Origin of the sequence: Amycolatopsis sp. CA-128772 (assembly GCF_002904295.1) — a bacterium.
Classification (GTDB): domain Bacteria; phylum Actinomycetota; class Actinomycetes; order Mycobacteriales; family Pseudonocardiaceae; genus Amycolatopsis.
In genome coordinates, this window is record NZ_PPHG01000073.1 from 1 (window position 1) to 56,200 (window position 56,200).

The window sequence follows — 56,200 nt, forward strand, 5'->3', positions numbered from 1 at the left end:
ACCGCGACCACGACTACCGTGGCGGACATGAGCAACACCGAGGCCGCCCCCGCCGAGGTCGCCTGCGGCGACCGGCCCGCGGCCGCCGACCCCGACCGTCCGGCCGTCGAGGTCCTCACCCCGCGCGAGGTCCCCCTGGGCGGCCCCCGCGCGATGCGCGTCCGCCGGACCCTTCCCCAGCGGTCGCGCTCCCTGATCGGCGCCTGGTGCTTCGCCGACCACTACGGCCCGGACGAGGTCACCGGCCCCGGCGCGATGGACGTGGCGCCGCACCCGCACACCGGCCTCCAGACGGTGAGCTGGCTCTTCGCCGGCGAAATCGAGCACCGCGACAGCCTGGGCACGCACGCGCTGGTCCGCCCCGGCGAGCTGAACCTGATGACCGGCGGTCACGGCATCTGCCACTCGGAGGTCTCGACCGCGGCCACCCAGACCCTCCACGGCGTCCAGCTCTGGGTGGCCCTGCCCGAACGCCATCGGCACACCGCCCGGGCCTTCGACCACTACGTGCCGTCGGTGAACCGGATCGAAGGCGCCGAAATCCGGGTGTTCCTCGGGTCGCTGGCCGGGCGCACGTCCCCGATCCCGACGTTCACCCCGCTGCTGGGCGCGGAGGTCGTGCTGGGCCCGGACGCCCACATGTCCCTCGGCGTGGACCCCGGCTTCGAGCACGGCGTCCTGGTGGACACCGGCGACGTCGTCGTGGCCGGCACCCGCGTCCGCGCGGCGGAGCTGGGTTACGTCGGCACCGGGATGCGCTCCCTGACCTTGAGCAACCGCGGCACCACCCCGGCCCGGTTCCTCCTGCTGGGCGGTACCCCGTTCGACGAAGAAATCCTGATGTGGTGGAACTTCGTCGGCCGCACCCACGAAGAGATCGCTGCGTTCCGCGAAGCGTGGCAGGCCGGATCGGACCAGTTCGGCAGCGTCACGGGCTACGCGGGCACTCCCCAGCGCCTGCCCGCCCCGGCTTTGCCGGCCGTCCGCATCAAGCCGCGCCGCAACCCGGGCTCAGGCCAGGAAGCCGCCCACGGCTGAGCCGAACGCCGGCGCGTCGTCCAGCCACGGGTAGTGCGCGGCCCCGGGCAGCACGACGACCCGGCCGTCCGGGAACAGCCCGGCGAGGCGTTCCGCGACCGCCGGGCTGGCGATCCAGTCCAGCTCACCGGCCAGCACCAGCACCGGAGCGGTGACGGCGCCGAGCGCGGCGCGGGTCGCCTCGGGCTCGAAAGCGCCGGCGGAGTTGTAGATCCGCGCCGCCGCGCCGTTGCGCTGGACGCGTTCCCCGGCGTGGTGCCGCTGGGCCTCAGCGTCCCAGCGGCCGTAGTACAGCGGCGCGACGGCGGCCCAGTCGGCGCCGGTCGCGGTCTGCGCGGCGATCGCCCCGTAGGCGGCCGATGCGGCGGCGAACCAGGGAGCGCCGGCGCGCCGGGCCACGATCCGCAGGCGTTCCGCGGCGGGCAGCTCGAACCCGACGGCCCGCGGGCTCGGCGCGATCAGCGCGAGCCGGCGCAGCCGCTCCGGATACCGGGCCGCGTACCGCAGGGCCAGGCTCGCTCCGGCCGAGTGCCCGAGCAGGTCGAACCGGTCGAGGCCGAGGTGCTTGCGCAGCGCCTCGACGTCCTCGACCTGGCGGTCGCACCGGTAGGTGGCGGGGTCACGGGGTTCCTCGGAGGCGCCGGTGCCCCGCAGGTCCAGCACGGCGACGCGCCGCCGGGCGCTCAGCCCGCCGAGGTCCCCGAGGTAGACGCCGGCCCGCATCGGGCCGCCGGGCAGGCACACCACCGGCGGCTCGGCGCCGGAACCGCCGAAGCGCACGGCCAGCCCGGTTCCGTCCGGCGCGGAGAAGATCGGCACGTCCCGACCCTGGCATCCCGCGACCGGGGAAACAACCGGCCGCTCTCACCGGTCCCGGGCGAGATACGCCTCCAGGGTCGCCATCCGGTGCCCCCGGGCGAACCGCTCGACCTCGTCCGGGCCGGCCCCGCCCTCGATCAGCGCCAGCAGCCGTTCGTGTTCCTCGATCGACACCGGTGCGCGCCCCGGCACCGACGTGAACGTGCTGTCGCGGACCGCGGCCAGGCGGGTCCAGCAGCGCTGCACCAGGTCCACCAGGTTCGGGTTGGGGCAGGCGCTGAACAGCACCTCGTGGAATTCGGCGTTCAGCGCGGTGAACGCCAGCGGGTCGAACTCGGCGAGGCTGCGGCGCATCCGGTCGTTGAGCTCACGGGCCCGTCCCAGGGCCTCCGCCGTGAGCAGCGGCGCGGCGAGACCGGTCGCCGCGCCTTCGACGATCGCGACCGTCTGCATCGCGTGCTGGTAGGCGATCGGGTCGATGGCCACGACCCGGGCGCCGACGTTCCGCTCGAACTCGATCAGCTCCTCGGCCTCCAGCCGGCGCAGCGCTTCGCGGACCGGCACCGCGCTGACGTCCAGCTCGCGGCCGATCTGGTCCAGCACCAGGCGGTATCCCGGTCCGTACCGGCCGGCGAGGATCCGGGCTTTGATCGTCTCGTAGGCCAGCTGGGACTTGGTGACCGGTCTTCCCGAGGACGCGCTGATCATGTAGGAAACCATATATGGTTCCGCCGACGGACGACGCTCAGGAGGCCGCGCCGATGCCGATCCCCCCGCCTGCCCCGACCGCGGCCGACCTCATCGTCGACGGGCTGCGGGCCCACGGCGTGGACACCGTCTTCGGCCTGCCCGGCGTGCAGACCTACGACCTGTTCGACAGCCTCGCCCGCGCGGAGGGCGACATCCGGGTGATCGGCGCCCGGCACGAGCAGACCGTGGCCTACATGGCGTTCGGGTACGCCCAGGCGACCGGCCGCACCGGCGTGTACACCGTGGTGCCGGGCCCCGGCGTCCTGAACGCGTCGGCGGCGATGCTCTCGGCGCACGGGGCGAGCGCGCCGGTGCTGTGCCTGACGAGCGAGATCCCGCGCGCGTACCTCGGCCGCGGGCTCGGGCACCTGCACGAGATGCCGGACCAGCTGGCGACCCTGCGGACGATCACCAAGTGGTCGGCGCTCGTCGAGCACCCGGCGGAGGTGCCCGACGCCTTGGCGACGGCGTTCCGGGAGGCGGCCGGCGGGCGGCCGCGGCCGGTTTCCCTGGCGGTGCCGTGGGACGTGCTGGGGCAGCGCGCGCCGGACGAAGCCACCGGCCCGCTGCCGTTGCCGCGCCCGGCCGTCGACCCGGGCGCGGTCGGGAAAGCCGCCGAACTGCTGGACGGCGCGAAGCACCCGATGATCATGGTGGGCGGCGGCGCCCGGCACGCCGCCGCCGAGGTCCGGGCGCTGGCCGAGCGGCTGCAGGCGCCGGTGGTGCCGTTCCGCGGCGGGCGCGGCATCGTGGGCGACGACCACCCGCTCGGCTTCACCTGCGTCTCCGGCTTCGAGCGGTGGGCCGAGACCGACGTCGTCATCGGGATCGGCTCCCGCCTGGAGCTGTCCTGGTTCCGCTGGCCGGACAAGCCCGCGGGCCTGAAGACGATCCTGCTCGACATCGACCCGCGGCAGGCGACCCGGCTCGAGGCGGACGTCGCGATCGTCGCCGACGCGGCCGACGCCACGGCCGCGCTGACCGGCGCCCTCGGTCCACAACGGACGGACCGGACGGCGGAGTTCGCCGCGCTGAAGGCCACGGTGGCGGAGCGTTTCGCCGACGTCGGACCGGAACTGGAGTACCTCCGCGCGATCCGGGACGTGCTACCGCGCGACGGCTTCTTCGTCGAAGAGATCTGCCAGGTCGGCTTCGCGTCGTACTTCGGGTTCGAGGTCTACGCGCCGCGCACGTTCGTCACGTGCGGCCACCAGGGCACGCTCGGCTTCGGCTACCCGACGGCGCTGGGCGTGCAGGCGGCGTTCCCCGGCCGCCCGGTGGTTTCGGTGGCCGGCGACGGCGGCTTCATGTTCGCCGCGCAGGAACTCGCCACGGCTGTCCAATACGGACTGAACGTGGTGGCGGTCGTGTTCGACAACGGCTCCTACGGCAACGTCCACCTCGACCAGGAGCGCCTGTTCGAGGGCCGCGCGCTGGGCGGCCGGCTGCGGAATCCGGACTTCGCCCGCCTGGCCGAGACGTTCGGCGCGCTCGGCCTGACCGCCCGCACCCCGGACGACCTGCGGGGTGCACTGGAGAAGGCGTTCGCGGCGGGCCGGCCGTCGCTGGTGCACGTGCCGTGCGAACTGGGCGTGGGCGCGTCGCCGTGGAAGTACCTGATGCCGAAGTCGGACCGCAGCTAGCCGGCGGCCAGGCGTTCCAGCACGGCGAAGATCCGGTCGACGTCGGCGGTGGTGGTCCGCCAGTTGCTGAAGGCGGCGCGCAGCGCGGGCCGGCCGTCGTACACCGTCGGGGTCAGGAACGTGGTGCCGTCTTCGGCGATGGCGCGGACGAGGGCGTCGATCCGGTCCTGCGTGACGTCCCCGGCCGGGGTGAAACAGACGACGTTGAGCCGAACCGGCGCGAGCAGCTGCCAGCGGGCCGAGCCGTCGATCCGCGCGCCCAGGTCCCGGGCCAGCGCCACGCAGCGCTCGACGATCTCCCGGTGCCCGGCACGGCCGTAGGCGACGAGCGAGAACCAGGCGGGCAGCGCGCGCAGCCGCCGGGAGTTCTCCGGCGTGAGGTGCAGGAAGTCCGGGGTCTCGCCGATTTCGCCGAGGTAGGCGGCGTTGTTGCTGAAGACCCGCAGCTGCAGATCGCGGCGGCGGGTGAACTGGACGGCCGAATCGTAGGGCACGTTGAGCCACTTGTGCAGGTCGACGACCACCGAGTCGGCCAGCTCGAGGCCCGCGGCGAGGGCGGCGTGCTCCGGCGCGAGCGCGGCGAACCCGCCGAACGCGGCGTCGACGTGCAGCCAGAACTCGTGCCGCTCCTTGAGCGCGGCGATCGCCCGGAGGTCGTCGAAATCGACCGTGTTGACGGTCCCGGCGTTCGCGACGACGATCGCCGGGCCATCGAGCGCCTCAAGCGCTTCGGCGAGCTTCGCGACATCGACGGCTTCGCGGCCCGGCAGCACGGGCACCTTCCGGAGCGAGGAACGGCCCATCCCGAGGAACGACAACGCCTTCAGGATGCTGGAGTGCGGCGAACCGGAAAGCACGGTGACGGGCCCGAGCGCGGCGGCGCCGTCGGCGGAAACGGTTACCCCGGCTTGTTCGCCGACCCACTCGCGGGCGATGGCCAGCCCGGTCACCGTGGACATCGTCGCGCCGGTGACGAACGCACCGGAGAACTCGGGACCCAGCCCGAACAGTTCGGCCAGCCAGCCGACGGTCTCGCGTTCGAGGTCCTGGGCGGAGGAGTCCATCCCGCTGGCCGGATTCTGGTCGTAGGCGGCGGTGAGCCAGTCACCGGCCAGCGACGCGGGGGTGGCCCCGCCGGTCACGAACCCGAGGTACCGCGGCCCGGCACTGGCGGCGAACCCGGATTCCCACCGCCGCGAGAACTCGTCCAAGGCACCCCGGGCCCCGACACCCCCGTCGGGCAGCGGCGCAGGCACAACGGCACCAGGCGGAACGGCGGCCGCCCGCCCATCCAGCCCGGCAAGCGCGGCCCCGGCGAATTTGCCGGCGGCATCGAGAACATCGGGCAGGGAATGCAGGTCATCGGCCAGACGCGGGTCCATTCACCCGACGCTAGGCCCGCCGACGCCCCCTGTCGCGGTCCAATCCCCCAGAACTGGCCCCTCCCGCCCGCGATGCCCCGCCAATCACGCAAGAAGCCCGCCCAACCACGCGAGATACCCCTCCAGACACGCAAGAAGCCCGCCCCACCACGCGAACCGACCACCCAGGCACGCGAACCGACCCTCCGGACACGCGAACCGACCCCCCAGGCACACGAGCCGGCCGCCGGGGCGCGCAGATCGGCGGGGATCAGCCCGCCACCAGCACGCTCCCCGGCCATCCCCCAGCCCGGCGGCTCAGCGATCCGACGGCACCCGCCGGAGGCGACGCACCCGGCTCTCGGCCGGGTCGAACGTCACCCGGCGCAATGATCCCGCCACCAGCAGCGTCACCGCCATTGCCGACAACGCCGCCAGCACCAGGGCCGCCACGAACTGGGCCGCTCCCGATGTCGCCGTCGCCAGTACCGCGAAGCCCGCCAGTACCAGCGCCGGCGGGGTCAGCAGGCCCGTCAGCACCGGGATCCACGGCACCCGGTCACCGTCGGGGCGGCGGGCGGACAGCACCGCCGCCCCGGCGCAGGTGACCGCCGCGACCAGCACGCAGCCGCCGACGGTGTCGCTCAACCGGTGCCAGCCCAGGGCCACCGCCGCCGCCGCGACCCAGGCGACGCCGAAGCCGCCCGTCACCAGGGCCGTCGTCCGGAACCTGCGGGGCAGGACGATCGCCACGGCCACCAGCACGGCCATCGCCGCGCTCACGTGGCCGCTCGGGAAGCTGTTGTGGCTCGCCACGCCCAGGCCGTCGTCCGTGCTCGGGCGGTCCAGGACGTACAGCTTGAGCAGCTGCGCCACCACCAGCGGGGCCGCCAGCACCAGCAGGGCCGTCACGCCGAGCGCGAACCGCCGCCGGGCCAGGGAAATCACCACCAGCAGCACCGCCACCCCGCCGAGCACGACCACCAGGTCGGCTTCGCGGAGCGGGGCCGCCCAGGCCACCGTCGTCGACTGGGCGCTGTGGACGACGCCGTTCTCGACGCCGCGGCCCGCCTGAGTGCGGACGAACAACAGGTAGGCCGCGACGAACGCCAGGGCGAACCCGGCCGCGCCCGCCACCGGTACCGCCGTGCGGGACGCCGCCCGGGTCACCAGCGCCGGGCCGGGGGCCGGGCGGGTCGCGGAGGGTGCGTCGGAAAGGATCACTGCCATGTCCCCGAGTCTGCGACGCGCGTTTCGGGATCCCGTCAGGGCGATGTCATGGTTTTGCTACAAGATCCGCCCGGGTCGCCATGACGTGCGCTTTTCCGAATAATGGCGCCGTGGCCGAGGTACTGGTGGTAGAGGACGACGCGGCGGTGCGGGAGGGCCTGCAGCTGGCCCTGCGCCGGCAGGGACACGTGGTGCACACCGCGGAATCGGGCGAGCTCGGCGTCGAGGCGCTCGTGCAGCACCGGCCCGACCTCGTCGTGCTCGACCTGATGCTGCCCGGCATGGACGGCTTCGAGACCTGCCGCCGGATGCGGGCGTCGGGCCCGGTCCCGATCATCATGCTCACCGCGCGCAGCGACGACTTCGACGTCGTCGCCGGGCTCGAGGCGGGCGCCGACGACTACGTCGCCAAGCCGGTCGAGCCGCGGGTGCTGGACGCGCGGATCCGGGCGGTGCTGCGCCGCGCGGTCAGCGAGCGGCCCGGCGAGCCGGCCGCGGCCGCGGAACGGCACGGCGACCTCGTCATCGACCGGGCCGCGCTCGAGGTGACCAAGCACGGGACGCCGGTGTCGCTGACCCCGACCGAGCTGAAGCTGCTGCTGGAGCTCTCGCGCACGCCCGGGCAGGTCTTCAGCCGCCAGCAGATCCTCTCCGCCGTGTGGGACCACGACTACCTCGGCGACTCGCGGCTGGTGGACGCCTGCGTGCAGCGGCTGCGCGCGAAGATCGAGGACGTGCCGGCCAAGCCGGAGCACGTGCAGACGGTCCGGGGGTTCGGTTACCGGTTCGGCCGGTCGTGACCGCACCGCCGATCCGGACGTGGCTGGCCGGGCTGCGGCCCCGGCTGGTCGCCGCGTTCGCCGTGATCATGATCCTCGGCGCCACCGCCGCGGCGGGCGCGAGCTACGTCTCCGCGCGCCGGGCCATCCTGGAAGGCATCCAGGACCAGACCATGCTGAAGCTGCGCGACCAGATCGCCGCGTACCTGCCGACCGTGTCGCTGCCACCGTCCATGGGCACGCTCGACGCCTTCGCGACGGCGCTCAAACCCAGCAAGGCCCTCGTCGTCTACCACGACCTGCACTCGTCGGCGGGGCTCACGCCCGACAGCGTGCCGGCCGGGCTGCGCCGGGCGGTGGCCGGCACCACCAGCATCCAGTTCCAGCGCGTCGACGACGGCGGCACCCCGGTGTTCTTCGTCGGCGTCCCGGTGCAGACCGCCGGCGGCCGCCCGAGCGGCCTCGAGGTCTACGCGGAGGTGATCCTGACCGACCAGCAGGACGCCATCGGCGAACTGTCCCGCAACGCCTGGCTGTACTCCGCGCTCGCCCTGCCGTTCGCCGTCGCGGTGGCGCTGCTGGCCGCCCGGCAGGTGCTGCGGCCGGTGCGCGCGCTCAACACCGCGGCGAGCCAGCTCGGCCGCGGCCGGCTGGACGTGCGGCTGCGCGCGAAGGGGTCCGACGAGCTCGCGCAGCTGGTCACCACGTTCAACCACACCGCCGCGGAGCTGGAACGCACGGTCGGCACGCTGCGCGCGATGGAGGCCGACGCGCGGCGGTTCGTCGCCGACGTTTCGCACGAGCTGCGGACGCCGCTGGCGGCGATGAACGCGGTCACCGACGTCCTCGACGAGGACGCCGAGCAGCTGCCCCCGGACACCGCGGTCGCAGCGCGGCTGGTGTCGGCCGAGACGCGGCGGCTGACCCGGCTGGTGCAGGACCTGATCGAGATCTCCCGGTTCGACGCCGGCCGGGCGGAACTGCGCCGGGAGGAGCTGGACGTCGCCGCGGCGGTCACCGACAGCCTCGCCGCACGCGGCTGGGAACCCGGCGCCGACCTCGTCACGGACCTGCCGCCGGGGATCACCGCGCGGCTCGACCGGCGGCGGCTCGACATCGTCGTGGCGAACCTGGTCGGCAACGCGCTGCGCCACGGCGCGCCGCCGATCGAGGTGGTGCTGCGGGCGGAGTACGGCGATGTCGTGCTGACCGTCACCGACCACGGGCCGGGCATCCCCGCCGACGTGCTGCCGCGGGTCTTCGACCGCTTCACCAAGGCCGACACCGCCCGCGCCCGGTCCGAGGGCAGCGGCCTCGGGCTGTCCATCGCGCGGGAGAACGCGCGGCTGCACGGCGGCGACATCGTCGCGGCCGACACCGGCACCGGCGCCCGGTTCCAGCTGCGCCTGCCCCGGGAGGCGGCGTGAAGAAACTCCTCGTCCTGGCCGTCCTGCTGCTGGCGAGCGCGTGCGGGATCAAGCCGACGCCGGTGCTCGGGGCGGGCCCGGCGCCGACGCTGCGGAACCCGGTGAACGACGGGTCCGGTACCGACGTGAGCCTCTACTTCCTTCACGACGGCCGGGTGGCCCCGGTGACGCGGCCGGGTAGCTTCCCGGTGACGGTCGAGTCGACCCTGTCGATGCTGATGGCAGGGCCGTCCCTCGAGGAGAAGGCCGACGGGTACACGACCGAGCTCCCGCGCCGGCCCGGGGGCATCACCGTGTCCCCCGGGCCGCCGGCGACGATCACCTTCTCGTCCCCGATCCGGCCGTTCACCGGCGCCGGTATCAACCAGCTGGTCTGCACCGCGATCGCCGCCCTGGCGGCGCAGGGCGGGTACGCCGTCGACGGCACCATCGCGGTGTCCGCGCCGGACGTCCAGCTGCCGTACCAGACGTGCCAGGCGTGAGCACCGGGCCGGCCGTACGTCAGCCGGGGTAGGGCCGCGCCGCCCTCGCCTCGGCCAGCGCCCGCGCCCACCAGCCGAGCTGGTCGAGCATCGCCTTCGCCGCGACGCCCGCCGCGTCGTCGATCGGGACGCCGTCGTCACCGAAACAGGCGTGGGCACCGTGGAAGCTGACCGTCTCGCGGATGGTCGTCGCGTGGAGTTCGGCGAAGACCGCACGCAGGTGCTCGACCGCCCGCAAGCCGCCGGAAATCCCGCCGTACGAAACGAAAGCTACCGGCTTGGCCCGCCATTCGGGCCGGTGCCAGTCGATGACGTTCTTGAGCGACGCCGGATAGCTGTGGTTGTACTCCGGGGTGACCACGACGAAGGCGTCGGCGGCCCCGAGCCGCGGGGCCACCTTCGCGATCTCGGCGACGACCGCCGCGCCCGGCTCCGCGCCGAACGCGGGCATGGCCAGCGGCAGGTCGGCTTCGGCGAGATCGACGACGTCGACCGCGAACCCGCCGTACCGGTCCGCGACACCCGCCACCCAGTCCGCGACCACCGGCCCGAACCGTCCTTCCCGGACACTTCCCACGATCACCGCGACCCGCACCGGCGTTTCCGACACACTTCCTCCTCGGCCCAGCGGAACATTGCCGCCCCCGAGGATGAGACCTCAAGTTCACTTGAAGTCAAGTCGGCGGCTGTGGTTGGCTGGCGGCCATGGTGAACGCCGCGGCCCGGCCGCTGCCCGACCTCACGGTCGGCGAACTCTCCCGGCGCAGCGGGGTTCCCGCGTCGGCCCTGCGCTTCTACGAGGACGAGGGCCTCATCCACAGCCGCCGCACCGCGGGCAACCAGCGCCGCTACCGCCGCGACACGCTGCGGCGAGTGACCTTCATCCGGATGTCCCAGCGGGTCGGCATGCCGCTGTCGAAGATCCGGGAGGTGCTCGCCCTGCTGTCCGACGACCGGACGCCGACCCGCACCGACTGGGCGCGGATTTCCCAGTGCTGGCAGGAAGACCTGAACGCGCGGATCCGCCAGCTGGAACAGCTGCGCGACCAGCTCGTCAACTGCATCGGCTGCGGCTGCATGTCCATGGCCAGCTGCAAGCTCGCCAACCCGGACGACCGGCTAGGCGAAGCCGGTCCGGGGCCGCAGCGGCTGGCCGACCACCGCGGCGAGGGCTACGAGGACTGCTGAGCTACCGGCGCTCCAGCAGCCCGCGGACGTACATCGCCTGCCCGGCGTGCTGGATGTCGTCGTCGAGGACGCTGATCAGCCGCACGCCGAGGGTCACCGGCGGGTCCCACGCCTCGTCGACGATCCGGTCGAGGTCGTCGTCGGCGAGGCCGGAGACGTACCGGAGGGTCTGCTCGTGCACGGCGTCGTAATAGCCGGTCAGCAGGTGGGGCTTGTCGACCCGGACCGCCTCGACGTCGGCCGGGCGGTGGCCGTAGCCGGTGTCGCCGGCGGGGAACGGCAGGCCGAACCGCGAAAGCCAGTCCTGGCCGGTCCACACCTGCTCGGTCCCGGCCGCGTCGGCGACGTGGTCGTCCTGGACGCGGGTCAGGTGCCACACCAGCCAGGCGATCGAGTTCGCCTCGCCGTCCAAGCGGGTGCGGAGCTGGTCGGCGGTGAGCCCCTCGACCGCCGCGTGCACCGTGCCCTGGACCCGGCTGAACCCGTCGGCGAGCAGTTCGGCCACGTTCATTCGGCTGCCTCCCGTTGCTGAACCCGTTTCCCGGCGGGCTACCCGATCATGCCCGCCGGGAAACGGTGTCCGCTAGTGCGGCAGCAGCTGGTCGAAGAACGAGCGGTAGCGGCGCAGCGCGATGCGCAGCTCCTCGGTGGCCGGTTCACCCTGCTGCCACTGGTTTTCCAGCTCGTTCTTGTGCTCGGCGAAGGTGGTGGCCAGTGCGCTGATCACGGCGGCGACGAGCTCGTCGGCCTGCTGGACCGCCTGCTTCGGGTCGTCGACGAAGCCGGTCTGGACGTTCTGCCAGCGGTCGCGGAACCCGGTGACCTTCTCCTCGTCGATCAGCGGCGGCGTCTCCACGTCCCCGCCCGAGCCGGCGGGCGTCTCCACGTCGCCGCCCGAGCTCTCGGGCGTGGTGGTGTCGCCGGTCTCCTGCCGCCCGGCCGAGGCCGACGCCAGGTCGGCGGTGCTCAGGTTCTGGTCGGCGTCGTGGCCGTGGTCGGCGTCGTGGTCGTCCAGGGTGCCCGGTTCGCGGAAGTCCGCCCGGTCGTGGCCGGGTACGTCGGTGGCGGTGTCGCCGGAGAAGCCGGCTTCACGGCCGGTGTGGTCCTGGTCGTCCTCGGCGTCGTGACGCGTCAGGTGTTCGGTCATGGTCAACGTCCTCCGTTCCACTCGGTCCGCGGGTTCGCGGACGCCTGGCGCTCGGTCTGGTGGCTGTCGGTGTGGTCCGCGTCGTGGCGGTCCACCTCGTGCCGGTCGCTCTCGCGCCGCTCGGCGCGGTCGCGGTCGTCGTCGTGCCGGTTGTGGTCGTGCCCGTTCCGGCGGTCGTGGTGGTCGTGGTGCTGCTCGTCGTCGGCGCCGTCGGTCAGCAGGTCCTCGAACACCGTGCGGTAGCGCACCATCGCGTCGCGCAGGTCCTCAGTGGACGCCCCGTCGCGCTTCTGCTGCGTGGTGTGCGCGGCCCGGTAGTGCTCCAGGGTCTTGGCGTGGCGCACGGAAAGGTCGGCCACCTGCTGCTCGTACCCCTCGGTGGGGTACCCGCGCTCGGCCATCAGGGAGTTCAGCAGCTGCTCGGCTTCGGAGACCGCCGCGGACGGCTCGTCGACGAACTTTTCCTGCACCTGGGCCCATTCCCGGGCGTAGCGCTCGCGCGCCGACGCCGAAAGCGGGCGGATGTCGAGCTCCTTGTGCCGGCGCTCCCGCTCGGCGAGCTCGCGCTGCGCGGCCCGGGGGCTGTCCTTCTCCGCGACCGTGCGGTCGTACTCGGGCCCGAACCGCTGCTGCAACCGTTTTCGTTGCATCTCCTGCGTCACCAGCCAGATCACGGCGCCGAGCACCGCGACGGCCACGACGACGATCAACACGATCAGCCATGTGGGCATCGCTCAAACTCCTTCAAGGATGTCAAGCCCCCGATGCGTCCGGTGTTCCCCGGAACCGCCGATCCGAAAACGGTTTCCACCCGCCTGACCTCGGGATTCGGCCGACCGGCGGCGTCGATACGGCCGGATGCCGCGGATCACCACGGGACGTGACGGCACCGACACCGCCGCGGCTAGCAGCGTTACCACCACAGTGGTATCGTCGATAACAGAACAAGGAGAGCGGCGATACCGGCGCCGCCCGGACCGGAAGGATTCCCATGAGCACCACCGACACCCGCGTCGCGATCGTCACGGGAGGCTCCCGCGGCATCGGCCGCCAGGTCGCCGAGCGCCTGGCCGCCGACGGCATGGCGGTCGTCGTCAACTACGCCGGCAACGCGGAGGAGGCCACGGCCGCCGTCGACGCCATCACCGCGAACGGTGGCCGGGCGATCGCGGTCCGCGCCGACGTGGCCGACCCGGCCGCGGTCGCGGCGCTGTTCGACACCGCGGAACGCACCTACGGCGGCGTGGACGTCGTCGCCCACCTGGCCGGCGTGATGAACCCGCCGACGCCGATCGCCGACACCGACTTCGACGTCCTGGACCGCGTGCACCGCACCAACATCCGCGGCACGTTCGCGGTGGCCCAGCAGGCCGCGCGGCGGGTGCGCGACGGCGGCGCCGTGATCACCACGTCGACGTCGGTGCTCGGGCTGAACCTGCCCGGCTACGGCATCTACAACGCGACGAAGGGCGCGGTCGAGGCGATCACCATGATCCTGGCGCGCGAGCTGCGCGGCCACGACATCACCGTGAACACCGTCGCGCCCGGTCCGACCGCGACCGCGTTGTTCCTCGACGGCAAGGACGAGGAGACCATCGCCCGGATGGCCAAGCAGCCGCCGCTGGAGCGGCTCGGCGAGCCCGAGGACATCGCCGAGGTCGTCGCCTTCCTCGCCGGCCCGGCGCGCTGGGTGAACGGCCAGGTGCTGCGGGCCAACGGCGGCATCGTCTAGCGGGTGAACCGGCTGACGATCACGTGGTCCTTCGCCGGCCCGCGCACCGCCCACTCCTGCCGCCAGCGCGCCGCGCCGGTCACCCGGTACTCCCCGCGGTAGCGGTCGGCGCGGCAGGGGTGGTCCGCCGTCCAGTGGCCTCCGCGCAGGTCGAGGTCGTGGAAGAAGCCGCCGTGGTCGAAGTGGACCGCTGCGCGGCCGGGCCCCGCCGGGCGGTAGTGCAGGGTCCGCGTGACCGGCCCGGTGTGGCCGCCGAGCCGCAGCTCGCCCTCCTCGTGGTAGACGAGAACGCCGCCGGCCTCGGTGAACGTGGCGGTTCCGGTCACCTCGCCCGCGGGGTCGCCGTCCGCGGTGCGGATTTCCCGGTCGAGCTGCCATTCGCCGCCGAAATACGCGGCGAGGTCGGGAACGGGCCAGTACTGCACCCGGCCATTCTGCCACCCGCGGCGGGGCGGGCCGGAACTGTCGGACCCCCGCTCTATAGTCGGGCGGGTGGCAGAGACCGACCTCGCACCCGCGTCCGACGCGCTGGAGACCCTCCGGCGCGTGTTCGGCTACGACAGCTTCCGCGGCGACCAGGCGGCGATCGTCGAGCACGTGATCGCCGGCGGCGACGCGCTCGTGCTGATGCCCACCGGCGGCGGGAAGTCGTTGTGCTACCAGATTCCCGCGCTCGTGCGGCCCGGCGTGGGCGTGGTCGTCTCGCCGCTGATCGCGCTGATGCAGGACCAGGTCGACGCGTTGCGCAACGCCGGTGTCCGCGCCGGGTTCCTCAACTCCACCCAGGACTACGCGGCCCGCCAGGAGGTGGAGTCGGCGTTCCTCAACGGCGAGCTCGACCTGCTCTACCTGGCCCCGGAACGGCTTTCGGTCGAATCCACCGTGCGGCTGCTCGACCGCGGCAAGATCTCGCTGTTCGCCATCGACGAGGCGCACTGCGTCGCCCAGTGGGGCCACGACTTCCGGCCCGACTACCTGCAGCTCTCGGCGCTGCACGAGCGGTGGCCGGACGTCCCGCGGATCGCGCTGACCGCCACCGCGACCGAGGCGACGCACAAGGAGATCGCGGCCCGGCTGAACCTCGACGAGGCCCGGCACTTCGTCGCGAGCTTCGACCGGCCGAACATCCAGTACCGGATCGTCGGCAAGAACTCACCGCAGCGGCAGCTGCTCGAACTGCTGCGCACCGAGCACCAGGGTGACGCCGGGATCGTCTACTGCCTGTCCCGGAACTCGGTCGAGAAGACCGCGGAGTTCCTGGTGCAGAACGGGATTCCGGCGGTGCCCTACCACGCGGGGCTCGACGCGCGCACCCGCGCGAAGCACCAGTCGCGGTTCCTGCGGGAGGACGGCCTGATCGTGGTCGCGACGATCGCGTTCGGGATGGGCATCGACAAACCGGACGTCCGGTTCGTCGCGCACCTCGACCTGCCGAAGTCGGTCGAGGGCTACTACCAGGAAACCGGCCGCGCGGGCCGCGACGGCCTGCCGTCCACCGCCTGGCTGGCGTACGGGCTGCAGGACGTGGTGCAGCAGCGCAAGATGATCGACACGTCCGAGGGCGACGAGGCGCACCGGCGGCGGCTCGGCGCGCACCTGAACGCGATGCTCGCGCTGTGCGAGACCGTCGAGTGCCGCCGCGTGCAGATCCTCAACTACTTCGGGCAGCAGGCCGGCCCCTGCGGCAACTGCGACACGTGCCTGAGCCCGCCGGAGAAGTGGGACGGCACGATCCCGGCGCAGAAGCTGCTGTCGACCGTCGTGCGGCTGCGCAACGAGCGGCGGCAGAAGTTCGGCGCCGGCCAGGTCATCGACATCCTGCTCGGCAAGGCCACGCCCAAGGTCACGCAGTTCCAGCACGACACGCTCAAGACGTTCGGCATCGGCACCGAGCTGCGCGAGCCCGAGTGGCGGGCGGTGGTGCGGCAGCTGCTCGCCCAGGGCCTGCTCGCCGTCGAAGGCGACTACGGCTCGCTGGTGCTCACCGAGAGCAGCGCGGAGGTGCTCGGCGGCGACCGCCCGGTGCTGCTGCGCCGCGAGCCCGAGCGGGCCGCCGCCGCGAAAGTCCGCAGCACGCGGAAGTCGGCCGCCCCCGCGGAGATGCCCGCGGAGGCGGCACCGCTGTTCGAACGCCTGCGCGCCTGGCGGGCCGCCGTCGCCAAGGAGCAGGGCGTGCCCGCGTACGTCGTCTTCCACGACGCGACCCTGCGCCAGATCGCCACGCAGCGGCCGTCGTCGCTGGCGGATCTGGGCACGGTCAGCGGCGTCGGCGAGAACAAGCTCGCCAAGTACGGCGAAGGCGTGCTCGAGGCGCTGACGGCCGGGTGACCTAGCGGGCGGCCGGCCCGGCCGGTCCCGGTTGGCCCGGCTGCCCGGTCACCGAGTTCACCTTGCGGACCGCGCCGGCGATCTGCTGGTGGTACTTGCCCTTGGTCTTGTCGTCGACGAACTTCGCGGCCTTGCCGACGGCCTGGTTCACCTTTTCGGGGTTCTTCTTGGCGTACGCGCGAGCCGCACCGGCGGCGCCGGCCAGCATGGTCAGCTTCTTCATCAGAGGCACGGTGGCCCTCCCTCGTCGGTAGCGGTCATCCTGACAACGCGGACGAACCACCCGGAGGTTCCCCGTGTGACGAGGCCCAAAACCTGGGCCCGCCACGGCCGGCGCCGGAAAATTGCCGCGCGGATGCCCGCCGCGCCGCTCTAGGCTCGCGATCATGCGCGACCTGGCCGCCCTGCCGAAGGCCCACCTGCACGTCCACCTGGAGAGCACGATCCGCCCGGCCACGCTCCGCGAGCTCGGGGCGGCGAACGGTGTCGACGTCCCGGCCGGGCCCCCGGTGTTCGACGGCTTCCGCGCCTTCGCCGACTACAACGCCCTCATCCGTTCGTGTCTGCAGCGGCCGGAGGACTTCGAGCGCATCGCCCGCGAGTACGTCGAGGACGAAACCGCCCAGGGCACGCGCTACGCCGAGATCACGTTCACCGCCGCGTCGCACGGGGAACGCCTGGACGACCTCGAAATGCCGCTCGCATCCGTCCTGAAAGGACTGTCACAGGGCGCGGACCTCGAGTGGCGGCTGCTGCTCGACCATTCCCGGCGCCGCTCGGTCGAGCGGGCCGAACGGACCCTCGACCTCGCCCTCAGGTACGACGAGGTGTTCGCGATCGGCATGGCGGGCGAGGAAAACCACTCGCTGCGGCCGTTCGCGGCGGTCTTCGAGAAAGCCCGCGCCGGCGGCCTGCACCTGCTGCACCACACCGGCGAGGACGCCGGACCGGACAGCATCCGCGAGGCACTGGCGGTGGGCCGCACCGAACGGCTCGGGCACGGCATCCGCGTCCTCGAAGACCCCGCGCTGGTCGCCGAAGTGCGTGACCGCGGCCTGGCCCTGGAGGTGTGCCCGTCGTCGAACGTGACGCTGGGGCTGGTGCCGTCGCTGGCCGGGCACCCGCTTCCCCGGCTGCTCGACGCGGGCCTGACGGTCACGCTCAACACCGACGTCCCGTCGGTCACCGGCGCGAACCTGGCCGGGGAATACGCCCGCGTGCAGCAGGCCTTCGGCTACGACGACACGACGATGGCGGACTTCGCCCGCGCGAGTGTCACCGCGTCCTTCGCGCCCGAAGCGACCAAGAAGGCCGTGCTGCGGGACATCGACGCGTGGCTCACACCGGCAGCAGGCGGGTGACCAGCGTGCCGAGCTGGTGCACCGTGCGGCACTCGTGCATCTCCACGACGTCGGCGTACTCCAGCGCCGCCGAGTCGCCGGTCGACCACAGCGACCGCCGCTCCGGGTTCAGCCAGTAGACGTGCCGGGCGCGGGCCTTGATCGCGCGGACGGCGTCAAGGTTGGGGTCGCCACCGTTCGTGCGGGCGTCGCCGAGGATCAGCACCGACGTGCGCGGGCCGACCGCGTCGAGCCAGTTCGCGGTGAACTGGCGCAGGGAGCCGCCGTAGTCGCTGTGGCCGTCCCAGCGCACCAGGGCGGCTTCGGCCAGCATGCGGGCGCCGAGGTGCTCGGGGTCGGCCGCGCCGGTGGTGACCAGGTGGGTGACCTCGTCGGCGCTGTCGACGAAGGCGAACACGCGGATCTTGGCGAACTGGTCGCGCAGCGCCTGCACCAGCAGCATGGTGAAGTTCGCGAACCCGGCCACGGACCCGGACAGGTCGCACAGCAGCACGATCTCCGGCCGCCCCGGACGGCGGTGGCGGTAGGCCGGCCGCAGCGGCACGCCGCCGGTCGACAGGGACCGCCGCAGGGTGCGGCGCAGGTTGATCTGCCCGCGGGTGGTGCGTTTGCGGCGGGCGGCCAGGCGCGTCGCGAGCTTGCGGGACAGCGGCTGGATCGTCCGGCGCAGCTCGGCGAGCTGGGTGCGGCTGGCGATGAGGAAATCGACGCGGTCCGGGGAAGGCGCGATGGCGTGCTTGGCGACGCGCTCGCGGCCGCGGACCTCGGCCGCGCGGCGGCGTGCCTCGGTGCGGACCTGCCCGCGGAAGCCCTCGACGCGGCGGCGGATCTCGTCGCGGTCGAGCCGGTCGGTGAACTCGCCGCGCGCGCCGCCGCCGCGGACCGCGGCCAGCACCCGGGCGATCAGCGTCTGCGGCTGGAGCCGCTCCAGGGTCTGGTGGGCCGAAAAGCCGCCGCCCGGCCCGGACGCCGAGCCGTACTGCCCGAGCAGCTCCACCGCGAGCCCGGCCAGCTGCCCGAGGGCCTGCTGGTCGCCCTCGGCGAGCGCGGCGGCCAGCTCTTCCCGCAGCTCCTCCAGCGTCGACGGCCGGTCCTCGCGGGCTCGTTCGGGGGCGCCGATCCCGGCCGGGAAGTACAGGTCGAAGGCGGCGTCGAAGACCGCGCGCTGCCCGCCGCGGCGGACCAGGGCCGCGGCCAGGCCCTCCCGGACGAGCGAGCGGTCGTCGAGGCCGAGCACCTCCAGCGCGGCCGCGGCGTCGACGGTCTCGCTCGGGCCCGCCGGGATGCCCTGAGCCCGCAGCGCCTTGACGAACTCCGCGAGCCGCTCCGGCACGCCGCCGGTCACGACGCGTCCAGGACCTGTTCGAGCTTCAGGCCGGCGCCCGCCTTGGCGATGTCGTCCTGGTGCTTGAGCACGACGCCGAGGCTCTCCCGCACGACCCGGTCGTCCAGCGTCGATGCGCCGAGCGCGAGCAGGGTGCGCGCCCAGTCGACCGTCTCCGCGACCGACGGCAGCTTGCGCAGGTCCATCGCCCGCAGCGCGGCGATCACCCGGACGACGGAATCGGCGAGCGCGGCGTCGATGCCGGGCACCTTGAGCCGGACGATGTCGCGTTCGAGCTCTTCGTCCGGGAAGCCGATGTGCAGGAACAGGCACCGGCGGCGCAGCGCCTCGGACAGCTCGCGCGTCGCGTTGGACGTCAGCACGGCGAACGGCGCGCGGGTGGCGGTGATCGTGCCGAGCTCGGGCACGGTCACCTGGAAGTCGCCGAGCACCTCCAGCAGCAGGCCCTCGACCTCCATGTCGGCCTTGTCGGTCTCGTCGATCAGCAGCACGGTCGGCTCGTCGGAGGAGATCGCGGTGAGCAGCGGGCGGCGCAGCAGGAACTCCTCGCCGAAGATGTCGGTGCGCGCCTGCTCCCACGTCTCCTCGCGGCCGGCGGTGATCCGCAGCAGCTGCTTGGCGTGGTTCCACTCGTAGAGCGCGCGGGCCTCGTCGATGCCCTCGTAGCACTGCAGGCGCACCAGCCGCGACCCGCTGACCTGGGCGACGGCCTTGGCGAGCTCGGTCTTCCCGACGCCGGCGGGGCCTTCGACCAGCAGCGGCTTGCCGAGCCGGTCGGCGAGGAACACGGTGGTCGCCACCGCGGTGGAGGCGAGGTAGCCGGCCCCGGCCAGCTTGGCCGACACGTCGTCGACGGAGGTGAAGAATCCGGTGCCCACCACGTGCCTCCTAAGCGTTCGCTCACCCGGACTCTACCGGACCGCCGGGAACGCTCACCCGGGTTAGCATCGGCCGCGTGACCTACGCTGCGGCTTCCGGCCGATACGACTCGATCCCCTACCGGCGCTGCGGACGCTCCGGGCTGAAGCTGCCGGCGATCTCGCTCGGGCTGTGGCACAACTTCGGCCACGACCGCCCGCTGCAGACCCAGCGCGACATCACCCGCCGCGCGTTCGACCTCGGCATCACGCACTTCGACCTGGCGAACAACTACGGCCCGCCCTACGGCTCGGCGGAGGAGAACTTCGGCCGGCTGCTGGCCACCGACTTCCGGCCGTACCGCGACGAGCTGGTGATCTCGACCAAGGCCGGCTACGACATGTGGCCCGGGCCGTACGGCGAGTGGGGCTCGCGCAAGTACCTGCTGTCCTCACTGGACCAGTCCCTCGGCCGGCTCGGCCTGGACTACGTCGACATCTTCTACTCCCACCGCTTCGACCCCGAGACGCCGCTGGAGGAGACCGTCGGGGCCCTCGACGCCGCCGTCCGCGCCGGGAAGGCGCTGTACGTCGGGATCTCGTCGTACAACTCGGAACGGACCGCCGAAGCGGCGCGCCTCCTGCGCGAGCTGGGCACGCCGCTGCTGATCCACCAGCCGTCGTACTCGATGCTCAACCGCTGGATCGAGGAGGACGGCCTCCTCGACACGCTCGAACAGGCCGGCGCCGGCTGCATCGCGTTCTCGCCGCTGGCGCAGGGCCTGCTGACCGACCGGTACCTGAAGGGCGTGCCCTCGGACTCCCGGGCGGCGCAGGGCAAGTCCCTCGACCCGGGCACCCTCGACGAGAACCGGCTGGGCCGCGTGCGCGCGCTCAACGACATCGCGGCCCGCCGCGGCCAGTCGCTGGCGCAGCTCGCGCTGGCGTGGGCGCTGCGGGACCACCGGGTGACGTCGGTGCTGATCGGCGCCAGCAGCGTCGGGCAGCTCGAGGACAACGTCGGCGCGCTCGGCAACCTCGAGTTCTCGTCGGAGGAGCTGACCGAGATCGACGGCCACGCGACCGACGCCGACATCAACCTCTGGAAGCGTTCTTCGGACGGCTGAGACCCGGCCGCGGGGGCGCCCCCCGTTTTCCACGCTACCGGAGGACACCGACAGTTTCGGCCGCAGCGGCCGGGGCACCCGCCCCGGCCGCTTTCTCGGACCGCAGTTTGACCAAATTTCATTTTTGGTCATACGATGGCACCATGCCTCCTGCCGAAGACCGCGCCGAGCGGGCCGAGCGCATCCTCGACGCGGCCGCCGGGCTGCTCCTGCGAGCCGGATACCGGCGCACGACCATCGAGGACGTCGCCGAGCGGGCCGACGTCGGGAAAGGCACCGTCTACCTGCACTGGAAGAACCGCGAGGAGCTGTTCCTCGCCGTCCTGCTCCGCGAATCCGTGCGCGCGCTCGAGGACCTCGTGGCGGCGATCGCGGCCGATCCGCTCGCCGTGCGGCTTTCGCGGCTGACCGAGCTCCAGTACGCCAACGTGCTGGGCCGCCCGCTGCTGCGGGCCGGGTACGCCGACGACGCCGAGACGCTCGGCAAACTGCTGCCGAAGCTGCACGGCAAGCTCGACCCGCGCCACGCGGAAGCCTTCGTCGAATACCTGGAGCTGCTGGCGGCGAACGACCTGCTCCGCACCGACCGCCCGGTCCGCGACCTCACCGTCGCCTTCCAGGCCGTGCTGCACGGATTCCTCGGCCGCACTCCCCCGCCCGAGCCGGCCCTGATCGCCGACACCGTCGCGCACGCCTTCGAGCCGCTCGCCGTGTCGACGCGGCAGCTGCGCGCCGTGGCGCCGCGGGCGCTGGCGCTGTTCACCGAAGCCGTCGCGCTCGACCGCAAACAGCTCGAACGCGCGTACTGACCCCTGGAGGGAACCCCTGCGCACCGGAATCCTGATCGACGAACTCGGCGTCGGCTTCGACGCCATGACGGCTCAAGCGCGCGAAGCGGCGAAGCTGGGTTATGACACGCTGTGGCTGGCGCAGCGCGGCGGCTGGGACGCGCTCACCGCCCTGCCCGCCCTCGGCGCCGCCGCACCCGGCGTCGAGCTCGGCACGTGCGTCGTCCCGACGTACCCGCGGCACCCGATTACCATGGCGGCGCAGGCGCTGACCGTGCAGGCGGCCACCGGCGCGGCCGTCCACCTGGGAATCGAGCTGAGCCACAAGTACGTCATCGAAGGTGAATTCGGCTGTTCCTACGACCGCCCGCTGCGCCACCTCCGCGAGTACCTGGAGGCGTTGAACCCGTTGCTGCGCGGGGAAAAGGCGGACGTCCACGGCGAAACGCTGACGGCCGCGGGCGGCCTGACCACCCCCGGCGCCGCCCGGCCCGCGGTGCTGGTCGGCTCGGTGAGCCCGCAGTCGACGCGCCTGGCGGGCGAGCTGGCCGACGGCGTGATCACCACGTGGGCGGGCCCGCGGGCGATCGGCGAGTTCGTGGTGCCGACGCTGGGCGGCGCCTCCCGGATGGTCTCCGGCCAGCTGATCTGCGTGACGTCCGAAGTGGACGAACGCCGGACGTGGATCGAGCAGGCGTACGGCGGCGCGGCGAACGTCCCGGCCTACCGGGCGATCCTGGACCGCGAAGGCCACGAGCGCGTTTCGGACACTGCACTCATCGGCGACGAGGAAACCGTGCTCCGCCAGGTGAAATCGCTGGAAGACGCGGGCGCGACCGAACTGCTGGTGATGCCGATCGGCCCGGCGGAGGACCAGGCCCGCACCCGCGCCCTGCTGGCCGCCTGACGCCGTCGCCCCGGCAGCACCGGCCGGGCTAGCGCGGCGCCGGCAGGTGGGCCGCCTCCGGGAACAGGTTCAGCGCCCGCAGCGCCGCGCCCAGCTCGGCGATGTCCGCCGGGTTCGCCAGGGACCGGCCCAGCTCCTCCGTGATCCGCTTCAGGCGGTGCCGGATCGTGTTGGGGTGGCAGAACATCCGCTCCGACGTCAGTTTCGCCGAGCCCTGGCAGTCGAACCACGCGCGCAGCGTCAGCAGCAGCACGTTGCGCTCGTCGCCCGGGAGGTCGAGCAGCGGCTGGAGGACGTGGTGGGCCAGCTGCACCGACGCCTCCGGCGCGCTGGCCACCAGGCCCGCCAGCGGCGACTCGGTGAACTGGACCAGGCCGGGCGTTCCCGGCGTCATGCTCGACAACGCCACCCGCGCGAGGTGCAGCGCGCGGGCGGTGTTGCCGAGGCCGGTGAACACCGGGCTGATCCCGACCCGGCCCACCGGGCGCTCCCGGACCAGCTCCACGATGGCCGGCGCCGCGGCGGGATCCCGCAGCGACACCACGCCGACCTGCAGGTCCGGCGTGAGCCGCCAGGCCGACGCGTGGTGCAGCGCGCGCAGCCGGGCTTCGACCTGCGGCAGCGGTTCCTGGCCCAGCCGCGGGGTTTCCGCCGCGACGACGACGAACGTGCCGTCCAGGGACAGGTCGAGCACGCGGGCGATGTCCCACAGCGTGCCCTCGGTCGCGGCGCCGCCGGCGAACAGCGCCTCGACGAGCGCCGAACGCCGGTTCTGGTGCGCCACCATGACTTCCGCGGTCGTGTCGCGGTAGGACGTCGTGAGCGCTTCGGCGAGGTCGTCGATCAGCGCCCAGATCGCCGTCGTCGCGGCGACCAGCGCGGCGAGGTCGTCCCGCTGGGCGGTCAGCTCGACGAACCGGTGCCAGACCTCGGTCAGCCCGATCCGGTAGGCGCGCAGCAGCTCGGGCAGCGGCGCGCCCTGCAGGGCGCGGGCCCGGCCGGTCGCGCGGGCCTGCGACAGGTCCGGGACGTCCGAGCCGCGCAGCGTGCGCATCACGTGCTCGAGGTTGGCGCGCACCGAGTTCCGCAGCTCGGTGTGGGTGACGAACCGGGCGTCGGCGTAGACCGGCATCTCGGCGCGGATCTGCCGCACGGTGCTTTCGATCAGCTCGGGCAGGTTCCGCTCGGCCTCGGCGGCGAGGACGGCGACACGCGGCGCGCGGCCGTCGGACAGAAGCGCCTGGTAGTGCATGGTGCCCTCCGGTCCCCCGACCTCCTCGTCGAGGCCGGAGACCGACATCTAACCCGAACGGCTGCACCACGTTCGGGTGAACTTGCGACAAGAACCGCGGATGCGGAGATTCTTCTGTAGAACCTCCGCATCCGCGTCAGGCCATCTTCGCGGCCGCGCTCTTGATCGCCTCCCGGATCCGGAAGTAGGTGCCGCAGCGGCAGACGTTCTGGATGGCGTCGATGTCGGCGTCGGTCGGGTTCTTCGTCTTCTTCAGCAGCGCCACCGCGGCCATGATCTGGCCGGGCTGGCAGTAGCCGCACTGCGCGACGTCCTGCTCCAGCCAGGCTTCCTGGACCGGGTGCAGCTCGTCGCCGTCGGCGAGCCCCTCGATCGTGGTGACCTCGCGCCCGGCGCACGCCGAAACCGGCGTGACGCAGGGGTTGAACGCCTCGCCGTCGAGGTGGCTGGTGCAGGCCTTGCAGACGTTGATGCCGCAGCCGTACTTCGGCCCGCGGACCTTGAGCTTGTCGCGCAGCGCCCACAGCATCGGCAGGTCGGCGGGCGCGTCGACGGTGACGGTCTTCCCGTTCACCACGAAGGTGTAGGTGGGCACGGTGGTTCTCCTCAGCGCGGGAACGGGTCGAAGTCGACCGGGAAGGTGATCGGGAAGCTGCGGGGCTTGATCCCGGTCGCGCGGGCGTAGGCGTTGGCGATCGCGCCGACCGGTGCCGGCAGGCCGAGCTCGCCCGCGCCGCCGATGTCGTCGCCGGTCGCCGGCATGACGTGCACCTGGACGTCCATCGGCGAGTTCTTCTGCCGCGCGTAGTGGAACTGCGAGTAGCTGCCCTCCAGCGGCAGGCCCTGGTCGATGTGCAGGCCCGCGGTGAGCGTCGTCGAAATCGCGTCGGTCAGGCCGCCGAGCATCTGCGCCTGGATCCCCCGCGGGTTCACCGGCTTGCCGACGTCGACCGCGATCGTCGCCTTGGTGACGCGCGGGTGCTTCGGATCGCGCGCGTCCATCTCGACCAGGCAGGCGGTGTAGGACTTGTACTCGCCGTGCACGGCGATGCCCTGCGCGAACCCGGCGGGCAGCTTCCGGCCCCACTCGCCCAGCTCGGCGACCTTGTCCAGCACCGCGCGCTGGCGCTGCTCCTTGATGAACTCGCGGCGGAAGGCCAGCGGGTCCTTGCCGAGCTTCGCGGCGATCTCGTCGACCATGATCTCCTCGGCGCCGCGGGTGTTCGCCGAGTAGACCGACCGCCAAGCCGAGGTGTGGAACTTCAGGGGCACCTCGTTGAGCAGCTGCGTGGTGACGCCGAAGTTGTACGGCGACTTCACGGTCAGCAGGAACACCGTCTGCGCGAAGGTGAGGTTGCCGCCGACAGGCAGCTTCGCCGCGAAGGCCGTGAGAATCTCGCCGAGCCCGTGGCTCCAGTCGGTTTCGACGCTCGCGACGCGGTGTTCGAACGTCAGCACCTGCCCGAGCGCGAAGGTCGCGCGGATCCGGTGGTAGCTCGCCGCGCGGCCGCGGCCGTGGCGCATGTCGTCGATCCGGCTCCACATCAGCCGGACCGGCTTCTTCATCGCCTTCGAAATCTGCGCGGCTTCGAGGGCCGCGTCGAAGAACAGCCGGCGCCCGAAGGACCCGCCGCCCTGCTGGACGTGCACGGTGACCTTGTTCTCCGGCAGGCCCAGCTCCCGCGCGATGGTCTGCTTGGCGACGATCGGCGACTTGAGCCCGGCCCAGATGGTCGCGCTGTCCTCGCGGACGTCGGCGACCGCGGAGTTCGACTCCATCGGCGCGTGGCTGGCGAAGGCGAAGTCGAACTCGCCGTCGACGTACTGCGTCAGCAGCGGCGGCACCACGAACGGCAGCGCGGCGGCCCGCAGCTTCTTCTTGATCGTCTCGTTGGTTTCGCCGTCGACCGTGCCCGGGCCCCAGGTGACGTCGAGGGCGTTCTTGCCGTCGAGGGCCTGGCCGAAGGTCTCGGCCAGCACCGCGACCCCGGTCGGCACGACGGCGATGTCGATGATCCCGGGCATGGCCCGGACGGCGGCCTCGTTGGCGACCTTTCGCACGGTGCCGTTGATGGTCGGCGGGCGCCGCACCATCACCGGGTTGGCGCCGGGGACGTCGAGGTCGAGCGTGTAAACCTGCTTGCCGGTGACCATCGCGCGGGCGTCCTTGCGCGAGGCCGGCGTCCCGACGAGCGTGTGCGCCGACTCGGCCTTCGGCTGGATCACGCCGACACTCAGGCCGGAGCGGGACGCGGGCCCGGCGAGGTCGCCGTAGGAGGCGCTGCGGCCGTCCGGCGCCCACACGGAACCGTCGCGTGTGGACAGTCGCGACGCGTCGGCTCCCCACCGCGCGGCGGCCGCGGCGACCATCCGGGCGCGGGCGGTCGCGGCGGTGCCGCGAACCGGGTCGTAGAGCGAACGCATCGTGTTGGAGCCGCCGGTGAGCTGGTTGAACAGCAGCTCGGTGCGGGCGTCGGAGAGCACGACGTCGACCTTCTCCAGCGGCAGGTCCAGCTCCTCGGCGACGAGCATGGCGGTCGCCGTCGTGATGCCCTGGCCGACCTCGGCGCGCGGCAGCTGCAGCCGCGCCCGGCCGTCGGCCGTCATCTCGAGCACGAGCATCCCGGCGGTCGGCGCGCACGACAGCGTCAGCACGTCGCCGAGGTCGAGGATCTCCGCCGGCTGCGGCAGGGTCGGGACGACGGCCTCGGCACGGCTCGGCGCGACGGCGTCGGCGGTGAGTTTCGCGGCGACGGTGAGCGTGGGCGCGGCGACCAGGTAGGTCAGGAACCGGCGGCGGCCGACCTGCCCGGGCTCGGCGCCTTCGGTGGCTTCGGTGGCTTCGGTGGCTTCGGTGGCTTCGGTGGCTTCGGTGGCTTCGGTGGTGGGACGGGCCATCGGGGATCCCTTGCTGGGTGGTGGCGGGTGCGCGCCACGCTAAGGACCCGTTGGCCGGCCGTCAACGCGGCGTAGTCGAGTTCGCCCATCTCTGTGACGAGATGACAGCGGAAGCGGCCGGATGTGTGCGCCGCCACAGTGCCGGACGGCGTACCGGGCTGGTTCAGCCGGCCCCGCGGGCCCGCCGGGCCTGGATCAGGTCCTCCCGCGCGCGGGCCACCCGGGAGCGGACGGTGCCGACCGGGCAGCCGCAGACGTCGGCGGCCTCGGCGTAGGACAAGCCGAGGACCTGGGTCAGCACGAGCACCTCGCGCCGTTCGGGGTCCAGCCCGTCGAGCAGCAACCCGAGTTCGACGACGTCCTCGAAGCCGGCCGCGGGGCCGCGGGTGCGTTCGGCGGCGGCTTCCCAATCGGTGTCGGCGATCTTGGGCCGCGCCCCGGCGGCCCGGATCTGGTCGACGACCACCCGGCGCGCGATGGCGAGCAGCCACGTCCGCGACGACGAGCGTCCCGCGAAGCGGCGAAGGCTGCCGAAGGCGCGAAGGTACGTCTCCTGCGTCAGGTCGTCGGCGGCTGAGGCGTCGGTGAGGTGCGCGAGGAAGCGCCAGACGTCGGCCTGGGTGGCGCGGACCCACTCCTCCAGGGCGCGCCGATCGCCGCGGCCGGCGGACAGGGCGAGGGCCGTGACGCGGTCGTCATCCTCACGGTGGGTCATGATCCGACAACATACAGCGGCGCGAAGCGCCTCGATCGAGGGCGGTGGCGGGCAGTGACCGGGAACTTCGCGGATCCGCCGTCCGACTACTGGACCATGAGGTGCGAGGAATGCCGTGAAGCGCTGTCGGCCCGGTTGGACGGCGAGGCCGAGCCGGCATCGCCCGACGAGCACCTGGCGTCCTGCGCGGAGTGCCGGGAGTGGTTCGCGGGCGCGGAACGGCTGCGGCGCGCGATGCTGCTGCGCCCGGCGCCCCCGGTCCCGGACCTCACCGCGGCGATCCTCGAGCGCACGCCGGCACCGTCCGGTGAGGGCTGGGGCCTGCGGGTCGCCCTGGCCGTGGTGGCGATCGCCCAGCTCGGCCTGGCGTTCGCGGAGCTGCTCGGGACAACCCACGGCGGCGCCCACCTCGGCCACGAAAGCGGCGCGTGGAACCTGGCGGTGGGCGTCGGCCTGCTGACGGCGGCGCTGCGGCCCCGGCTGGCGGGTGGCCAGCTGCCGCTGCTGACCGGGTTCGTCGGCGTGCTCACGGTGTGGTCGGCGGGAGATCTGGCGGCGGGCCTGGTGACGCCGTCCCGCCTGGCGACGCACCTGCTGGTGGTGCTGGGGCTCGCGTTGCTGTACGCGGTCCACCGAGCGCACCGCGACCGAGGCACCCCGCTCCCGGCGGCCACGGCGGACGACGGCGTGCCGACCACGGGGTCCACAGTGGACGGCCCGGCACCGGCACGGCCGCGGGCGCGCGGCTTCCGGCGCCAGGCGCACGGCCGCCACGCAGCCTGAACACGGCAGCCGCCCGACCGGCGCCCGCCGTGCGGCACGCGACTCGCCGCATAGGCCGTTATACACCCCTCACTCGACCTGCTTGACCGCCCACTCCGCCCACTCGCGCTGCATCACCGAGAAGCGCTTGCCCCACTCCAGAACGAGCCGGCCGTACAGCGACTGGTTGTCCTCGCCCCAGTCGATCGTCTTCTCCAGCTCCTCCAGCCGCTCTTCGCGCACCCGCCCCGCCTCCCCCAGCGTCGCCAGGAAACCGCGAGCCTGTTCCGGGGCGACCGACCCGAGGAAGTACACCCGCAGCAGGCTCGCGCTGCGCGGCGGCCCCGCCGGCTCGACCTCGACCAGCCAGTGCCGCAGCTCCGCGAGCCCCGCCTCGGTGATCTCGTACTCCTTGCGCCCGCGCGGGCCCTCGGCGTGGACGCGGATCATGCCCGCGGTCTCCAGTTTGCCCAGCTCGCCGTAGAGCTGGCTCTGCGTCGCGGGCCAGACGCCGGCCATCGCCCGCTCGAACCGTTTCAGCAGGTCGTAGCCGCTTCCGGGCTCGTCGGCCAGCATCCCCAGCACCGCGTGTCGAAGGCTCATGGCCTCTATTCTGACATTCCACTATTGACATGTCCAATCGGCACGTTCTAGCTTCGACATGTCAATGTTGGAATGTTGGGAAGGACCCGTCGTGAACTACCTGAAGAGCCTGCTCCCGTGGATCGCGTTCGCCGTGGTCGCGACGCAGTTCGACTGGCGCTGGTCCGGGCTGACCGGCCTGGTGATCTCCGCCGCGCTGCTGCTGCTCGCCCGCCGCGCCGGCCGCCCGGCGGACACGCTGATCATCGAGTGGAGCGGGTTCGCGTTCTTCGCCCTGCTCACCGCCGTCGCGTTCAGCTTCCCCGCGTCGCCGCTGAAGACCTACACCGGCGCGCTCACCGACGCGTGGCTGGCGCTCACCGCCTGGGGTTCGCTCGCCATCGGCAAGCCGTTCACCCTCGGCATCGCCCGCACGTCGACCCCGCAGCAGTTCTGGGACAACCCGGTCTTCAAGCGGGTCAACGTGCTCATCACGCTGGTGTGGGCGGCGAGCTTCACCGTCGGCGGGATCGCGGGCATCGCGCTGCTGAACTTCGCGCCGCACGCCACCTTCGCGTTGATCGCGCTGAAGGTGCTCTGCTTCGCCGTCCCGGTCGCGTTCACCATCCGCTACCCGCGCATCGTCCGGGCCCGGGCCGCCGCGTGACCACCACCGATTTCCACCTCGCCGGCGCCTACGCGCCCGTCCACGACGAGCTGACCGCGTCCGACCTCCCGGTGACCGGCGCCCTGCCGCCCGAGCTGACCGGCTGGTACCTGCGCAACGGCCCGAACCCGCGCGCGGACAACCGGCACTGGTTCACCGGCGACGGCATGGTCCACGGCGTCCGCCTCGAACGCGGCCGCGCCGCCTGGTACCGCAACCGGTGGGTGCGGACCGCAAGCTTCACCGACCCGGATCTGAAGCTGTACAACGAAGACGGCACGCGGAACCTGCACAGCAGCGTCGCGACCACGCACGTCGTGAACCACGCCGGCCGGACGCTCGCACTGGTCGAGTCGTCGCTGCCGTACGAGATCACGACGGACCTGGAAACCGTGGGCGTGTACGACTTCGGCGGCGAGCTGGCCGACGCGATGACCGCGCACCCGAAGATCTGCCCGGCGACCGGGGAGCTGCACTTTTTCGGCTACGGCAGCATCACCGCGCCGCACGTGGGCTACTACCGCGCCGACGCGGCCGGGAAGCTGGTCGTCAAGCAGCCCATCGACGTGCCCGGGCTGACGATGATGCACGACTTCGCGCTCACTCGTGAGCACGTGGTGTTCTACGACCTGCCGGTCGTGTTCGACCGCGGGTCGGCCGGCCGGGGCGTGCCCTACCGCTGGGACGCCGGCTACGGCGCGCGGCTCGGCGTGCTGCGCCGCGACCGGCCCGAGGCCGGCGTCCGCTGGCTGGCGATCGAGCCCTGCTACGTCTTCCACACGCTCAACGCGTTCGACGCCCCGGACGGCCGGATCGTCGTGCACGTCATGCGCTACGACCACCAGTGGCGGGCGGGCCACGAAGACCCGCCGGCGTCGCTGTGGCGCTGGACGATCGACCTCGCCACCGGCACCGTGACCGAGGACCGGCTCGACGACCGGCCGGGCGAGTTCCCCCGCATCGACGACCGGCTCACCGGCTCTGACGCGCGCTTCGGGCACGTCACCGGCCACGGCGTCCTGCGCCGCCACGACCTGCACGCGGGCACGGCGACCGAGCACGTCTTCGCGCCCGGACGGGTCCCCGGCGAGGCCGTGTTCGTCCCGGCCGGGCACGGCGAAGGCTGGCTGCTCACCTATGTCCACGACGCGGCCGAGGACCGCAGCGACCTGGTCGTGCTCGACGCCGGGAACCTCGCCGCGGCGCCGGTGGCGGCCGTCCACCTCCCGGGGCGGGTGCCCGCGGGCTTCCACGGGAACTGGCTGCCGGACGCGTGAGGGCTCAGGCGAACTTCGTCTTCGGGCGCTCCTGCCGGACACCGTCGACGTAGACGTCGACCTTCTCGTCGAGGAACGCCACCAGGCCGGCGGCGCGGGTGCTCTCGGGCAGCGGCGTCGGGTAGCTCCAGGCGAGGTCCTCGTGCCCGGCGACGTCGAAGTGCTCGGCGGCGCCCTTGTACGGGCAGTGCGTCACGACGCCGGTCTTGCGCAGCAGGTCCATCCGGACGTCGACGCGCGGCATGTAGTAGCGGGTCGGCAGGCCGGTCTCGAACAGCAGGTGCGGCCGCACCGAGTCGGCGACCGTGACGCCACCGACCTCGATCCGGACGTGCCGGGAGCTCGGCAGGACGTCGACCCGGACGCCGGGGTCGCGCGGGTGCGTGAAGATCTGTTCGTCCTCTTCGAACCAGTCGAACGCGCCGAATTCGAACCGGACGTGGTCCCGGAGCTGTTCGACGGGCGAATCCGGGTACTCCAGCGCGCCGTCCACCGCCTCGGCCGCGGCACCCTTTATCGTCGACAGAACAGCTTCTCCGCGGCTCGGCGAGTGCGCCGTCCGGCCGGAGGGGGTGAGAACGCCGCTCACGACGTCCGCGCGCGGGATGTAGTACGTGGGGTAGTAAGGAACTTCCCACACCAGGAGGGGGTGCACCGTGTCCGCGACGACCTGCCCGCCGAGGAACACCCGTACCCGCTTCGCGCCTTGTGCCACGCGGACCCGGCCGCGTCCCGGAGTGCTCATGCTCCGGTCAACGGGCCCCGAAGTGCGGGTATTCCGGCGGATTCCGGGCCGGGACGGCTAGCGTGACAGGCAGCAGACGGACGACAGGAGGCGGGCACGGGTGGCCGGCGTAGAAGTTCCCACGGTCGGTACCCCCGCCGGGATGCGCAAGATCAACCAGCGGGCGGTGCTCGACCTGCTGCGCCGCGGCGGGCCGGCGACCCGGCCGCAGGTCGCGAAGGACACCGGGCTGTCGAAGCCGACGGTCAGCCAGGCGCTGCTGGCGCTGGAGGCGGCCGGGCTGGCGCGCCCGACCGGGCAGACGTCCACCGGTACCGGCCGGTCGGCGGTGCTGTACGAGGCCGACCCGACCGCGGGGTACGTGCTGGGCGTCGACATCGGCCGCGAGCACATCCGGGTCGCGGTGTCGGATCTCGGCCGCGAGCTGGTGGCGCGCCGCGACGAGCGCAACACGGCCCGCTCGGGCGCGGCGCTGGTGACGGCGGTCGGCAAGATCGCGGCCTCGGCGGTCGAGGAGGCCGGCCTTTCGGCGGCCGACATCGTTGTCCGCGTGGTCGGCTCCCCCGGCGTCGCCGACCCGGAGAAGCGCTGCTTCCGGCACGCGCCGAACCTGCCGGGCTGGGGCCGGGCGGGCCTGATCGACGACCTCGAGGCGGCGCTGGGCCCGGACCTGATGGTGGAGAACGACGCGAACCTCACCGCGGTCGGCGAGTGGGAGAGCGGCGCGGCCCGCGGCGCCTCGGTGTTCGGCTGCATCACCATCGGCACCGGTGTCGGCATGGGCATGATGGTCGACGGCCGCGTGTTCCGCGGCGCAACGGGCGCGGCGGGCGAAATCGGCTACCTCCCGTACGGCCGCACCCGCGCGGCGGACGAGCCGGCCACCCCACCGGCCCGCGGCCACCTGGAGGAGGCCACGGCGGCCCAGTCGGTGGTCCAGGGCGCCCGCGATCTGGGTCTGGGCACGGCGAAATCGGCCCGCGAGGTGTTCCGCCTGGCCCGCGAAGGCGACGAGCTGGCCCGCCGGGCGGTGGAGACGGAGGCGGACCGCCTGGCGTACACGGTGGCCTCGGTGGCGGCGGTGATCGACCCGGAGCTGATCGTCCTGGGCGGCGGCATGGGCACGGCGGCGGACCTCCTGCTGGAGCCGATCGACCGCGCGTTGCGGGCGTTCACACCGTTGGTCCCGAAGGTGGTCCAGGGCGAGCTGGGCGAAGACGCGGTTTTGACGGGCGCGATCAGCGTGGGCTTGAGGGCGGCGGAAGGCCTGGTGTTCGAGCGGCGGGTGGGGGCGGTTTAGTTCCCTAGGAGGGGCCGTTCGCTCTGCGCTCGAGGGCGTTGAGCCGGCTCATGAGGTTTTCGAGGTCGTCGCCGGGGAAGGTGCGCGCGAGGAATTCGAGCCCGGATCGCAGCTCGGAGAACACTGCGCTCAGGTGGAGCTCGGCGGGGTCCAGTTCGGCGAAGAGGTACTGCCAGCTGTGAAGGCCACGGACTCGGAGCAGGAGGTCCAGGTACTCGCCGTAGCCGAGGTCGAGCCGCATGATCCCGTGCGTCAGCGTGAAGTACCAGATCTCCGCCGTGGTGGCGTTGCCGGTCAGCCTCAGCGCGGCACATGAACCGGTTCCACCTGTGGGCTGCGTGTCGAAGGGCCGCAACTCCTCCAGCAGCCGCTTGTCCGGTATGCAGGCCGACAGTTCGGCGAGACGGGCGGACGGTCCGGCCAACAGCGCGTCGGCGACGTGCACGAGGGAGAACTCGCCGGCAATCGCCTCGTCCGGCTCCTTCGCTCGCCATGCCAGTTCCACGTCGGAGCGGCGGTGGAAGTTGTGGGCGAGGTCAGCAGGCAATGGGTTGCGTTCGACTCTTCCGATCAGTTCGAATGCGTGCGCTGCGTCGCCGAGGTATTCGGACAGGGTGCCTTGCTCGAATCGATGGACCCGGATGGCGTCACATGACTGGACCTCTGCCACGGTCTCGCGGAGGCGGCGTTCGTAGTCTGTCTCCACGTGCGCATCCTCTCAGTCGAACCTGATCCGGCCGGCCTGATGAAGGCTCTGCAACTGGGTTGCCAGCTGGGGGAACGAACTCACGGCATGGGCAATGCCGATGAACGGTGTGCTGGCCACGAATTTCTTGATCGCCTTCGCTTCGGCGTTGCTGACGCCGAGAAGGCGCGCTATCAGCTTGGCGCCCACCTTGTTGATGCGAAGGATGTCAAGGGCCGGCGGCAGCGGTCGGTCCTGCCGGTCGGAGAACGTGTTCGTGGCCGAGCGCTCGACCCAGTTGCCCCCTGTGCTGTCATAGCCACCCCAGGTCACCCGGATCGCACTCGGGAAGCCGACGATTGCCATCCGATAGTAATCGATTTCGACAGAGTACCAGATCATGCGTTCGAAACCGGGGTCGCCCTTCTTCTTCGTGAGAGACTTGCGTGCCGGATTCTCGGTGGCCTTGAGGAACAGCGGATTGTTGGTGAAACCCCGGGCCGGGATCAGGTTGGAATCTCTGGCATCTCCACCGAGGAAGGCCGGCAGCAGATGCATTTTCACCCAGCTGGTCCGGTACGTCTTGTTGAACCCGGACGACTGGACATAGCTCCAACCTCGCAGAGTGCTGCCTTTGTTCGTCCCCGCAGCGCTGCCCTGCTTGATCTTCTTGTTGATGTAACGAGCCTTGAACGGCATCGCGAGAACATCGTCGACGAAAGGCGGCAACAACGGCGGAGGCAGCGGCGGATCGGTCAAAGTCTTCCGTACCGCCAGGGTCGCGGCCAGTTCGTCGAGTCTCCTCAAGACGAACTTGTAGGTCATCTGGCGCGCAGCCGGGGTCCCCTGCAACGATGCTTTCCGGGCGTCGATCTGGACAACGAGGTCCTGGGCGCGGGTCCAGGCGCGGAGCTGCGCGTCCCGGGTCCGTTCTTCCGTCACGCCGGCGATCTCGCGTTTCCAGTCCTGCAGGTACTTCCCGATCGGCTCCGTCGTGCTGTGGATCATCAGCGGCGCGCCGAGCTCGTCATGCACGAAGAAGATCTCGTGGCTCTCCGCCCTCGCGTCGGCGAACTTCTTGCGCGGGGCCTTGAGGTGATCGTCTCGTGAGCGCTTCTTGTCCTTGTCCCGGCGGGTCTTCGGCCTGGCCGGCTTCTTCGGCGTGCGCGGTCGTTTCGGCTTTCCGGGCCGGCCACGGTCCGTCGGGCGCTTCGGCTTCCTCGGTTTCGGCTTCAGCTTCGCCCACAGCTTCTTGATCAAACCGGTGATCTTGTCGATCACCCAGTCGATGGCCCGGTTCACCGGGCGGGAGAGCTTCTGGAAGATCTCCCGCACCTTCCCCGCTATCCCGCCGATCCCGAGGATGGCGGCGAGCGCGCCGATCAGGACCGGGATCGCGCGGGCCAGCGCGCGTTCCACCAACGCCGGGACGCCGCCCGTGCCGCCTCGGGCGATGGCGAGTACCGCGTCCAAAACCGCGTTGACGAATTCGATGATCCGGCGGGCGTTGGTCACGATGAACCGGATGATGTCGATGATCATCTTGCACGCGCGGATGAACGCCGACGCCGGGTTGAACAGGGACACGATCCACGTGATGCCGGCGATGATGATCGTGGGGAGCAGGTACGAGACCAGGTTATCGATCAGGTCCTTCTTCAGGTCGCCGACGCGGGTTTTGAGTTCGTCCCACAGGCCGGCCACGCCCCGGCGTTTGACCTGCGCCACCAGCGGGACCGCGGTTTCGGCGGCGACCAGGGCCTGGGTCGGGACCTTGCGAGCCAGGCGGCTGCGGATGTTCGCCCACGACAGGCCCAGCAGGGTGGCGATCAGCGTCAGGATGCCGAGGACGTCGAAGCTGGCCGGCAGCTGGATGCCCGCCGTCGCGGCCGTGCCCAGCAGCCAGGCCAGGACGCCCGCCTCCAGGTGACGGCCCGCGTTCTTCATGAACAACTTGAGGCCGCCGCCGACGCCGGTGACCAGGTTGCCCAGGAACCCGATCGGGTCCAGCAGGATCATCGGGATCGCCGAGGCGGCCTTGGCGAGCGCGCCGAGGAGCATGCGGCCCAGTTCGAGGATCGCCTTGATCGCGCCGCCGATCGCGTCGGCCGCCTTGGCGACCAGGCCCTTGTTCTTCTCCTTTTCCGCGGCTATCTCGTCGTCCACGGCCTTGACCGCGTCGGTGTACTTCGTGGCGAGGGTGTCGACGAGTTCCGAGCCCTTGTCGTCGACCGTTTCGGTCAGCTCGTCGAACTTGCCCGCGAAGTCCGCGGCGGCCTGGCGGCCGATCGCTTTCAGGTCGGCCGGGAGTCTCTCCACCGCCGCCCGCAGGTCCTTGCGGCCCGTCGCGATGCGGTCCTTCGCGCGCTTGAGCTCGCGTTCGACGGTGCCGGCGATGCCGGTGATGATCCGGTCCATCGCCGTCAGGTAGCGGTCGCGGGCCTGCTCGTAGATCCGGTTCGCTTCCTCGGGCAGGCCGGCGAACTGGTCCCTGGTCCACCTCCACCAGCCGTCCCACCCGCTGTAGCGCTCGTCCTTGTAGCGGGCCATGCCTTCTTCGTGCTCGCGGGTGAAGGTGTCCCGGGCGGTCTTTTCCTGCGTGGTGAACTCGTCGTCGACCTTCTTGTCCAGCTCGGTCAGGATCTTCTCGACATCGCCCTTGGTCTCGTCGAACAGCTTCTGCAGGAGGTCGGTGGCCTCTTTGCGCCGGTCTTCGTCGGTCTTCTTCGCGCCCTGTTTGCCGGTGCCGACCTGCTTGCCGGTGGCGACGCGGGTGGCGTGGATGCCGGTCATCGCCGCCGCGCCCCGGGTCGCCGCGCCCGCTTTGACCTCGTCGAGTTCGCCTTTCTCCTCAGCGCGCAGCTTCTTGGGCGCGGCCGCCGAGTGGGCGTCCATCGCCTTCTTGTCCTTGACGGCCTTGCCGAAGGACGGTTCGTGCGAGTGCTCCAGCGACAGCTGTTGCTCGGTGACGTGGGCATCGGCCAGCTGCCGGCCGACTCGGTCGGGACCGGCGGACATGTCCGTCACCGACGGCGGCAGCGGGTCGGGCGTGGCCTGGGCCGGGTTCGGCGCCCCGGGTTTGCCCGGCACCGGGTCGGCCGCCATCGGCACGACCTGCTTGGCGTCCGGCGCCGGCGCCGGCGGCGCGGCCGTGGTGTCGGCGATTTCCTGCGCCGAGGCGTCCTTGCCCTCGCCGACCTTGCCCTGGACCTCCGTCTTGATTTCCTCGGCCTTGCCCGACTCGCCGAACTTGTCCGCCTCGTCCAGGTTCTTCGGCGCCTTGTCCTTCACCGCCTGCTTGACCGCTTCGATGAACGCCTGCTTGTCGAACTGCTTGGGCTGCGCGGCGTCCATGTCGTCGGCGTGCGCCGCCTTGCCCCGCGCCTCCTGGTCGCCCGCCGGCGCCACCGCGGCCGCCTGCGCCGAACCCGCCTCCGCCGTCGCCGGCGGATGGCTCCCCGCGACTCGCTTCTTCTTCGCGGTCACGTCCTTCTTCAGCGCCTGGAACTTCGGGTCGCCGTGCGGCGAACGACGCCCGCCCTCTTCCTTCTTCGCCTCGCCCTTGTCCGGACGCTCCTTCGGCTCCTCCGCGCCGCCCTCGGGCTTGGTCGCCGGCGGCGGCGCCGCAACCGAGGGCTTCGGAGGCGGCGCGGTGGCCGCACCCGCGACCGCCTGGTTCCCGACAAGGCTCTGGCCGGCCAGCATCATCGGCCCGGTCAACGCGGCCGGGCCCGGTTGCCGCCCACCCATCGCCGCCGCCACGGCCGCGTTGCCCAGCGGCGATCGTGCCTGGGCCACCGCCGCCGGCCCCGGCTGCACCGCGCTGCGCGGGTCCGGCCGCCGCGGCCGGACCGCCGGTGCGCGGACCGGCACCGACGGCTTCGGGGCACGGACCTTGACGGGTGGCGGCATCGCTCTCCCGGGAGCAAGTCGGACGTCGACGCAGGATGGCAGACGACCGTCACCCGGGCGTCGCCGAAGCGTTCCCGCCCGGCTACGGGATCAAGCGGCGCGCCAGGACTCGCCGCCGGCCGACAGGCGCCAAGGCGTCAGGCGCAGCACCGTGATCTTCGGGTCGCGGTGGTCCTCGCCGCCGAGGATCTTCGGGTCGTAGCCCAGGGGTTCCGGCGTCGACGCGAACAGCTCCCACAGGTCCTTGCGCGTCCGCTCGTCGTCCGCGAACTCCGCGCGGCACTCCGCCACCGCCACTTCGTGCTGCGGATCCCAGTACGAGCACGACACGTACGGCGACGCCGCCAGGTGCGCGAGCTTCAGCGGCGTCGGGCGGGTGAACAGCCGGCCGACCAGGCCGCCGGCCGTGCGCTGCCAGATCGGGTGGACGATCCGCGAGCGCGGGCGGCCCCGGCGGTCGACGGTCACCAACGTGCACCAGACGATCCGGTGCGCCACGCGGACGAACCCCTCGGCCAGCTCGGCGGGGACTCCGGTAGATTCCACAACCATGGTTGTGCATCCTAGCACCCTCGACCTGTCCCTCACGGCCCTCTTCGCGGGCTGGGCGATGACCGACGAGGTCCAGCGGCGGCTCGCCGGTCAGGGTTTCGGCGACCTGCGGTTCAACGACGGCGTCGTGATCCAGCACGTCCTGGCCGCACCGCTGTCCATCACGGCGCTGGCCGAGCGGATGGGCGTCACCCAGCAGGCGGCGTCGAAGGCCGTCGCGGACCTGGAGCGCCGGGGCCTGCTGCGGCGCGACGCGGACCCGGCCGACGCCCGCACGAAACTGCTGCACCTGACGGACCACGCGCTGGCCGCCGTCGAGGCGACGCGCGTGCTGCGGCAGCAACTTCAGGAGGAGATCGAGACGGAGTACGGCGTGGAACAGGTCGAAGACGCGCGAAGACTGCTGGCCGCGGTCATCGGCCGCTACGGTGGCGACGACGCGATCCGCGCGCGGCGGGTCCGGCCGCCGCGCTGATCACCTCCGGCGCTGCCTGGAAAACCTGTTCGTGCACAAGGACTTCGACGCCGTGAAGGCCGCGCTGCACCCCGCTCAGCGCGTGATGACGCAGGTCCCCGACGCCGTGGCCAGCAGCTTGCCCTCGGCGTCGCGAATCTCCCCCTCGGCGAACGCGATCCGCGAGCCCTCCTTCACCACCCGGCCCGTCGCGCGGATCTCGCCGCGGCCCGCGTGGATCGCCCGCAGGTAGCTCACCTTCAGCTCCACCGACGCGTAGCCCACCCCCGCCGGCAGCGTCGTGTGGACCGCGCAGCCGATCACCGAGTCCAGCATCGTCGCCGCCACGCCGCCGTGGACCATGCCGATCGGGTTGTACAGGGACTCGTCCGGCTCGGCGACCGCGACGACTTCGCCCGGTTCGACGCTTTCCCAGCGCATCCCGAAGTGGGCGGCGATCGGCGCCGGCGGGACGCGGCCCCCGGCGATCGCCCTCATGTACTCCAGGCCGGACATCGTCGTGCCGAGACGAGCCGTTTCCAGCGGGTCCTGCCAGGTGATGGTCTTCGATCGGACCTGTGCTTCGACGTCGGTCATCCGGGCTCCTCGATTATGACAACTGTCTTAATCGTCGCCCGCGGCCCGGCGAGCGTCAAGCAGGGCGTGACCCAGACCACCGGTGGTCCGCCCGCGCCGCGGGTGGAATCATCGCCGGGTGAGCACCGACCGCAAGCTGATCGACCCGGAACGCGTCGCGGCGGCGGTCGACGGGCTCGGCGACCGCGCCGTCATCGACGAGTGGGCCCGGCGCTTTTCCGTGGTCGCCGACCCCTCGCGGCTCGCGCTGCTGGTCTCCATCCACTACGCCCGCGAGATCAGCGTCACCGACCTCGCCGCGGCCACCGGCATGACCGACACCGCGGTGTCACAGGCCCTGCGGCTGCTGCGGGCGCACGGCCTGGTCACCCCGCAACGCACCGGCCGCGTGGTGCGCTACCGGCTGGCGGACGCGACCGTGCACGAGCTCATCCACCACGTCCGGCCACATCCCGCGAACGACCGCGAACACCGGTAGCGTGCGGGCATGACGGGATTGCCCGAGACCATCACCGCCTGCCTGTTCGACCTCGACGGAGTATTGACCGGCACGGCGATCCTCCACCGCGAGGCCTGGAAGCGGACGTTCGACGAATTCCTCCGCGCCCGTGACGGCGCCGGGTTCGCGGAGTTCACCGACCACGACTACGCGGCCTTTGTGGACGGCCGCCCGCGCGCCGACGGCGTGCGGGAGTTCCTGCGGTCACGGGGGATCGCGCTGCCCGAGGGCGAGCCGGACGACCCGGTGGACGCCCCGACCGTCAACGGCGTGGGCAACCGCAAGAACGAACTGGTCCTCAAGATCATCGACGAACGCGGCGTGAACCCGTATCCGGGTTCGGTGCGCTACCTCGAAGCGGCGAAGGCCGCCGGGCTGCGGATCGCCGTCGTGACGTCGTCGGCGAACGGCGCGAAGGTGCTCGACGGCGCCGACCTGAGCAAGTACGTCGAGGCGCGCATCGACGGCATCGTCATCCGCGAACAGCACCTGCGCGGCAAGCCGGCGCCGGACTCGTTCCTGGCCGGCGCCGCCGCGCTCGGCGTCGAGCCCGCGCACGCGGCCGTCTTCGAGGACGCCCAGTCCGGCGTCCAGGCCGGCAAGGCCGGCGGCTTCGGGTACGTGATCGGCGTGAACCGGGCCGACCAGGCCGCCGAACTGCGGGCCCACGGGGCCGACATCGTCGTCGACGACCTCGCCGACCTCCTGGAGGACCGATGACCGAACCGCACGGCTACGAATGCTCGCCGTGGGAACTGCGGTGGCGCGGCATGGACGTCGACGCCCTGCAGCGCACCGAATCGGCGTTCGCGGTGTCGAACGGCCACATCGGGCTGCGCGGCACCCTCGAGGAGGCCGAGCCGCGCGGGCTGCCCGGCACGTACCTCAACGGGTTCTACGAGCAGCACGAACTCCCCTACGCCGAGGCCGGCTACGGCTACCCCGAAGAGGGCCAGACCGTCGTCAACGTGACCGACGGCAAGATCATCCGGCTGCTCGTCGAGGACGAGCCGCTCGACATGCGCTACGGCGCGGCCACCGCGCACGACCGCGTCCTGGACTTCCGCAGGGGCACGCTCAGCCGGACCACCGAGTGGTCGTCGCCGACCGGACGACGGGTCCGCGTGCGCACCGAACGGCTCGTCTCGTTCACCCAGCGCGCGATCGCCGCCATCCGGTACGAGGTCGAGCCGCTCGACGAGGACCTGCAGCTGGTCGTGCAGTCCGACCTGCTGGCCAACGAGCCGATCGAGTCCGACACCAGCGACCCGCGGGTGGCCGCCGCGCTGGAATCGCCGCTGGTCGGCGAGTTCCACCGCGCGTCGGACTACAACGCCGTGCTGGTGCACCGGACCCGCCGGTCCGGGCTGCGGATGGCCGCGGCGATGGACCACAAGATCGAGGTGGACGACGGGATCCGCGCCCGCATCCACGCCGAGGAGGACCTGGCGCGGCTGACCGTCGCGGTCGACGTGCCGAAGGGCGGCCGGCTGCGGATCACCAAGTTCCTCGCCTACGGCTGGTCGGCGCAGCGCTCGGTGCCCGCGCTGCGGTCCCAGGTCGAGGCGGCCCTGGCCGGCGCCCGCCAGACGACCTGGAAGGGCCTGCTCGCCGAGCAGCGCGAGTTCCTCGACGACTACTGGCGGACGTCGGACATCGAGATCGAGGGCGATCCCGAGCTGCAGCAGGCCGTCCGGTTCGCCCTGTTCCACATCCTGCAGGCCGGGGCCCGCGGCGAGAGCCGCGCGATCGCCGGCAAGGGGCTGACCGGGCCCGGCTACGACGGGCACGCCTTCTGGGACACCGAATCCTTCGTGCTGCCGGTGCTCACCTACACCATCCCGGACGCGGCGCGCGACGCCCTGCGCTGGCGTCACTCCACCATGGACAAAGCGCGGGAACGCGCGCACCAGCTGGGGTTGCGCGGCGCGGCGTTCCCGTGGCGGTCAATCAACGGCGCCGAGTGCTCGGCGTACTGGCCGGCGGGCACGGCGGCGTTCCACGTCAGCGCGGACATCGCCGACGCCGTCCTGCGCTACCTCAACGCCACCGGCGACGAGGAGTTCGAACGCGCCTACGGCACCGAACTGCTGCTGGAAACCGCGCGGCTGTGGGCGTCGCTGGGCCACCACGACCGGCACGGCGCGTTCCGCATCGACGGCGTCACCGGGCCGGACGAGTATTCGGCGGTGGCGGACAACAACGTCTACACGAACTTGATGGCGCGGCGGAACCTGCAGGCGGCCGCGGCGTCGTGCGAGCGGCACCCGGACGTGGCGGCGCGGTTCGGCGTCGACACCGTCGAGCTGGACACCTGGCGCGCGGCCGCGGCGGCGATGTACCTGCCCTACGACGCGGAACTCGGCGTGCACCCGCAGTCGGAGGGGTTCCTCGACCACGACGAGTGGGACTACGAGGAGACCGACCCGGCGCACTACCCGCTGCTGCTGCACTACCCGTACTTCGACCTGTACCGCAAGCAGGTCGTGAAGCAGGCGGACCTGGTGCTGGCGCTGCACCTGTGCGGCGACTCGTTCAGCCCGGAGGAGAAGGCCCGTGACTTCGCCTACTACGAGGCGAGGACCGTGCGCGACTCCTCGCTGTCGGCGGGGACGCAGGCGGTGGTGGCGGCCGAGGTGGGGCACCTGGAGCTGGCCTACGACTACCTCGCCGAAGCGGCCCTGACCGACCTGCACGACGTGCACAACAACGTCCGCAACGGCCTGCACATGGCGTCCCTGGCCGGGGCGTGGCAGGGCGCGGTGGCCGGGTTCGGCGGCCTGCGCGACCACGGCGGGACGCTGGCGTTCGCGCCGCGGCTGCCGCCGCAGCTGGGGCGGATCACCTTCCGCCTGATGTTCCGCGGCACCCGGTTCCAGGTCGAGATCGACCCCGACCAGGCCACCTACCACGTGGTGGCCGGCGATCCGCTCGAGGTACTGCACCACGGCGAGCGCATCACCGTCACGGCCGAGCCGCGGCAGTACGCGATCCCGAAGACCGACGCCGGCACGCCGCCGAAGCAGCCGCCCGGCCGGGCCCCGATGCGGCGGGACTCGGAGGCGGTGCGTCAGTACGCGGAGCCGGCGAACCCGATCACCGAGGAAGGTCGCTGACGACGTCGTCGCGCGCGGGTGGGGCCGGGACTTCCTCGGTCCCACCCGGGTTGACGTCCGGGTCCGGCGCGGTCGGCACGTCGTGCGTCAGCTGACCGGGCGTCGGGAGCTTCGGGAGCTCATCGTCTTCGTCGTCACGGCTGTGGATGCGCTGCTGCTCGCTCATGCTTTCCGGAATACCCGGTTTTCCCGGCCACGGCCAGCGTTCGGTGTTCAGGCCGCGCGCTTGCCCGCCGCGCGCGCCTTGTCCTGGAGCGTGAGCAGCAGGCCGTCGCGGGTCGACCACGGGCAGATCGTCACCTGGCCACCGGCGACGGTCAGGAGGGCCTCCGCGACGATCGCGCCGGCCAGGGCCTGGTGGGCGCGGCTGCGGGAGATGCCGGGCAGCTCGGCCCGCTTCGACGGCGGCAGTGCGGCGAGCCGTGGGATCCACGCGCGGAGGTCGTCGAGCCGCAGCTCCTTGCACTTGCCCGGCCGGGCACCGGCGAGCCGCGCGAGCTGCTGCAGCACCTTCGAGCAGCCGACGACCCGCGGATCGTCGACGTCGGCCGCCCCGAGCGTGGTGGTCACGACGTCGAGGGCGTGCGCGCGCAGCGCCTTGACCTGCTTGTTCGACACGCGCTCGGACGGCAGCCAGTCCCGCGTCATCGACCGGGCCCCCAGCGGCAGCGAGCGCGCGAAGGTGGCCTTCTCGCCGCGGCCGGCGGCCAGTTCGACGGTCCCGCCGCCGATGTCGAGCACGAGCATCGGCCCCGGCTCCTCGGCGTACCACCGGCGGGCGGCGAGGTAGGTCAGCTCGGCCTCGCAGGGCCCGGAGAGGAACCGCAGCTCGACCCCGGTTTCGCCGGCGACGTGCCGGACGACGTCCGCCGCGTTGGCCGCGTCGCGGATCGAGGAGGTGGCCAGCGGGTAGACGTCGCTGACACCGTGGTGGTAGGCGGTGCTCATGCCCGCGGCGACGGCGGCCGTGACGGCTTCGATGCCGCGGTCGGAGAGCCGGCCACGGACGTCGAGCTCGCGGTCGAGGCGCAGCCGGGTCTGGTGGTTCACCAGCGGTTCCCGCGGTGAGCCGTCGACCGGCACCACCACGAGCCGGGCGCTGAACGAGCCGACGTCCAGCACACCCACCGCGGGCTCTTCGATTTTCCGCACAGCTTCGGTGCACCTCCACTTCCGCCTCGTGAATATCCCCAGTACGACGCGTCGAAACCAGCAATGATGTCGGATCTCACGGCCCGCCGCCGCGCATTTCCGGTAATGAGGCCCTCCGGACGTGCTGTTCTGACGCGAAGGTCACAGTGAGATAACCCGATTGAGTGAATCATTGTGCGTCCGGACACGATTCGGTAACACCCGCGTCCGGGCTGCGATTCAAGGGACATCGGAACCGGCGTGGAGCAGGGGATTGCGATGGAGCGGTGCTCCGAGCTCGTGCGGCCGGCCGCCGTCGTGCTCGCGGTGGTGGCCGGGCTGGGCTGCGTCCTGCTCGGGGTGACGACGGTGCTGTCCCCGGCCCCGTCCCTGACCACGGGCGCGGCGGCGGCGGACCACCGGACCGGCGCCCCACCGGCGGCGCTGCGGATCCCCGACCTGGACCTGGCGGTGAACCAGCTGGTCGCCCTGGGCCACACGGCGGGCCGCCGCGAGCAGCCGGGAACGGCCCTCGGGGTCGGCTGGTTCAGCGACGGACCACCCCCGGGCTCGCCGGGCGTCGCGGTGCTGTCGGGCCACGCGGGTTTCGGCTACGCACTGGGCGCATTCGCCCGCTTGGCCAAGCTCAAGCCGGGAGCAGCGATCGCCACCACCGACGCAAGCGGCCACGAGACGCGGTTCACGGTCCGCCGGGTGGCCCTGTTCCCGGCGAACGAGCCGGACAGCACGTTGGTGGCGTCGGACGGGCCGGGCCCCCAGCTGCGGCTGATCACCAGCGACGGGAGTTACGACAGCGCGGGCCTGGGCGGTGCGCGGGTGGCGGTGTACGCGGCGCTGGCTTGATTGGCGATCGGGGTGGCCGGGCGGCCGCGCCGCCTCGGGATGGCGCAAGGCCGCAGCTGCGACACCGCGCTTTCGAGCCCCTCGGCACAGCACCCGCACCCCCGGCGACCGCGCGCTCACCGGGCACAGCCGCGGGGCCGGGCGTCGCGTCCCCCGTGCCGCCACCACCCCGCCGCGGGCCCCGGGGCGCGGCACCCGCGCCCCGGGCTCGCCCTCAGTCGATCAGCTCGCGCAGCTGCGACACCGCCGCCACCCGAGCCTCGCGGCCCGGCTGCAGCGGGTTCACCACCAGCGTCGTCGCTCCCGCCGCCGCGAAGGCCGCCAGGCGCTCCTTCACGTAGCCCGCCGGGCCCACCAGGGAAATCGCGCGCAGGAGCTCCAGCGGGACCGCCGCGGCCGCCTCCTCCTTCTTGCCGTCCAGGTACAGGTCCTGGATCAGCTTGGCCTCCGCCTCGTAGCCGTAGCGGCGGGCCAGGTCGTTGTAGAAGTTCTTGCCACGCGCGCCCATTCCGCCGATGTACAGGGCCAGGACCGGGCGCACGTGGTCGAGGAGCGGCTCCACGTCGGCGCCGATGGCCAGGGGCACCGTCACGAACGTGTCCAGCTCGCCCAGGGCCGCGTCGCGCTTGGCCTTGCCCTCGGCCAGGGAAGCGCCCCAGACGTCGGCCGCCTTCTCCGGGTGGAAGAAGATCGGCTGCCAGCCCTCCGCGATCTCGGCCGTCAGGGCCACGTTCTTCGGGCCGAGCGAGGCCAGCAGGACCGGGATGCGCTCGCGCACCGGGTGGTTGATCAGCTTGAGCGGCTTGCCGAGCCCGGTGCCCTGCTCCGGCGGCAGCGGGATCGTGTAGTGCTTGCCCTCGTGCACCACGCGCTCGCGGCGCCACACCTGGCGGCACACCTCGACGATCTCGCGGGTGCGGGCCAGCGGCGCGTCGTACTTCACGCCGTGGAAGCCCTCGATGACCTGCGGGCCGGAGGCCCCGAGGCCGAGGATGAACCGCCCGTCCGAGACGAAGTCGAGGCCGGCCGCGGTCATCGCGGTCAGCGTCGGCGTGCGGGTGTAGATCTGGAAGATGCCCGACGCCAGCTGGACGCGCTCGGTCTTCGCGGCCAGGTAGCCGAGCTGGCTGACCGCGTCGAACGAGTACGCCTCCGGCACGAAGACGACGTCGAGGCCGGCCTTCTCCAGTTCGACGACGTCCGCGACGCTGTCGGCGAAGCCTCCGGCGTAGCTGATCCCGGTCCCGATCCTCATCGGCGTCCTCCCGTGCTGAACAAGCGCTTAGTCGCAGGTCATTATGCGGCAGATCCGGCCGCGTCCGGTGTGCGCAGCGCCACTTCCGCCCGGTTTCAGCCCGGCACCACCGTGCCCCGGACGTCGCCGAAGCCGATCCGCGTCCCGGCCGGGCCCGGCGCCGTCGCGCTGATCACCACCTCGTCGCCGTCCTCCAGGAACGTCCGCGTCACGCCGCCCGGCAGCTCCAGGGGTTCCTGGCCGCCCCAGGACAGCTCCAGGAACGAGCCCTGCTGGTCGCGTTCCGGGCCGGTCACCGTGCCCGACGCGAACAGGTCGCCCGTGCGCAGGCTCGCGCCGTTGACCGTCAGGTGCGCCAGCTGCTGCGGGGCCGTCCAGTACTGCGTCGCGAACGGCGGGCTCGACACGAGGTGGCCGTTGAGCCGGACCTCCAGGGCCAGGTCGAGGCCCCACTTCTCCCCGGTCCGCAGGTACTCGAACGGCTCCGGGTCCTGTGGCGGGCCGTCGACGCGCGCGTGCTCCAGCGCGGCCAGCGGCACGATCCACGGCGACACCGACGTCGCGAACGACTTGCCGAGGAACGGCCCGAGCGGCTGGTACTCCCAGGCCTGGATGTCCCGCGCCGACCAGTCGTTGACCAGGCAGACGCCGAAGACGTGGTCCGCGAAGTCCGCGGTGGGCACCGGGGTGCCCGCGGTGGACGGGACGCCGACGACGAACCCCACCTCCGCCTCGATGTCCAGCCGCTGCGACGGGCCGAACGACGGCGCGTCGGCGTTGCGGGGCTTGCGCTGCCCGTGCGGCCGGACGACCGGCGTGCCGGACGCCACGACGGTGCCGGCCCGGCCGTGGTAGCCGATCGGCAGGTGCTTCCAGTTCGGCGGCAGCTCGGTCGCGTCCGGGCGGAAGATCTTGCCGGCGTTGAGGGCGTGGTGCTCGCTGGAGTAGAAGTCGACGTAGTCGGCGACCTCGAAGGCGAGGTGGGTGGCCACCTCGGCCAGCGGCACCAGGTGCGGCCGGAGCTGATCGGCGTACCGGGGTTCGGTGAGCCATTCCCGGACGCTCGCGCGGACGTCCCGCCAGGTGGCCGGCCCGGCGGCGAGCAGCGGGTTGAGCACCCCCGCGGTGAGCAGCGGGGCGAACGCGGCGGCGGTCACGGCGGCCGCCGCGGTCAGGTCGAGCACGTGGTCGCCGACGGGCACGCCGATCCGCCGCTCGGGCGCCCCGCCGGCGGAGAAGACGCCGTAGGGCAGGTTGTCCAGGCCGAACGGCGTGTCGTCGGCAAGGTCGAGCCAGGTCACGTTCACTCCTCGTCCCGGGCGGCCCGCGCCGCCGAGTAGCCGGCCGGACCGGCCGCCGTCATCACTTGCCACCCTCCGCGGACCGCGCCGCGACCCAGTCCGCCACCACGTCCGCCAGGACCGGCAGCGGCAGGGTGCCGCTGCCCAGCACCGTGTCGTGGAACTCCCGGATGTCGAACCGCTCGCCCAGGGCCTGCTCGGCCTCCGCGCGCAGCCGCTCGATCTCCAGGCGGCCCACCATGTAGCTGAGCGCCTGGCCCGGGTGCCCCGCGTAGCGGTCGATCTCCGCGTCGATCTCGATCTGGGCCATCGGCGTGTTGTCGCGCAGGTAGTCCACCGCCCGCTGCCGGCTCCAGCCCAGCGCGTGCAGGCCCGTGTCGACCACCAGGCGCGCCGCGCGCATCGAGTCCTGCGTCAGCAGGCCGAGGCGGGACACGTCGTCGGAGTACAGGCCCATCTCGTCCGCGAGGCGCTCCGCGTACAGGCCCCAGCCCTCGGCGTACGCGTTGAACATCGCGATCCGGCGCAACAGGGGCACGCCCGTCAGCTGCTGGGCCAGCACCAGCTGGAAGTGGTGCCCCGGCACGGCTTCGTGGAACGCCACCGCCTCGCCCAGCGTCCGCTGCCGCTCGTCCGCGTCGTGCGTGTTCGCGTAGTACGTGCCCGGCCGCGAACCGTCCAGGGACGGATCGATGTAGTAGGCGATCGAGCCGCTCTCGGCCTCGGCGTCCGGCACTGGCGCGACCTGGCACTGCTGCTCCGGCACCCGCGAGAACCATTGCGGCGCCACGGCTTCCGCGCGCCTGATCGTCGCGCGGGCGGCGTCCAGGAGCTCGTCGCCGTCCCGCCAGCGCAGGGCCGGGTCCGTGCGGATCCGGTCGAAGATCTCCGCCGGCTCCGTCGTGCCGAACACCTTCGCGCCCAGCTCGCGGTACTCCTCCGCCAGCTGCTCGATGATCGCCAGCCCGGTGTCGTGCAGGTCCTGCGCCGTGCGCTCGGTGGTCGTCTCCGCCCGGATCAGGGCCGCGTACCGCTCCGGCCCGCCCGGCAGGTCGCCGATGCCCGGGGACGTCTCGGGCCGCGCCACCGGCACGACCTCGCCGGCCAGGAAGTCCCGGTACCGCGCGTACGCGGGGTGGACCACCTCGGCCAGCAACCGGTCGCGCTCGGCCTCGAGCCCGCGGACCGGCACCTTCAGCGGGTCGTTCTCCGGCGCGCCGAGGTACCGCTCGACGTAGCCGACGCCGATGCGCGCCAGGAACTCCGGCGGCGTCAGGCCCTCGGCGAGCGCGGCCCGCTGCCGCTCGATCAGCTGGTCCAGGTACGTGCCGACGGCGGCGAGCCGGCTCAGGTAGCCGCGGGCCTTGACCTCGTCGTCGAGGACCGTCTGCGGCAGCTCCATCAGCAGTTCGAGGGCCGGCGCGGCCAGCCCGTCGCTGACCGCGATGTCGGCCCGGCCGGAGTCCAGCACGTCGATCTGGGTGCGGGCCTGCCAGATCACGACGTCCCGGGTCACCCGCTCGGCCGGCGACAGCGCCGCCGCGTCGATCGCTTCCGCCCGCGCGATGATCCCGGCGAGGCCGGCGCGGTACCGGGCCCCGGCTTCGGCGGTCTGGTCGGCGAGCTTGTCGTGGCTGCCCGGCAGGCCGTACAGCGACGGGAGCAGCGGCTGCGCCTCGAACATCAGCTCCAGGCACTCGTCGGCGAGCCGGTCGGGCGTGTCCCGGCGCGTCGCCACCCAGTCGGCGACGACGCCGGCGAGCACCGGCAGCGGCAGGGTGCCGCTGCCCAGCACGACGTCGTGGAACTCGCGGATGTCGAACGCCTCTCCCAGCGCCTGCTCGGCCTCGGCCCGCAGCCGCTGGATTTCCAGCCGCCCGACCATGTAGCCGAGCGCCTGCCCCGGGTTGGCGACGTACCGGTCGATCTCCGCTTCGATCTCCAGCAGCGCCATCGGCGTGTGCTCGGCGAGGTAGTCGACCGCCTGCTGCCGGCTCCACCCGAGCGCGTGCAGCCCGGTGTCGACGACCAGCCGCCCGGCCCGCATCGAGTCCTGGGTCAGCATGCCCAGCCGCGAGACGTCGTCGGAGTAGAGGCCCATTTCGTCGGCCAGGCGCTCGGCGTAGAGGCCCCAGCCTTCGGCGTAGGCGTTGACGTGCGCGATCCGCCGCAGCAGCGGCAGGTCGCTGAGATCCTGCGCGAGGCACAGCTGGAAGTGGTGCCCCGGCACGGCTTCGTGGAACGCGACGGCCTCACTGGTGAAGCGCGGCCGCTTGTCGGCCTCGTGCGTGTTCGCGTAGTAGACGCCCGGGCGCGTCCCGTCGAGCGACGGCCGCAGGTAGTACGCGATCGTGCCGCTGGTCGCCTCGGCCGCCGGCACCGGCCGGACCTCGCACTTCTGTTCCGGTACGCGCGAGAACCACTGCCCGGCCACGGCTTCCGCGCGGGTGATCGCGGCCCGGGCCCCGGCCAGCAGCTCCTCGCCGTCCCGCCAGCGCAGCGCCGGGTCGGTCCGGATCCGGTCGAAGACCGCCGCGAGATCCGTGGTGCCGAACAGCTTCCCGCCGATCTCGCGGTACTCCTCCGCCAGCTTCGCGATGATCGCCAGCCCGGTGTCGTGCAGGTCCTGCGCCGTGCGCTCGGTCGTCGTCTCGACGCGGATCAGCGCGGCGTACCGCCCGGCCCCGCCCGGCAGGTGGGAGATGCCCGGCGCCGTCTCGGGCCGCGCGACCGGCGCGACCTCGTCGGCCAGGAACGCGCGGTACCGCGCGTACGCGGGCCGGACGACGTCGTCGAGCAGGCGGTCACGCTCGGCCTCGAAGCCTTCGAGTGCGTACGGCGGTGTCACCCGCAGCGGGTCGCTCTCCGGCGCGGCGAGGTAGCGGTCGACGTAGCCGATGCCCGTGCGCACCAGGAAGCCCGGCGGTACCAGCCCTTCGCCCACGGCCGCGCGCTGACGGCCGATCAAGGCGTCGAGGTGGTCGCCGACCCCGGCCAGCCGGCTCAGGTAGCCGCGGACCTTCGGCTCGTCGTCCAGCACCGTCTGCGGCAGGTAGAGCAGCAGCTGCAGCGCGGGCGCGCCGAGCCCGTCGCTGACCGCGAGGTCCGTACGGCGGGAGTCGATCTCGTCGATCTCCGCCTTCGCCTGGGAGATCACGACGTCCCGGGTGACGCGCCCGGCCGCCGGCAGCCCGGCCGGGTCGATCGCCTCGGCCCGCGCGGCGATCGCCGCGTACGCGGCCCGGAACCGGCTTTCGGCGCCGGGATCGGGCAGCCGGTCGTGCGCACCGGGCAGGCCGAACACCGACGGGTAGAGCGGCTGCCGCTCGAAGTTCACCGCCACCAGCTCGTCGGCGAGCCCGTCGGGCGTGTCCGGTTGATGCTCGGCCACCCAGTCCGTGACCACCTTGGCCAGCGCGGACAGCGGCAGCATGCCGTGCCCCAGCACGACTTCGTGGAACCCGCGGATGTCGAACGCCGCGCCCAGCGCCTGCTCGGCCTCGGCCCGCAGCCGCTGGATCTCCAGCCGCCCCACCATGTAGCCGAGCGCCTGCCCCGGCCAGCCGACGTACCGGTCGATCTCCGCTTCGATCTCCAGCAGCGCCATCGGCGTGTTGTCGACCAGGTAGTCGATCGCCTGCTGCCGGCTCCAGCCCAGCGCGTGCAGCCCGGTGTCGACGACCAGCCGGCCCGCCCGCATCGAGTCCTGCGTGAGCATGCCCAGCCGCGACACGTCGTCGGAGTACAGGCCCATCTCGTCCGCGAGCCGCTCGGCGTAGAGCCCCCAGCCCTCGGCGTACGCGTTGAACATGCCGATCCGCCGCAGCAGCGGCAGGTCCTGCAGTTCCTGCGCCAGGCTGAGCTGGAAGTGGTGCCCCGGCACGGCTTCGTGGAACGCGATCGCCTCGCTGGTGAACCGCGGCCGCTTGTCCGCCTCGTGGGTGTTCGCGTAGTACGTGCCCGGCCGCGTCCCGTCCAGCGACGGCTGGAGGTAGTACGCGATCGTGCCGCTCGCCGCGTCGGCCTCGGGCACCGGCGCGACCTCGCACTTCTCCGCCGGGATGCGCGAGAACCACTGCGGCGCCACGGCTTCCGCGCGGGAGATGGCTTCCCGGGCCGCGAACAGCAGCTCCTCGCCGTCCCGCCAGCGCAGCGCCGGATCGGTGCGCAGGCGTTCGAAGATCTCGGGGAGCTCGGTGGTGCCGAACACCTTCGCGCCCAGCTCGTGGTACTCCCCCGCCAGCTGCTCGATGATCGCCAGCCCGGTGTCGTGCAGGTCCTGGGCCGTGCGCTCGGTGGTCGTCTCCGCGCGGATCAGCGCGGCGTACCGCTCGGCCCCGCCCGGCACGTGGGAGATGCCGGGCGCGGTGTCCGGGCGCCCGGCCGGCTCGACCTCCGTGCGCAGGAAGTCCCGGTACCGCGCGTACGCCGGGCGCACCACCTCCGCGAGCAGCCTGTCCCGCTCGGCTTCGAAGCCCTCGACGGCCGCGGTCGTGCCCACCTTCAGCGGGTCGGAGTCCGGCGCGGCGAGGTAGCGGTCGATGTACCCGGCGCCCACACGGGCGAGGTACGCCGGCGGCACGAGACCTTCGGCGAGGCTTTCCCGCTGCCGCGTGGCCAGGTCGGCGAGGAACGGCTCGATGGCCGCCAGCCGGGCCAGGTAGCCGCGCGCCTTCGGTTCGTCGTCCAGCTTGTAGTACGGCAGGTACATCAGCAGCCCGAGCGCGGGCGCGGTGAGCCCGTCGCTGACCGCGAGGTCGGCGGTCCGCGACCCCAGCCGGTCGGCTTCGACCTCGGCGGCGGCGATCACGACCTCGCGCGTCACGGCTTCTTCCGCCGTCAGGCCGTCGGTGGCCAGCGCCCGGGCGCGGGCGGCGATGCCGGTGTACGCGGCCCGGAAGCGCTCCTGGGCTTCCCGGGTCTGGTCGCCGAGCCGGTCGTGCTGGCCCGGCAGGCCCAGCACCGACGGGTGCAGCGGCTCCTGCTCGAACGACAGCTCGACGAGCTCGTTCGCCAGGCCGCCGACGGTGTCGCCGTGCCCGGCCACCCATTCGTCGACGACGGTGGCGAGCACCGACAGCGGCAGCGGGCCACCGGCCAGCACGAGGTCGTGGAACGCCCGGACGTCGAACCGCGAGCCGAGCCGCTCGGCGGCGCGGGCGCGCGCCCGCTGGATCTCCCGCCGCCCCACCAGGTACCCCAGGGCCTGGCCCGGCCACGCGATGTAGCGGTCGACCTCGGACTCGACCTCCGCGCGCGCCTCCGGCGTGTGCTCCAGCAGGTAGTCGACGGCTTGCTGACGGCTCCAGCCGAGCGCGTGCAGCCCGGTGTCGACGACCAGCCGGCCCGCCCGCAGCGAGTCGCCGGCCAGCATGCCGAGCCGGGCGACGTCGTCGGAGTACAGCCCCATTTCGTCGGCGAGGCGCTCGCTGTAGAGGCCCCAGCCCTCGATGTAGGCGTTGAAGCCGCCGATGCGGCGCAGCAGCGGCAGTTCGGTGAGCCCCTGCGCGATGCTCAGCTGGAAGTGGTGCCCCGGCACGGCTTCGTGGAACGCGGTCGTTTCGGCCATGTGCCGCAACCGCTCGGTGGCCTCGTGGGTGTTCGCGAAGTAGATCCCCGGCCGGGAGCCGTCGGCGGCCGGGCGCAGGTAGTACGCCGCGGGCGCGCCGGGCGCGACCTCCGCCGGCACCGCCTCGACCGTGCACTCGTGGTCCGGGAGCCGGCCGAACCACTTCGGGGCCTCCGCGGCCGCCCGGGCGACGGCCGTGCGCGCGGTCTCCAGCAGCTCGTCCGCGCTGCGCCAGCGCAGCGCCGGGTCGGTGCGCAGGCGCGCGAAGATCTCGGCCAGGTCGTCGGTGCCGTACACCCGCAGGCCCAGCTCGCGGTATTCGACGGCGAGTGCGGCGATGGTGTCGACGCCGGTCCGGTGCAGCTCGGCCGGGGTGAGCTCGGTGGTCGTGTGCATCCGCGCCAGGCGGGCGTACATCTGCGGGCCGTCCGGCAGCCACGACAGGCCGGGCCGGTCCTCGGGCCGCCCGTGCGGCTTCACCTCGGTGACGAGGAAGGCGCGGTACTCGGCGAAGGCCGGGCGCACGACGTCGGCCAGCAGCTCCTCCCGGCGCCGTCCGAACGCCTCGTCCGGGGCCGGCTGGCGGCGCAGCGGGTCGGCGTCGGAGTCGGCGAGGTAGCGGTCGAGGTGCGCGACCGCGGCGTCGACCAGGTGGGCCACCGGCAGCAGGCCGGCGGCGATGCCCTCGGCGTGCCGCCGCGCGGCCTGGCGGAGGTACGCCGGGATCGCGGCGAGCCGGCCGAGCTGCGCCTCCGCGGCCTCGCCCGCCGTCACCGTGGTCATCGGCAACGCCATCAGCAGGCCGGCCGCGGTCCCGATGGACAGGTCGGTGACGGTGAACTCGGTCAGCCGGCTGTCGATCGCCGCGATGCGGTTCTCGGCCGTGGTGATCAGGACTTCGCGCGTGACGCGGTCTTCGGCCGTGAGGCCGCCGGCGTCCAGCGCGCGGGCCCGGCCGAGGAACTCCGCCAGGCGCGCGCGGAACGCCTGCTCGGCGTCGGCGGACAGCGACGGCAGACCGGGCTCCGCCGGGCGGATGCCCAGCAGCGCGGGCGTCAGCGGATCGGCGGCGAACAACGCTTCGACGAACTCGTCGGCGAGTTCGGTGACCGCGGTCATGGCAGGACCCCCAGCTTCGGCTGATGTACTCCCGGCCGACCCTAACGGAGATCACCGACAGAAAACCTCCGCGCCGTTCGCCGGGGGCGGACGGCGTGCGGCGGCGCGGATCGGGCAGGCGGTAGCGTTCGAGGGGTGGCCGTGACCGATCCCGTGGATACCCGCCTGCTCGCCGCGCTCGCCGACCTCGGCAAGGCGGCCGTGCACGAGCTCGCGGCGAAGGTCGGCATGGATCCCCGCGAGGTCGCCTACCGGCTCGTCGCACTCTCCGGCAGCGGGCTGCCCCTGCTCGTCGGCGTGGAAAGCGACCCGAACGGCCTGCGCGCGGCCATCGCCGGTGCCCCACCCTCGTGGGCGAACCGGCCGCAGTACCCGCCGCCTTCACAGCCGGTGCCGCAGCAGCCTCCCCCGCCGATGGCGCCGCCGGTCCAGGGCACGCCGTCGGGTCCGTACACCGTCCAGGGCGCCCCTTCCGGCCCCTACACCGTCCAGGGCGCGCCCTCGGGGCCGTACCACGTCCAGGGCACGCCGTCCGGGCCGCACCAGGTCCAGGGCACCCCGTCCGGGCCCCACCAGGTCCAGGGCACCCCGTCCGGGCCCCACCAGGTCCAGGGCACGCCGTCCGGGCGGTACCCGGGCCCGCCGCCGCAGCAGCGGCCGCCGCGGCCGTTCACGCCGCCGCCGGTCCCGCTCGACCCCGCCGTGAGCACGTGGGGCATCCCCCAGACGGCGTCCTGGGCCCGCGGCGACCAGCCGCCGGCCGCGGTGGCCGGCGGCAGGCGGGGCAGGCTCGGCGAGGTCATGGAGACCCAGGGCCTGGAGGGCGAGCAGCTGTCGGTGCAGCTGCTGGAGGTCCAGGACCCGGCGGATTACCTGTTCAGCGCGGCCGGCTACCGCCTGGAGGACGGCGAACGCGCGGTCGTCGTGCACACCGAGATCACCAACCGCGGGTCGATCCCGTTCGCGTCCCTGCCGGACAACTACCTCGAACTGCTCGCCGCGGACGGCCAGGCGATCGGCAAGGCGCCGGTGTCGCTGACGTCCCGGCCGCCGCACAAGATCGGCGTCAACCCGGGCGAAACGCTGGGCGGCCACACGGTGTACGTGCTGCCCGACGCCACCCGCGTGGTCTCGGTCCGCTGGAGCCCGCGGCCGGAGCCCGACGAGCGCACGCTGACCTGGTCGATCGAGGACTAGTAGCTTTCCCCGCGCAGGGTTTCCAGCGCCTTCGCCAGGTCGTCCGGGTACTCCGACTCGAACTCCACCCACCGGCCGTCCGCCGGGTGCGCGAAGGCCAGCGTCTTCGCGTGCAGCCACTGCCGGCTGAGCCCGAGGTGGCGGGCCAGCACCGGGTCGGCGCCGTAGGTCAGGTCGCCCACGCACGGGTGCCGCAGCGCCGAGAAGTGGACGCGGATCTGGTGCGTCCGCCCGGTTTCGAGCTTGATGTGCGCGAGCGACGCTGCCCGGAACGCCTCGACGACCTCGTAGTGCGTCACGCTCGGGCGGCCGCCCTGGACCACCGCGAACTTGTAGTCGTGGCGCGGGTGGCGGTCGATCGGGGCGTCGATCGTGCCGCGCATCGGGTCCGGGTGGCCCTGGACGATCGCGTGGTAGCCCTTGTCGACCGTGCGCTCCTTGAACGCGCGCTTCAGCACGGTGTACGCGTGCTCGCTCTTGGCCACCACCATCACGCCGGTGGTGCCCGCGTCGAGCCGGTGCACGACGCCCTGGCGCTCGGCCGCGCCCGAGGTCGCGATGCGCAGGCCGGCCGCGGCAAGGCCGCCGACGACCGTCGGTCCGGTCCAGCCCGGGCTCGGGTGCACGGCGACACCGACCGGCTTCGAGATCACGACGATGTCGTCGTCGTCGTGCAGGATCTGCATGCCTGCGACCGGCTGCGCGACGATCTCGACCGGGTTGGCCGGCTCCGGCAGGGTGATCTCCAGCAGGCCACCGCCGGAAAGCCGGTCGGACTTGCCCGCGGGACGGCCGTCGAGCAGCACGTCCCCGGCCTCGGCGAGCTCGGCGACGACCGTGCGGGACAGCCCGAGCAGCTTGGCGAGGCCGGCGTCGACCCGCATCCCGTCGAGCCCGTCGGGCACCGGGAGCATCCGCGAGCTCACGCCTGGTCCTCCGGCGTCTTCCCGGCCTGCTTCTTGTCCTTCGTCGACGTGCCGTCGTAGTCCTTGCCGAGCAGGGACAGCAGCACGATCAGGGCGCCGCCGACGCAGATCGCCGAGTCGGCGATGTTGAAGATCGCGAAGCCCTTGCCGTTGGGCGCGAACGCCGAGATGAAGTCGACGACGTGGCCCTGCAGCCCGCCGGGCGCGCGGAAAATGCGGTCGGTGAGGTTCCCGGCCGCGCCGGCGAGCACCAGGCCGAGGCCGATGGCCCAGCCGATCGAGCGCAGCCGCCGCGACAGCCAGATGATCGCGATGACGACGGCCAGCGCGATGAGCGCGAGCACCCACGTCATGCCGGTGGCCATGGAGAAGGCGGCACCCGGGTTGCGGAACACCTGCAGGTAGATCAGCCCGCCGAGGATCCGGACCGGCTCCTTGCCCTCCAGGTTGGCGACGACCAGGTTCTTCGTCACCAGGTCGATCGCCCAGAACACGACGGCGACCGCGAACACCCAG

General features: G+C 72.6%; 51 protein-coding genes (1 of these 51 cut by a window edge). 22 read left to right on the forward strand and 29 right to left on the reverse strand.

Annotated elements, in window-relative coordinates; genetic code table 11:
* Window positions 1–27 precede the first annotated feature (27 nt).
* A complete protein-coding gene (locus tag C2L59_RS27315; RefSeq protein WP_103352524.1) occupies window positions 28–1,038 on the forward strand; it encodes a pirin family protein in 1,011 nt (336 codons plus the stop codon).
* On the opposite strand, the gene C2L59_RS27320 is transcribed toward C2L59_RS27315, so the two are convergent.
* Together C2L59_RS27320 and C2L59_RS27325 are read right to left on the reverse strand one after the other, a co-directional pair.
* Complete coding sequence (locus C2L59_RS27320; RefSeq protein WP_103352387.1) at window positions 1,012–1,857, reverse strand: alpha/beta fold hydrolase; 846 nt, start codon at window positions 1,855–1,857, stop codon at window positions 1,012–1,014. The two genes, C2L59_RS27315 and C2L59_RS27320, sit on opposite strands and share 27 nt — an antisense overlap.
* A 45-nt stretch (window positions 1,858–1,902) precedes the next feature.
* A complete protein-coding gene (locus tag C2L59_RS27325; RefSeq protein WP_103352388.1) occupies window positions 1,903–2,577 on the reverse strand; it encodes a GntR family transcriptional regulator in 675 nt (224 codons plus the stop codon).
* Window positions 2,578–2,618: 41 nt separating this feature from the next.
* Here C2L59_RS27325 and C2L59_RS27330 point away from each other — a divergent pair, with 41 nt between their 5' ends.
* The gene (locus C2L59_RS27330; RefSeq protein WP_103352525.1) at window positions 2,619–4,250 is read left to right on the forward strand and encodes a thiamine pyrophosphate-dependent enzyme; all 1,632 of its coding nucleotides are present in this window, start codon (window positions 2,619–2,621) and stop codon (window positions 4,248–4,250) included.
* Here the strand turns inward: C2L59_RS27330 and C2L59_RS27335 are convergent.
* Together C2L59_RS27335 and C2L59_RS27340 are read right to left on the reverse strand one after the other, a co-directional pair.
* Complete coding sequence (locus C2L59_RS27335) at window positions 4,247–5,632, reverse strand: pyridoxal-dependent decarboxylase (protein ID WP_103352389.1); 1,386 nt, start codon at window positions 5,630–5,632, stop codon at window positions 4,247–4,249. The genes C2L59_RS27330 and C2L59_RS27335 overlap by 4 nt on opposite strands.
* A 297-nt stretch (window positions 5,633–5,929) precedes the next feature.
* Entirely contained in the window at window positions 5,930–6,841 is a 912-nt protein-coding gene (locus C2L59_RS27340; protein ID WP_233223721.1) for a phosphatase PAP2 family protein, read from the reverse strand.
* 110 nt (window positions 6,842–6,951) lie between these two features.
* On the opposite strand from C2L59_RS27340, the gene C2L59_RS27345 reads away from it, so the two are divergent.
* From C2L59_RS27345 to C2L59_RS27355, 3 genes are read left to right on the forward strand one after another with little or no spacing between them, the layout of a single operon-like run.
* Entirely contained in the window at window positions 6,952–7,641 is a 690-nt protein-coding gene (locus C2L59_RS27345) for a response regulator transcription factor (protein WP_103352391.1), read from the forward strand.
* On the forward strand, window positions 7,638–9,047 hold the full coding sequence (locus C2L59_RS27350; RefSeq protein ID WP_103352392.1) for a HAMP domain-containing sensor histidine kinase: 1,410 nt from the start codon (window positions 7,638–7,640) through the stop codon (window positions 9,045–9,047). Before C2L59_RS27345 ends, C2L59_RS27350 begins: the two co-directional genes overlap by 4 nt.
* A complete protein-coding gene (locus tag C2L59_RS27355; RefSeq protein ID WP_103352393.1) occupies window positions 9,044–9,529 on the forward strand; it encodes a hypothetical protein in 486 nt (161 codons plus the stop codon). Before C2L59_RS27350 ends, C2L59_RS27355 begins: the two co-directional genes overlap by 4 nt.
* A 19-nt stretch (window positions 9,530–9,548) precedes the next feature.
* On the opposite strand, the gene C2L59_RS27360 is transcribed toward C2L59_RS27355, so the two are convergent.
* Entirely contained in the window at window positions 9,549–10,139 is a 591-nt protein-coding gene (locus tag C2L59_RS27360; protein ID WP_103352394.1) for an NADPH-dependent FMN reductase, read from the reverse strand.
* Between the two features lie 95 nt (window positions 10,140–10,234).
* Here C2L59_RS27360 and soxR point away from each other — a divergent pair, with 95 nt between their 5' ends.
* Window positions 10,235–10,717, forward strand: a complete 483-nt coding sequence (gene soxR, locus C2L59_RS27365; RefSeq protein WP_199199272.1) for a redox-sensitive transcriptional activator SoxR — start codon at window positions 10,235–10,237, stop codon at window positions 10,715–10,717.
* Between the two features lies 1 nt (window position 10,718).
* On the opposite strand, the gene C2L59_RS27370 is transcribed toward soxR, so the two are convergent.
* The 3 genes from C2L59_RS27370 to C2L59_RS27380 form a co-directional block, all read right to left on the reverse strand.
* A complete protein-coding gene (locus C2L59_RS27370; protein WP_103352396.1) occupies window positions 10,719–11,228 on the reverse strand; it encodes a DUF664 domain-containing protein in 510 nt (169 codons plus the stop codon).
* A 72-nt stretch (window positions 11,229–11,300) separates the two neighbouring features.
* Window positions 11,301–11,864: a hypothetical protein gene (locus C2L59_RS27375; RefSeq protein ID WP_103352397.1), complete on the reverse strand. Its 564-nt coding sequence runs from the start codon at window positions 11,862–11,864 to the stop codon at window positions 11,301–11,303.
* 2 nt (window positions 11,865–11,866) lie between these two features.
* Entirely contained in the window at window positions 11,867–12,595 is a 729-nt protein-coding gene (locus C2L59_RS27380; RefSeq protein WP_103352398.1) for a hypothetical protein, read from the reverse strand.
* Between the two features lie 260 nt (window positions 12,596–12,855).
* Here C2L59_RS27380 and C2L59_RS27385 point away from each other — a divergent pair, with 260 nt between their 5' ends.
* Window positions 12,856–13,596, forward strand: a complete 741-nt coding sequence (locus C2L59_RS27385) for an SDR family oxidoreductase (RefSeq protein WP_103352399.1) — start codon at window positions 12,856–12,858, stop codon at window positions 13,594–13,596.
* On the opposite strand, the gene C2L59_RS27390 is transcribed toward C2L59_RS27385, so the two are convergent.
* Window positions 13,593–14,021 (reverse strand): DUF6314 family protein, encoded by a 429-nt coding sequence (locus tag C2L59_RS27390; RefSeq protein WP_103352400.1) that lies wholly within the window; start codon window positions 14,019–14,021, stop codon window positions 13,593–13,595. The genes C2L59_RS27385 and C2L59_RS27390 overlap by 4 nt on opposite strands.
* Window positions 14,022–14,088: 67 nt before the next feature.
* On the opposite strand from C2L59_RS27390, the gene recQ reads away from it, so the two are divergent.
* Window positions 14,089–15,924, forward strand: coding sequence for a DNA helicase RecQ (gene recQ, locus C2L59_RS27395; RefSeq protein ID WP_103352401.1), 1,836 nt, complete (start codon window positions 14,089–14,091; stop codon window positions 15,922–15,924).
* Window position 15,925: 1 nt separating this feature from the next.
* Here recQ and C2L59_RS27400 read toward each other — a convergent pair whose 3' ends face one another.
* On the reverse strand, window positions 15,926–16,156 hold the full coding sequence (locus C2L59_RS27400; RefSeq protein WP_103352402.1) for an antitoxin: 231 nt from the start codon (window positions 16,154–16,156) through the stop codon (window positions 15,926–15,928).
* 154 nt (window positions 16,157–16,310) lie between these two features.
* On the opposite strand from C2L59_RS27400, the gene add reads away from it, so the two are divergent.
* Complete coding sequence (gene add, locus C2L59_RS27405; RefSeq protein WP_103352403.1) at window positions 16,311–17,285, forward strand: adenosine deaminase; 975 nt, start codon at window positions 16,311–16,313, stop codon at window positions 17,283–17,285.
* Here the strand turns inward: add and C2L59_RS27410 are convergent.
* Both C2L59_RS27410 and C2L59_RS27415 read right to left on the reverse strand, forming a co-directional pair.
* Complete coding sequence (locus C2L59_RS27410; protein WP_103352404.1) at window positions 17,263–18,630, reverse strand: VWA domain-containing protein; 1,368 nt, start codon at window positions 18,628–18,630, stop codon at window positions 17,263–17,265. The genes add and C2L59_RS27410 overlap by 23 nt on opposite strands.
* Complete coding sequence (locus tag C2L59_RS27415; protein ID WP_103352405.1) at window positions 18,627–19,508, reverse strand: MoxR family ATPase; 882 nt, start codon at window positions 19,506–19,508, stop codon at window positions 18,627–18,629. The genes C2L59_RS27410 and C2L59_RS27415 overlap by 4 nt, the downstream gene beginning before the upstream one ends.
* A gap of 77 nt (window positions 19,509–19,585) precedes the next feature.
* Between C2L59_RS27415 and mgrA the strand changes: the two genes are divergently transcribed.
* The 3 genes from mgrA (at window position 19,586) to C2L59_RS27430 (ending at window position 22,309) form a co-directional block, all read left to right on the forward strand.
* Window positions 19,586–20,614 carry an L-glyceraldehyde 3-phosphate reductase gene (mgrA, locus tag C2L59_RS27420; RefSeq protein WP_103352406.1) on the forward strand — a complete coding sequence of 343 codons (1,029 nt, stop codon included), beginning with the start codon at window positions 19,586–19,588 and terminating at the stop codon, window positions 20,612–20,614.
* A gap of 143 nt (window positions 20,615–20,757) precedes the next feature.
* Window positions 20,758–21,423: a TetR/AcrR family transcriptional regulator gene (locus C2L59_RS27425; protein WP_103352407.1), complete on the forward strand. Its 666-nt coding sequence runs from the start codon at window positions 20,758–20,760 to the stop codon at window positions 21,421–21,423.
* Between the two features lie 16 nt (window positions 21,424–21,439).
* Window positions 21,440–22,309, forward strand: a complete 870-nt coding sequence (locus tag C2L59_RS27430) for a TIGR03564 family F420-dependent LLM class oxidoreductase (protein WP_103352408.1) — start codon at window positions 21,440–21,442, stop codon at window positions 22,307–22,309.
* A 28-nt stretch (window positions 22,310–22,337) separates the two neighbouring features.
* On the opposite strand, the gene C2L59_RS27435 is transcribed toward C2L59_RS27430, so the two are convergent.
* The 4 genes from C2L59_RS27435 to sigC all read right to left on the reverse strand — a co-directional run bounded on the left by C2L59_RS27435 (window position 22,338) and on the right by sigC (window position 27,174).
* Complete coding sequence (locus C2L59_RS27435; RefSeq protein ID WP_103352526.1) at window positions 22,338–23,561, reverse strand: CdaR family transcriptional regulator; 1,224 nt, start codon at window positions 23,559–23,561, stop codon at window positions 22,338–22,340.
* Between the two features lie 136 nt (window positions 23,562–23,697).
* Window positions 23,698–24,156 carry a (2Fe-2S)-binding protein gene (locus C2L59_RS27440; RefSeq protein WP_103352409.1) on the reverse strand — a complete coding sequence of 153 codons (459 nt, stop codon included), beginning with the start codon at window positions 24,154–24,156 and terminating at the stop codon, window positions 23,698–23,700.
* An 11-nt stretch (window positions 24,157–24,167) separates the two neighbouring features.
* Window positions 24,168–26,459, reverse strand: a complete 2,292-nt coding sequence (locus tag C2L59_RS27445) for a xanthine dehydrogenase family protein molybdopterin-binding subunit (protein WP_103352410.1) — start codon at window positions 26,457–26,459, stop codon at window positions 24,168–24,170.
* Window positions 26,460–26,622: 163 nt separating this feature from the next.
* Window positions 26,623–27,174 (reverse strand): RNA polymerase sigma factor SigC, encoded by a 552-nt coding sequence (gene sigC, locus C2L59_RS27450; protein ID WP_103352411.1) that lies wholly within the window; start codon window positions 27,172–27,174, stop codon window positions 26,623–26,625.
* Between the two features lie 54 nt (window positions 27,175–27,228).
* On the opposite strand from sigC, the gene C2L59_RS27455 reads away from it, so the two are divergent.
* Window positions 27,229–27,957: a zf-HC2 domain-containing protein gene (locus tag C2L59_RS27455; RefSeq protein ID WP_233223724.1), complete on the forward strand. Its 729-nt coding sequence runs from the start codon at window positions 27,229–27,231 to the stop codon at window positions 27,955–27,957.
* A 69-nt stretch (window positions 27,958–28,026) separates the two neighbouring features.
* Here C2L59_RS27455 and C2L59_RS27460 read toward each other — a convergent pair whose 3' ends face one another.
* Window positions 28,027–28,539: a PadR family transcriptional regulator gene (locus C2L59_RS27460; RefSeq protein WP_103352412.1), complete on the reverse strand. Its 513-nt coding sequence runs from the start codon at window positions 28,537–28,539 to the stop codon at window positions 28,027–28,029.
* A 91-nt stretch (window positions 28,540–28,630) separates the two neighbouring features.
* Here C2L59_RS27460 and C2L59_RS27465 point away from each other — a divergent pair, with 91 nt between their 5' ends.
* Window positions 28,631–29,185, forward strand: a complete 555-nt coding sequence (locus tag C2L59_RS27465) for a hypothetical protein (protein WP_103352413.1) — start codon at window positions 28,631–28,633, stop codon at window positions 29,183–29,185.
* Window positions 29,182–30,462 (forward strand): carotenoid oxygenase family protein, encoded by a 1,281-nt coding sequence (locus tag C2L59_RS27470; RefSeq protein ID WP_103352414.1) that lies wholly within the window; start codon window positions 29,182–29,184, stop codon window positions 30,460–30,462. The genes C2L59_RS27465 and C2L59_RS27470 overlap by 4 nt, the downstream gene beginning before the upstream one ends.
* A 4-nt stretch (window positions 30,463–30,466) precedes the next feature.
* Here C2L59_RS27470 and C2L59_RS27475 read toward each other — a convergent pair whose 3' ends face one another.
* A complete protein-coding gene (locus tag C2L59_RS27475) occupies window positions 30,467–31,207 on the reverse strand; it encodes a DUF427 domain-containing protein (RefSeq protein WP_199199273.1) in 741 nt (246 codons plus the stop codon).
* A 100-nt stretch (window positions 31,208–31,307) separates the two neighbouring features.
* On the opposite strand from C2L59_RS27475, the gene C2L59_RS27480 reads away from it, so the two are divergent.
* Complete coding sequence (locus C2L59_RS27480) at window positions 31,308–32,507, forward strand: ROK family protein (protein WP_103352416.1); 1,200 nt, start codon at window positions 31,308–31,310, stop codon at window positions 32,505–32,507.
* 4 nt (window positions 32,508–32,511) lie between these two features.
* Here the strand turns inward: C2L59_RS27480 and C2L59_RS27485 are convergent, their stop codons facing one another.
* From C2L59_RS27485 to C2L59_RS27495, 3 genes are all read right to left on the reverse strand, one after another.
* A complete protein-coding gene (locus C2L59_RS27485; RefSeq protein WP_103352417.1) occupies window positions 32,512–33,213 on the reverse strand; it encodes a hypothetical protein in 702 nt (233 codons plus the stop codon).
* A gap of 12 nt (window positions 33,214–33,225) precedes the next feature.
* Window positions 33,226–37,104 carry an HPC2 multi-domain protein gene (locus C2L59_RS27490; RefSeq protein WP_103352418.1) on the reverse strand — a complete coding sequence of 1,293 codons (3,879 nt, stop codon included), beginning with the start codon at window positions 37,102–37,104 and terminating at the stop codon, window positions 33,226–33,228.
* Between the two features lie 90 nt (window positions 37,105–37,194).
* Window positions 37,195–37,656: a pyridoxamine 5'-phosphate oxidase family protein gene (locus C2L59_RS27495; RefSeq protein ID WP_103352419.1), complete on the reverse strand. Its 462-nt coding sequence runs from the start codon at window positions 37,654–37,656 to the stop codon at window positions 37,195–37,197.
* Here C2L59_RS27495 and C2L59_RS27500 point away from each other — a divergent pair.
* Window positions 37,655–38,131 (forward strand): MarR family winged helix-turn-helix transcriptional regulator, encoded by a 477-nt coding sequence (locus tag C2L59_RS27500; RefSeq protein WP_103352420.1) that lies wholly within the window; start codon window positions 37,655–37,657, stop codon window positions 38,129–38,131. The two genes, C2L59_RS27495 and C2L59_RS27500, sit on opposite strands and share 2 nt — an antisense overlap.
* A gap of 75 nt (window positions 38,132–38,206) precedes the next feature.
* Here the strand turns inward: C2L59_RS27500 and C2L59_RS27505 are convergent, their stop codons facing one another.
* Window positions 38,207–38,707, reverse strand: a complete 501-nt coding sequence (locus C2L59_RS27505) for a PaaI family thioesterase (RefSeq protein WP_103352421.1) — start codon at window positions 38,705–38,707, stop codon at window positions 38,207–38,209.
* A 118-nt stretch (window positions 38,708–38,825) separates the two neighbouring features.
* On the opposite strand from C2L59_RS27505, the gene C2L59_RS27510 reads away from it, so the two are divergent.
* Genes C2L59_RS27510 through C2L59_RS27520 form a run of 3 tightly spaced genes read left to right on the forward strand, consistent with a single transcriptional unit; the run spans window position 38,826 to window position 42,322 of the window.
* A complete protein-coding gene (locus C2L59_RS27510; RefSeq protein WP_103352422.1) occupies window positions 38,826–39,185 on the forward strand; it encodes a helix-turn-helix transcriptional regulator in 360 nt (119 codons plus the stop codon).
* 9 nt (window positions 39,186–39,194) lie between these two features.
* Complete coding sequence (locus C2L59_RS27515; RefSeq protein WP_103352423.1) at window positions 39,195–39,926, forward strand: HAD family phosphatase; 732 nt, start codon at window positions 39,195–39,197, stop codon at window positions 39,924–39,926.
* Entirely contained in the window at window positions 39,923–42,322 is a 2,400-nt protein-coding gene (locus C2L59_RS27520; protein WP_103352424.1) for a glycoside hydrolase family 65 protein, read from the forward strand. Before C2L59_RS27515 ends, C2L59_RS27520 begins: the two co-directional genes overlap by 4 nt.
* Here C2L59_RS27520 and C2L59_RS27525 read toward each other — a convergent pair.
* Window positions 42,303–42,488, reverse strand: a complete 186-nt coding sequence (locus tag C2L59_RS27525) for a hypothetical protein (protein ID WP_103352425.1) — start codon at window positions 42,486–42,488, stop codon at window positions 42,303–42,305. The two genes, C2L59_RS27520 and C2L59_RS27525, sit on opposite strands and share 20 nt — an antisense overlap.
* Before the next feature lie 47 nt (window positions 42,489–42,535).
* Window positions 42,536–43,474 carry a Ppx/GppA phosphatase family protein gene (locus C2L59_RS27530; protein WP_199199274.1) on the reverse strand — a complete coding sequence of 313 codons (939 nt, stop codon included), beginning with the start codon at window positions 43,472–43,474 and terminating at the stop codon, window positions 42,536–42,538.
* Between the two features lie 240 nt (window positions 43,475–43,714).
* Between C2L59_RS27530 and C2L59_RS27535 the strand changes: the two genes are divergently transcribed.
* On the forward strand, window positions 43,715–44,317 hold the full coding sequence (locus C2L59_RS27535; protein ID WP_233223725.1) for a class F sortase: 603 nt from the start codon (window positions 43,715–43,717) through the stop codon (window positions 44,315–44,317).
* 214 nt (window positions 44,318–44,531) lie between these two features.
* On the opposite strand, the gene C2L59_RS27540 is transcribed toward C2L59_RS27535, so the two are convergent.
* The 3 genes from C2L59_RS27540 to C2L59_RS27550 form a co-directional block, all read right to left on the reverse strand.
* Window positions 44,532–45,572, reverse strand: a complete 1,041-nt coding sequence (locus C2L59_RS27540; RefSeq protein ID WP_103352427.1) for an LLM class F420-dependent oxidoreductase — start codon at window positions 45,570–45,572, stop codon at window positions 44,532–44,534.
* A gap of 95 nt (window positions 45,573–45,667) precedes the next feature.
* Window positions 45,668–46,879 (reverse strand): fumarylacetoacetase, encoded by a 1,212-nt coding sequence (gene fahA / locus C2L59_RS27545; protein ID WP_103352428.1) that lies wholly within the window; start codon window positions 46,877–46,879, stop codon window positions 45,668–45,670.
* A 55-nt stretch (window positions 46,880–46,934) separates the two neighbouring features.
* Complete coding sequence (locus tag C2L59_RS27550) at window positions 46,935–53,561, reverse strand: DUF885 family protein (protein ID WP_103352429.1); 6,627 nt, start codon at window positions 53,559–53,561, stop codon at window positions 46,935–46,937.
* A gap of 135 nt (window positions 53,562–53,696) precedes the next feature.
* Between C2L59_RS27550 and C2L59_RS27555 the strand changes: the two genes are divergently transcribed.
* Complete coding sequence (locus C2L59_RS27555; RefSeq protein WP_103352430.1) at window positions 53,697–54,758, forward strand: AsnC family protein; 1,062 nt, start codon at window positions 53,697–53,699, stop codon at window positions 54,756–54,758.
* On the opposite strand, the gene C2L59_RS27560 is transcribed toward C2L59_RS27555, so the two are convergent.
* Together C2L59_RS27560 and lspA are read right to left on the reverse strand one after the other, a co-directional pair.
* Window positions 54,755–55,684: an RluA family pseudouridine synthase gene (locus tag C2L59_RS27560; protein ID WP_103352431.1), complete on the reverse strand. Its 930-nt coding sequence runs from the start codon at window positions 55,682–55,684 to the stop codon at window positions 54,755–54,757. The genes C2L59_RS27555 and C2L59_RS27560 overlap by 4 nt on opposite strands.
* Window positions 55,681–56,200: the 3' portion of a signal peptidase II gene (lspA, locus tag C2L59_RS27565; protein ID WP_233223731.1), read on the reverse strand. Its footprint extends 23 nt past the window's final position; 520 of the gene's 543 nt are visible here — the last part of the coding sequence; its start codon lies off the right edge, out of view; its stop codon occupies window positions 55,681–55,683. The genes C2L59_RS27560 and lspA overlap by 4 nt, the downstream gene beginning before the upstream one ends.

What these genes read in the sequence shown, in the direction of transcription:
- C2L59_RS27375 (WP_103352397.1), bottom strand. Translation starts at nt 11,864, where the DNA reads ATGACCGAACACCTGACGCGTCACGACGCCGAGGACGACCAGGACCAC.
- add (WP_103352403.1), top strand. Translation starts at nt 16,311, where the DNA reads ATGCGCGACCTGGCCGCCCTGCCGAAGGCCCACCTGCACGTCCACCTG.
- soxR (WP_199199272.1), top strand. Translation starts at nt 10,235, where the DNA reads ATGGTGAACGCCGCGGCCCGGCCGCTGCCCGACCTCACGGTCGGCGAA.
- C2L59_RS27475 (WP_199199273.1), bottom strand. Translation starts at nt 31,207, where the DNA reads ATGAGCACTCCGGGACGCGGCCGGGTCCGCGTGGCACAAGGCGCGAAG.
- C2L59_RS27515 (WP_103352423.1), top strand. Translation starts at nt 39,195, where the DNA reads ATGACGGGATTGCCCGAGACCATCACCGCCTGCCTGTTCGACCTCGAC.
- C2L59_RS27380 (WP_103352398.1), bottom strand. Translation starts at nt 12,595, where the DNA reads ATGCCCACATGGCTGATCGTGTTGATCGTCGTCGTGGCCGTCGCGGTG.
- C2L59_RS27520 (WP_103352424.1), top strand. Translation starts at nt 39,923, where the DNA reads ATGACCGAACCGCACGGCTACGAATGCTCGCCGTGGGAACTGCGGTGG.
- C2L59_RS27325 (WP_103352388.1), bottom strand. Translation starts at nt 2,577, where the DNA reads ATGGTTTCCTACATGATCAGCGCGTCCTCGGGAAGACCGGTCACCAAG.
- C2L59_RS27525 (WP_103352425.1), bottom strand. Translation starts at nt 42,488, where the DNA reads ATGAGCGAGCAGCAGCGCATCCACAGCCGTGACGACGAAGACGATGAG.
- C2L59_RS27340 (WP_233223721.1), bottom strand. Translation starts at nt 6,841, where the DNA reads ATGGCAGTGATCCTTTCCGACGCACCCTCCGCGACCCGCCCGGCCCCC.
- C2L59_RS27315 (WP_103352524.1), top strand. Translation starts at nt 28, where the DNA reads ATGAGCAACACCGAGGCCGCCCCCGCCGAGGTCGCCTGCGGCGACCGG.
- C2L59_RS27370 (WP_103352396.1), bottom strand. Translation starts at nt 11,228, where the DNA reads ATGAACGTGGCCGAACTGCTCGCCGACGGGTTCAGCCGGGTCCAGGGC.
- C2L59_RS27425 (WP_103352407.1), top strand. Translation starts at nt 20,758, where the DNA reads ATGCCTCCTGCCGAAGACCGCGCCGAGCGGGCCGAGCGCATCCTCGAC.
- C2L59_RS27330 (WP_103352525.1), top strand. Translation starts at nt 2,619, where the DNA reads ATGCCGATCCCCCCGCCTGCCCCGACCGCGGCCGACCTCATCGTCGAC.
- C2L59_RS27490 (WP_103352418.1), bottom strand. Translation starts at nt 37,104, where the DNA reads ATGCCGCCACCCGTCAAGGTCCGTGCCCCGAAGCCGTCGGTGCCGGTC.
- C2L59_RS27445 (WP_103352410.1), bottom strand. Translation starts at nt 26,459, where the DNA reads ATGGCCCGTCCCACCACCGAAGCCACCGAAGCCACCGAAGCCACCGAA.
- C2L59_RS27500 (WP_103352420.1), top strand. Translation starts at nt 37,655, where the DNA reads ATGGTTGTGCATCCTAGCACCCTCGACCTGTCCCTCACGGCCCTCTTC.
- C2L59_RS27435 (WP_103352526.1), bottom strand. Translation starts at nt 23,561, where the DNA reads ATGCACTACCAGGCGCTTCTGTCCGACGGCCGCGCGCCGCGTGTCGCC.
- C2L59_RS27335 (WP_103352389.1), bottom strand. Translation starts at nt 5,632, where the DNA reads ATGGACCCGCGTCTGGCCGATGACCTGCATTCCCTGCCCGATGTTCTC.
- C2L59_RS27540 (WP_103352427.1), bottom strand. Translation starts at nt 45,572, where the DNA reads ATGAGGATCGGGACCGGGATCAGCTACGCCGGAGGCTTCGCCGACAGC.
- C2L59_RS27495 (WP_103352419.1), bottom strand. Translation starts at nt 37,656, where the DNA reads ATGGTTGTGGAATCTACCGGAGTCCCCGCCGAGCTGGCCGAGGGGTTC.
- C2L59_RS27385 (WP_103352399.1), top strand. Translation starts at nt 12,856, where the DNA reads ATGAGCACCACCGACACCCGCGTCGCGATCGTCACGGGAGGCTCCCGC.
- C2L59_RS27505 (WP_103352421.1), bottom strand. Translation starts at nt 38,707, where the DNA reads ATGACCGACGTCGAAGCACAGGTCCGATCGAAGACCATCACCTGGCAG.
- sigC (WP_103352411.1), bottom strand. Translation starts at nt 27,174, where the DNA reads ATGACCCACCGTGAGGATGACGACCGCGTCACGGCCCTCGCCCTGTCC.
- C2L59_RS27460 (WP_103352412.1), bottom strand. Translation starts at nt 28,539, where the DNA reads ATGAGCCTTCGACACGCGGTGCTGGGGATGCTGGCCGACGAGCCCGGA.
- C2L59_RS27550 (WP_103352429.1), bottom strand. Translation starts at nt 53,561, where the DNA reads ATGACCGCGGTCACCGAACTCGCCGACGAGTTCGTCGAAGCGTTGTTC.